This window comes from Absiella sp. AM09-50 (genome assembly GCF_003433845.1).
Taxonomy (GTDB): domain Bacteria; phylum Bacillota_I; class Bacilli_A; order Erysipelotrichales; family Erysipelotrichaceae; genus Hoskinsella; species Hoskinsella hominis.
This window is the reverse complement of sequence record NZ_QVFI01000011.1, coordinates 1-57,671: the sequence shown is the minus strand read 5'-3', so window position 1 is coordinate 57,671 and position 57,671 is coordinate 1. Positions and strand designations below refer to the sequence as shown.

Genomic DNA, 57,671 nt, shown 5'->3' with positions numbered 1-57,671 from the left:
TAATATCTGTTTTCCTTGCGTTTCTCCATATGCTTCAATAATAGATTGCACAAGCAGCCATCCTGTTGAACTGGCATTTATATCTGGTATCGATATGTATCCTTTATAAATATCCTTTGTTAAATCTTTGATGGAGGCAGGTATTGGAAGATGCTGATCTCTGATTACTTTTGTATTGATGATGATAGCTCCTTCTAATGCAGTGAGTGGCAACGCATATGATGGGGTTGCATGTATGCTTTGTATAGGAAATGTTATATCCACAAACATGTGATTTTGTTGTTGCACACTATCTATATAATAAGAACTCATGGTAATGATATCTGCCTCTATATCTAAACCTTCTGCCATCATTTTACCGCCAAGTTCACTTGTAGATATAGATTGCAAAATATATTGATTTTCATAACCATGGGCATCTAATGCATGCTTCATTGCCATCAATGCTTCTTCATCACCATTAGAATAAATAACAATCGCATCCTTCGATCCAGCATAGGCAAATGTAAATAGCAGAATACATCCACTAATCATTAGAATCACACCTTTTTTTTATTTTCATATACATCTTCTCACAAGGTTGCGATAATAATGAAATTACTTTTGTGACAATAAAATTGGTAAATAGTATCAGTAACGATAAAACAAAGATTTCATCGAATTTCGCAAAGTGCTGAAGCTCTTTGATTTTGGTTGTTAAAACAGCTGTATTTGCGCCGACAATAAAGATCAATGCACTGATGGTAACCATCGCATTCACAAAATAAAAGCGAAACATTTCTAACAGTGTTGATTTAGAATTTGGCACAACCACTCTGCGGATTGTCTGAAACCAGCTGTCCCCCATTAACATTCCAGTTGTTTCATACCCTGCATTCATTTTTCCCAATGCACTTTTCGCCATCACATAAGGCGTAGAAAAATAGTGGATGATATTACATATCACAATTAATATAAAAGTGTTTTGTAATGGTGTTTTCTTCCATGCCAATAAATATGCAATCCCTAATACCATTCCTGGTATCGTATTGGAAATACTGTGGATTACATCCATGCTTTTCTTCATACAACTAGGCAGTTGACTGCGCATGTTTGTTAAAGCTGCACTATATGCAATCATGGTTCCAAACAATGCGGTAAGTAACGATACAAATAATGAATTACGATAAATTCCAATCAGGTTTTGGTTAGATAAAGTATCAATTACATGCGAGATTGTAAAAGAACACGCATATGGCCATGCATTCATGAACGGAAGTAAGAAGATTACCGCAAAAATACTGAGTATAAACATAGAAATACAAACAGATATCGTAAAACAAAGATAATCTCTGCATTTGTTTTTTGGTAATTCAATCACTGTTGATTTATTGTATTTAATTTGAAATCTTTCAAGATAATGAAGTATAAAAATACTGAATATACTAGGCAGCAACATCATAACAGCAATCAAAGCACCCTGGTGAAAATCTGGTACAGATCCCAACATTTTTTGAAACAACAAGGTTGCGACAACATCATATTCTCCACCAACAGAGGCTGGTATACCAAAGTCGGTAAAGCTTAGAAAAAATGACTGGATAAACGATGCAGCTAAGGTAGGAATCATAGGCATTATGATGGTCATCCATAAGCGTTTTGATTTAGTATCCTGCATAATTCTGGATACAATATCAAACTTTTTATCAATAAATTTCATTGTATTATCCATCAATAAAAATCCAATTGGTAATGTATAAATGATATATCCAATCAATAAGCCACAGAACCCATAAATATCAAATAACTGTATGCCAAATAACTTTGTGAATAAGCCTTGTTTTCCAAATGTATAAATAATCGCAAAGCCATAGGTGATGGTTGGAAGTAACATAGGCATGGTTGCGATATGACGTATTTGCTTTTTCCATACCGATTTCAAATTCGTGAAATGAATCGTATATCCTAATAAAAACGCAAGAATCGTTGTAGATAAAGCAGCACATCCAGAAACCATAACACTATTGAAAAATGCTTTCCAAAAAATTTTATCTTGTAGTAAGCCAGTATAATGAGAAAATGTGATTCCCTGCTCATTTTGAAATGATTGTGCAAACAGCAATGCAACTGGTGTAAACAGAAACACTACAAACAATAACATCAATGCAATGTATATGGCTTTCAATTCTTTTTGTTTATGAAGCATAGGCATTTTGATATAATGCGTAAATATTATTACGCTTGATTTCCAATTGATTCAAAATAAAATCTTTCACAAATACACATGCTGGTTGATGTAAAATTTCTTGTGGCTTCGCATATTGTGAGATATTTCCATCTTTCATAATCAATACACGATCACTTAACGTTAAAGCCTCTTCAGGATCATGTGTTACAATAATCGTCGTTAAATGAAATTCCCTGGCAATCGTTTTTATTTTGTTTTTAATCGACTCTTTGATTACTCCATCTAAAGCGCTTAATGGTTCATCTAATAATAAGATTTTCGGTTTCATAACCAGTGTTCTGGCAAGTGCCACTCTTTGTTTCTGTCCACCCGATAATTGATCAATTGATTTGTTCAAATGTTCTTTTAGACCTAATAATTCGATTAATTCCTGCACTTCCTCTTCATTTGATAATTCAGGCTTGTTTTTCAAGCCATAAATGATATTCTGATAGGCATTCAAATTGGGAAACAATGCATAGTCCTGAAATACGATATTAAAGCCTCGTTGTTCCATTGCTACATTTGTAATATCTTCATTGTTATATATCAAATGTCCTCCATCAATTTTCGTAATACCTAAAATACAATTTAATAAGGTCGTTTTCCCACTTCCACTTGGTCCAAGTACAGATACAATTTCTCCATCTTGTATATCAAGGGAAATACCATTTAAGATAACGTTTTTTCCATAAACTTTCTTCAGATTTTCTATATGAAGCATTCTCATCTCTCCTTTTCATTCCTTGAAAACAACCACATTATAGAAACATTGGTTTTCAATGACAACGCTTTTAAACAATCGTTAACAATCTTTAACAGATCATTTACATTCATAAATATTTCTGTATTGTTCATTATAAAAGACTATCTTATATTGAAAAAACAGAATTATGAATTTTAAATGAAGGATATCGTTCATATCCAATATTTTAGATATTTATATAAAACAAAAAGATGCATCTTGTGCATCTAATGAATATGAACAAATTTTCATAAAAAAACAGAATCAATTTTGGCTGATCCTGTTTCAATAGAAATTATAATTTTTTTTGAAATAACAAATTTTATGTAAAATATACCAATTCATCTTCCAGTGGTTCCACAGATGTCACATGATCACAATACAGAATTGGAACATCACCTTGATATTCTTCATCATACTCTACCGCAATCTTCGCATGTACCTCTACCCATTCTTTTGGTAAAAGGTCCACAGAGTTTTTATAATGACATAATAGTCCAATCAAAGATGTATCATCTGCACAACATACCATCGCAAATCTTCCAAATACAAATGCTTCTGGAATATCATCCACATGGGTACTGATGACTTTTCCTTTGATTGTGATCGTTTTCCCTTCATATTTTGAAGGATGTTCCAAAGCATCCATATACCATAAACCATAATCATCATCCTGAATAACAAGATGATCAGCATTTACATCGAATGGCAATTCATCATCTTTTAAATCATTAATCGTTCCATCTTTAGATTCATAAATGATTTGAGCGGATTTATTGATTGCCTTGATATTGTTTCTTAAATAAAGCTTTTTGGTATTTTCATCACAGCGATTAAAAATAATTGTTTCACTATGTACCAGCTGTTCGTATATCATAGAACGCATATTGTTTAGATATACTTCAAATGTTGAAGCATCCACTGTAGATAATATCTGAACAAGCAGCCAGTCAAATGGCATTTCTTCATCTAAGAATTTCGTGAAATTCCATGTACCATTAAATTCAATCATGACACGATCTGGTTCAATCAAACTATCACATTGTTTCATAAAGGCATAGCTTAAATCAGTTTCATTTCCTACTGTCACAATAGAAGTGTTGGCCTTTTTTAAGAATTCATCATCATATTCTTCCATACCTTCTTCACAAACAAGCAGCAATGTTTTCTCGCCATCATTAAAACCTGGATCCATCAGTGTATCTTTGATTAAAGAGGTTTTCCCACTTTCCAGAAACCCGGTAAATACATAAACAGGTATCGTCATAGTATCACCTTATGCGATATGAAACAGCTCTTTTAAAGCTTCTTCGTTTAACTTACTGCCAATCACACAGAATCTTCCCGTATACGTTGGTGTTCCTACACGTATTTCATATTCTTCTGGTACTAAATCAAAATACATCCAGTTTCCTTGTGAATCTGGCAACATACCTTTTGCACGAAGGATGATTCCATATTTTTCTGATGTACTTAATTCTTTTAGAATTGCATCCAATTCTTCCTTTGCATATTTTTTAGGTGTTTCCATACCCCAGCTGGTAAATACTTCATCTGCATGGTGGTGATGATGGTGGTCGTGATGATCGTGTCCACAACAGCATTCTCCATCATGGTCATGATGATGGTGTTCTTCATGTTCGTGATGATGATGTTCATGTTCACAACAATCTTCATGGTCGTGTTCATGATGATGTTCTTCATCATGATGGTGTCCACATACAGGACAGATCTCGCTTTCTTCCATCAATTCTTTTTCCAATGTATTTTTCTTTTCCATTGCGGCTAAGATTTCTTTACCATCTAATGCATCCCATGGCGTTGTGATAATCGTTGCATTTTCATTATGATGACGCAGTTCATGTACAACTGCTTCTAATTTATCTTCAGTTAGATTTTGTGTACGGCTTAAAATAATCGTACCTGCATATTCTACCTGATTATTAAAGAACTCTCCAAAATTCTTCATATACATCTTACACTTTTGTGCATCTGCGACAGTTGTAAAACTGTTTAACTGTATTTCATGGTTATCAATACCCTGTACGGCTTTGATTACATCACTTAATTTTCCAACACCGCTTGGCTCAATCACAATACGGTCTGGATGATATTCTTCTAATACTTTGCTTAATGCTTCCGCAAAATCTCCAACTAAGCTGCAACAGATACAGCCACTATTCATTTCACGAATTTCAATACCTGCATCTTTTAGAAATCCTCCATCAATTCCGATTTCACCAAATTCATTTTCAATCAAAACGATTTTTTCCTCGTGTAAAACATCTTTGATCAATTTTTTGATTAATGTCGTTTTACCTGCACCTAAAAATCCTGAGATAATATCAATTTTCGTCATAATTGACAACCTTCTTTCTTATATATATTGCGGTTTTCCGCATTTCTTAGTATATCACTTTATAAATTGTTATTCAATTCATATGGTGTGTGAAAGTAAAAATCATTCACAAAGAAAGCAGGCATTATATGTCAAAATATCAAACTTATTCCTTATTGTTTTATCGTTTGATCTGACGATTTTTTGTTATTTTATACAAAATACAGCTCGTTAATGGAAGTCCTATGATTAAAACTATCGCATATAATAGTGGTAATCGCATATTCCAATTAGATATCTGTATTGCGATATATTCAGATAAGAATGTATTTGCGGACATCATTTGTGTTGGCAATAATAACATCCATTTATCATATAATGAGAAACCAACATTGCCATAACTGCTAATCAGCCAGCCTGTTGTAATCACAAATATAATGCCAAGACACAATGTTGGAATCGACTTTAATAGTTGTGAACTTATACAAACGAGTAAAGAAAATAGTAAGGTTCCAAAATAGCTCACAATGGATATAATTCCATAATACTGTATATAATTTAATCCATAAGGTGATACAAAAAAGTCCTTATAAACACTGACAAACGCACCATCCAATCCAAACATGAACCAGCATCCTATGATATTTACCATTTGAAAAATCAGCCAGGCGATGCTTGCGACAATCCATATCGTTAGCAATTTTGATTTTATATATTCATTTTTCCCATATTTGCTTGTTAGAATCAAGGTGTCTGTTTTCCTAGCTTTTTCCATACCAAACATACCATAAAAACATATGATGAGTAGTAGCCCTAATGTGAAAGGAAGAAATTGTAAATTGCCTATTAAATAATCAAAACCTAAATGATATCCTTGGATATATGGTTTAGATATCTGCTTTTGGATGATAGATGTTAAATCCTCTATTTGTTTCTGTGTAAGATAGTTTTCATCCATATGTTTTGTAGCTTCTATGCACCATTCCAGCATATGTTCCTTATTATAAATTGCCGCATATTTTTCAGAAAACAAATTCATCTGATCACTATATTTTATTTTCTCACTAAATATTAGCCCACTTTCTTCAATATCATATCGTTCCTTATATAACTCATCATATCCCTTATTGAATTCTTTCGCGTTTTTCATCAGACTTTCTTTATCTAAAATATTTTTATCCACAAATAATCTATATTCTTTATCTAAATCATCTTGAAATTTCTGATTGATTTCGGTTTGAGAAAATGATGTCCTTTTGATTCGTTTGATTTCTTCTTGTATATTGTGAAAATCCCCTCTATTACCAATACTTAGCGTATATGGCGAATGTGTTGTCGCACTTGCGGTTAAGATTTGAAATACGAAGATGAATATGACGAAGAAAAAAACAATAAATACGCGTTTTAATAAAATGTATTTTTTCAATTCCGTTGTAATTAATTTTTTCATTATCTTCTCCTTTTATTCTTTCAAACTTTTCCAGTCGATCACATAGTGTTGATGCTTTTTTAATATCAAACATAGGCTCGCACAAGTTAGATACAACAGACCAGATATTATCGCAAGCCATCTTCCATGGACGTATATACCGGCAATCTTTGTATAATGCACAGCAGCCAATAAATAATCTCCGCCAATAAAATTCGCTGGATAATAATATAGTAGTTCTTTAAAGATTCCTGCATTATTCAAAAATGGAACCATTACAAATAATACCATGCTTAGTATAACTGCTGTGCTGTTTTTCTTAGCTAGATAAGAAATCGCAATCATACAGAACGCAATTACTAGACTCCCTAATAATGAAATGAAGCTTTGTAAAAGGGTATATTGTAATGCATTGAGCATATAAGGGCAATGGTTAAATGTAAAATCAATCACATATCCATTTTCTCCATGAAAGCCCAATGTCATCGCTATAAAAAGTATTTGTAATACAATAAAGATAGCCCATGATATGATTGTGCTAAGAAATGCCGCACTCCATTTTGCATACTTCGCTTTTTCCATCTTTTTGCATACGAGCTGTAATTCTAAAACACCATCGTTTTGTTCTCTTGTGAAAATCGTAGATAATAATACACTTAAAAAAATAGTAAATGTTCTTATCATGATTGTGATGCCTTTTTGAAGAATAGCATAACTGTCAATTGATGTAAATTCAAATTTTTGGTAGTTTTCACTTAATTTTGCATAATCTTTATCAATTTTGGATACATCAAAATCTGAATCATTGATACGATACATATTTTTGAAAAAGGCGATATCCTCATCTAAAGATGCTTTGAAATAAGAAGCATTATATGCTTGAGACAATACCTGAAATTCAGGATCCTGCTTGACCTCACTTTTTATGTAAGTAAAGTCATCATCAGATAGTCGTTTTATTTTTTCTTCTGTTATCCCCTGATCTAACAATTCCTTATGTGTATATCGATGGCTTGGCTGCATGATGTAATCATGATATGCTGATTGTATATTTTGTATCCAATTATCATTTATCTGTCCTTGATATTTCTCATAATATGAAGCTGTTTCACTTTGTTTTACAATATTGACATCTATGATGATTGTGCCTATATGAAACAATAGTATTGCCAATAATACAAACCAGATAATCGGTGTTTTCCAAAGTTTCTTTATTTCATATCTTATCATATAGCATCTTTGAATATCGATAAATATAAATCTTCTAACGATGGTTCTTCCCTTCTCATATCTTCCCTTGCAGGTTTTGATATGATTGCTCGGATTTGCATTTTATTTTGGACTGGCATCATTGCTGTTACAATCATTTCTTTTGATAATTTTTCAACTTCCTGTTCCTCACATATAAATGTATACACCTGATCATGAAGTGGTAATAAAAGTTCTTCTCGAGTGCCATGTTGGTGTAATTTACCATCTTTCATGATTAAAATATGCTGAGCTAATGTTTCAATATCAGAAACAATATGTGTGGATAAGATAACGATTTTATCATTTGCACAGCGTGCTAAAATGCTTTTGAAATTCGCTCTTTCTTTAGGATCCAATCCTGCTGTTGGCTCATCCACAATTAATATTTTAGGATCATTTAATAACGCCTGTGCGATTCCCAATCTTTGCTTCATCCCACCAGAAAACGTTTTGATTTTATGCTTTTTTTCTGATGTCAGATTTACCATTTCTAATACCATTTCTACTCTGTCTTTGGCTTCCTTTTTAGAAAAGCCCTTTAAAGTTGCGAAATACATTAAGAAATCATATGCATTAAATTGTGGATAATATCCAAAATCCTGTGGCAAATAGCCTAAGATATCACGATAATCTTCATTCATTGTTTGAATCAGGGTACCATCTAAATAAATATGTCCCTGATTAGGTTTTAAGATATCACATAACATACGCATGAGCGTTGATTTTCCACTTCCATTTGGCCCCAGCAATCCATAGATGCCATTGGTAAAGGTATAAGAAAAATCATTCACTGCTGTTTTATGAATGAATATTTTTGTAAGATGCTCCGCTGTTAATTTCATAATTTTTAATCCCCTTCCATAGTCTTTTTATCAAAATACATATACAAATAAAACTGATGATTAAGCAAAAAGTAATTCCATATATTGATGAAATAATGAGTTTTGGCAATATTAAACAAGAAATGAGTAATGAACATCCTGTATAAATTAATATCATTATTTTTACATCATTTATTTTCCACATCAAATATAAGCAAACAGTTAATAATAATGTTAATTGTAGGTTACAGATCATTAAAGCAAATAATCGGATAAATGATAATGGATATATCCTTGAAGTATAAAATGTAATCATGCATACAGAAACTAAAAGCATTGTTGTAAACAAGATCAGACGATAACATAAAATCTGTACCATATTATATTTACATGTTTTTTCAATTTCTGCACATTGATATATCTGGCTACGCATCATTTCTGGAATCATTAATAAAACATTAGATGTCATATATAAAAACATGGTAAAATATATATTAAAAATTTGCTTTTTAACATCATATCCCTGCAACAGAGTGATACAAACACATAATAGTAATAGAAAAATGATATAGAAATAAAACGGTGTGATTTTCCATTGAAGATATACTTGCGCAAATACATTTGTTTTTCTTTTTACTTTAGGTAATTGTTGTATTAAATCTTGCACATGTTTTTCTTCTGCATCTTCAACTTCATAATAAGATAATATATCTTTCATTTCGTTTCCTCCCAAAGATCACGACATCTTTGTAAACCAGTGCGTACACGGGTCTTAGCGGTTGATATAGGGATGGATAATATTGTGGATATCTGGCGATAATTTAAGCCCTGATAGTAATACAATATCAAACATTCCCGTTGTTTTTCTGGAATCTTATAAAGTACTTTTCTCATACGATAATAATTTTCATCTTTTTCATGTGTTGGTGCAGCCTGCATCTCAAAAGGATATTCATTTTCTAACAGTATTTCTTTTTTCTTCTTTAAATAATCTATGCCTACATGGTATGCAATGGTATAAAGGTATGCACAAAAATCTTTATAAGGTTGATAATTTGGAAGTGCCTGTACAAGCTTTATAAAGGTATCTTGTGTAAGATCAAGTGCGGTAGCGCTATTTCCACATGTCCTTACAAAATATTTATAAATGGATTGATAATTCAGTTTTATCAATTCTTCCAAAGCTTCCTGATTTCCGTTTTTTGCTTTTAATACTAAAAATCTTTCATTCATATCTATTCCTCACCATCACACTTATTACAACGATTATCTCATAGAAATAGTTTGTTTTTTTGAAAAGAAATTAAAAAACTATGCAAATCGCATAGTTTTCCGTCCCTTATTTTAAATCTTCGTCAAATTCTTCCCAGCATTCACAATTTGGAATACCCAGTTGTTCAGGATGAAACATTGGATTCTTCCCTTCTTTTTTCTGTTTCTGGTAATCTTTTAAAGCGATAAAAGTATATTTCCCAAGCAATAATATCACAATGATATTCATAAGTGCCATAAATCCCATGAGTACATCCGCTAGATCCCATACAAGCGAAAAATCTGCCTGTGCGCCAAAGAAGATCACCAGCAAGGTTACGATACGGAATACAAATAATAAGGTTTTATTATTTTTGATAAATTTTAAGTTTCCTTCTGCATAACAATAATTACCTATTAAAGAACTGAATGCAAATAAGAAAATCGAAATGGTGATAAAATGAATTCCCCATTCACCAAAAGCTTTACTTACTGCCATTTGTACATAAGGCATACCAGTCAAGCCATCTTCGATGCCATAATTTAAAAGGATAAATGCTGTTGTCGTACAAACCAGTATGGTATCAATAAATACTGAAATCACCTGTACAAGTCCTTGTTTTACTGGATGGGATACATCCGCAGTTGCTCCGGCATTAGGCGCAGAACCCATACCTGCCTCATTACTGAATAAGCCACGTTTGATTCCATGCATGACACAAGATCCCGCAAAGCCACCAAAGATTGCCTGTACATCAAATGCATTTTGAAAAATCATTTGAAAAATCGAAGGCAGTTGTGAAGCATTGGATAATGTAATATAGATACCTAAAATAATATATAAACCAGCCATGATAGGCACAATTGTAGAACTGATGATACCAATACGATGAACACCACCAAAGATAACTGCCGCAGAGGCAATGGTCAATATACAACCAACAAGCAGACCTGCTAAATGCTGATCATCAAAATAATAAGCCAGTGCACTGCTAACATTATAAGATTGAAGGCCATTGAAACCAAAGATAAAACATGCAATCAATAACAACGCAAAAATGATTCCAAAAAAACGACTACCTAACGCTTTTTCAATATAGTAAGCAGGCCCTCCACGAAACGCTTCTCCATCTCGTTCTTTATAAATCTGTGCAAGTGTGGATTCCACAAAAGCACTGGCAGCACCAACAAATGCCATTACCCACATCCAAAAAATAGCGCCAGCGCCACCTGCCGCAAGTGCAGTCGCAACACCAGCAATATTACCAGTGCCAACACGACTCGCTGTGGAAATCATCAATGCCTGAAAAGAAGAAACGCCATCTTCATTGTGGGCTTTTTCCTTTAATAAGACAATACCTTCTTTCAATAAACGTATCTGTACAAACCTTGTACGTATTGAAAAATATATCCCTGCTGCTACCAATAATATTAATAAAATATTACTGTATAAAAATTCATTTAACCATGATAATACTTCATGCATAATCATCACTCCTTCTATAGTTTTACGGTTTTAAACGCCGCTATACCAGAAAAAGACATAAAAAAGGCACGTAGCGAAATGCGTGTCTTATCTGATGTAACATAAGCATTTTAACATAAAATAGAAAATTTGTAAAAAAAAATCATAAAATTGTATTTAAAAATTGAATTTTTTGATGATTTCTCATTTTATTTCTGTTATTTCCTTTGAAAATTTATGATTTCTATCATTTATCAAACATTTTTGTAAGATTATGAATGCACATTAGATTCCATGATATAATAAACCCATAAATGAAAGGAAATGATCATATGTCACTTTATCTGATACCGATACAAACTGCATTATTTGTATTTCCAATCTTAGCAGTTATCCTGACGATTCCTTATATATTACACCAATATCGTCATTATGGCGCCACCCTGCCACTTCGTATATTAATTGTATTCTCTTTTATTTTTTACTTATTATGCTGTTACTTTTTGGTATCATTACCATTGCCTCCAATTGAAGAAGTTGCCCATTATACAACACCAAAAATGCAGCTGATTCCTTTTGCTTCTTTAAAAGATATCTCCTTAACCACCTCTTTTGTGTGGGATGATCCTACTACATATCTGACCGCATTAAATGAATTTAGCGTATTACAGGTCTTGTTTAATATTTTTATGACTATGCCATTTGGAATCTATCTACATTATTATTTTGAATATTCCTTTAAGAAAACGATGCTGTGCAGCTTTTTATTATCCTTATCATTTGAATGTCTGCAGTTAAGTGGCTTATTCTTTATCTATCCTCGTCCTTATCGATTATTTGATGTAGATGATTTGATAACGAATACACTTGGCGGTGTGATTGGATATGGCTTGACACCAATCGTAGCTCATTTTCTACCAAGCAGAGAAAAACTGGATGAAAGAAGTTATCATAAAGGAATGCGGGTAAGTGCGATGCGCAGAATGTTTGCGTTCGCAATAGATATTATTGTAACTTTAATTCTTTATATTATGATTAGTTTCCTGCTTCCTCTACGCTTTCATTTCTATGGTTACCTTATCATAATACTGCTGCTGTATTTCATTGTTCCTTGTCTGAGTAAAGGCAGGACTCTGGGAAAAATGATGGTAAAAATACGATTGGTAAACTTTCAGAATCAGAACGCAAAATGGTATCAATACCTGCTTCATTTTCTTCCAACATACTTATTGATTCTTCCTTTTCCTTATATTATTTTGGCATTTATCCTTGTTTTTATGAAGGTTGATTCCCCTTTGTTATATGTATGGTATGCTGGATTTGCACTATATCTTGCCATTTATCTATTCTATGTATTTGATGCGATGCTTTCCATGTTTCAACATAAGGAAAATATATATGATAAAATAGGCAAAGTAAAAAATATATCTACCATAAAAGTTAAGCTTTCAGAAGATTATGATCATGCAGATTTAGAAAGAGAAGAAAATGAGTGCACATCTTGATTGATGAATGATGTATAATAATAGAAAGACAAAAAGAAATGGGGATATTTATGGAAGAATCAATCAAAGATCAATTTTTAAGAACCTATAGAAGAGAAAGTTCTTTTTTGGATAGCATAAAACAAAAGGCTGCACTCGGCGATGAAAATGCGATGTATCAGCTTGGCTTATGTTACTATTATGGCAATTATGGGGTACCAAAAAACAATAAAACAGCGTTCGATTGGTTTATCAAAGCCGCAAATCTTGGTCATATGATAGCACAATACTATACAGGGTACTGTTTTGAAAAATCAATTGGTGTTCCTCGCAATGCTGTACAACGTGCAAAATATTATGGATTAGCGGCACAACAAGGTTTTATGAATGCCCAATATGAAATGGGATATCTATATGAATATGGTATTGGAATTGAAAAAGATGAAAAAAAGCTGCGGAAATGTTTCAACTAGCCAGTGATCAGGGACATCCTGTAGCAGCCTGTAGTCTGGGATATTTCTATGAAAAAGGCCTTGGTGTACCTATAAACTTACCAAAAGCTGTAGAGTATTATCAGCTTGCATCAGATCGTAATGATCCAGGTGGTTTATGTAATTTAGGATACTTTTATGAATATGGAATACATGTGGAAATAGATTTCGATAAAGCAAGAAAGCTATACCAGCGTGCTGCCAAACAAGGGTATGCAAGAGCACAATGCAATCTTGCCCATTTATATGAAAATGGAAAAGGTGTTCCACAAAACTATTCGCTGGCGATGTTCTATTACAAGAAAGCTGCAAAACAAAATTATCCTCGTGCACAGCGCTGCCTGGGGATTTTATATGCAAATGGTCATGGCGTTGAAAAAAACGTTGATAAAGCTTTTGCGTTATACATAAAAGCTGCAGAACAAGGCGATGAAGTTGCACAATGCAATGTTGGCTATTATTATGACAATGGTATTAGTGTGGATCTTGATCCTGTCAAAGCGAATGAATGGTATGAAAAAAGTGCAAATCAGGGATTTGCTATATCACAATATAATCTTGCATGGAATCTGGAAAGAGGAATCGGTGCCAAACAGGATTATAAAAAAGCATTTGCGCTATACGAAAAAGCAGCTAAGCAGGGACATGCATCTGCGAAATTTTGTATTGCTTACGCCTATCATTATGGCCATGGGGTAGAAAAAGATTTACAAAAAGCAATCGTTCTGTATAAAGAATTGGCTGATCAAGATGACGCAGAAGCGTTATGTAATCTAGGATATATTTATGGTAATGATTTAGAAGCAGATGCCATTGATCATGATTTAGCTTTTACATATTACGAGAAAGCCGCAAAACTTGGTGATGCTGTCGCATTATGCAATATTGGTGACTGCTATGAAAAAGGCAATGGTGTAACCCAAAATTATGAAAAAGCTGTGGAATATTACAAAATGTCAGCTGATCAAGATGTAGATTCTGCCCAATACAGTTTAGGTTATTGTTATGAAAATGGCTGGGGTGTTGCACAAGATATCAATAAGGCAATCGCTTATTATCGCAAAGCCGCAGACCATGGATATGAAGATGCGATAGATGCTTTAAAGCGCTTAGATAAAAAAGATAAATAATCTTTACAAAATCTAATACAAAGCAGTAACGCTGCTTGAAAATTTCCTGAAACGTGTTATCATAAGGCTATATAAGGATACAGTGAGAGGGGGATGTTTATGGAGCTTGTTATGAGAGATAATTTTTTAAAAACATATAAACGTTCAGGCGCTGATGTTAATCAAATGATCAAAAATGCTAAGCAAGGAAATGTGGAAGTCATGTATCAACTGGGGTTATGTTATTACCATGGAATGTATGGTTTCCCAAAAAATAATTACAATGCATCACAATGGTTTATCAAAGCTGCTGATGCTGGTCATATGATGGCACAATATTATGCAGGATATTGTTTTGAAAAAGCAATTGGTGTACAGCGCAATGCGTATTCCTGCGCAAAATATTATAAGCTGGCTGCTGATCAGGGACTGATGAATGCCCAATATGAAATTGGTTATTTATATGAATATGGGATTGGTGTTGAAAAAGATGAAACACAGGCTGCCCAATATTTTCAAAAAGCCACGGACCAGGGACATGGCGCTGCTGCATGTACACTTGGATACTATTATGAAAATGGCATGGGTGTAGAACAGGATATACAAAAAGCCTTTTCCTTATATCAGCTATCCGCTGAAAAGAATGATCCATGCGGACAATGTAATTTGGGTTATTTTTATGAACGTGGCATTGCCACAGAAATGGATAAAGAAAAAGCAGCATACTGGTACTTAAAAGCTGCCGATCAGGGGTATCCCAGAGGCTTATCCAATATCGCTTATTTCTATGAAAACGGTATTGGTGTAGAAGAAAACATTCCCCTTGCCTGCACCTATTATCAAAAAGCAGTAGATAAAAATTATCCACGGGCACAATGTAATCTAGGTTTATTTTATGAAAAAGGCATTGGCGTAGAAAAAGACCTTGTGAAGGCAATAGAACTTTATAAAGCGGCCGCAGATCAGGGAGATGATTGTGCACAATGTAACTTAGGTTATTGTTACGATAATGGTATTGGAGTAGAAATAGATCATAAACAGGCAAATGAGTGGTTTGAAAAAAGTGCTGCACAGGGATTTGCCAGAGCACAATATAATCTGGCATGGAATCTTGCGCGTGGCATCGGTGCTGAAAAGGATGAAAAACGTTCCTTTGAATTATATGAACAGTGTGCCAATCAGGGATATCCACTAGGTCAGTTTGGTATTGCATATTGTTATCACCATGGACGTGGCGTAGCAAAAGATATTAAAAAAGCAATTGCATTATATGAGATCATCGCAGAAAAAGACGATAGTGATGCCTTATGCAATCTTGGCTATATCTATGAAAATGAAGTGCCTGAAGATGAAATTGACTACAACAAAGCATTTACGTACTATACCCGCTCTGCACAGCTTGGAAATGGCATCGCTATTTGTAACATTGGAGATTGTTATGAACATGGGCGTGGTGTAAAAAAAGATTTCCGTATGGCTGTAAAATATTATAAAGAGGCAGCTGATATGGATATTGATATCGCGCAATACAGCTTAGGCTATTGTTATGAAAATGGCTGGGGCATTGTAAAAGATATGGAAAAAGCGCTGGAGTATTATCATAAAGCTGCAGACCATGGATATGAAGATGCGATAAAAGCATTAGAACGCTTAGAGAATAAAGATAAATAAGCATAGAAAAAGCTGAATCAATCAGCTTTTTTTATTCCCAGCCTTTACAAACATCCACCCATTTCATATATGGGACCATGGATGCCAGTTCTTCTAGACTTAATTTAATCGCAGAATTAGAACTGCCACATGCTGGATATACATAATCAAAACGTTTCATGGATTCATCCAAATAAATCTTGGTATCTTTTGGTAATGCAAAGGGACAAACACCGCCAATGCTATGATTGGTATAAGTTTCTACTTCTTCCGCTTTTAACATTTTTGCCTTCACACCAAAAGTTTCCTTGTATTTATGATTATCTATTTTACAATCTCCTGCACATACGACAACCAAAGCACCATCACTTCCCATAAAGGACAAAGTTTTCGCTATTCGCGCACCTTCAATCCCTAGTGCTTTTGCGGCAAGCTCTACCGTTGCACTGCTTTCTTCAAGTTCAATAACATCCTGATCTTTTCCATATGCTTTTAAATACTCTTTTACTAATGCAATTGCCATCATTATTTCCTCCATTTCCTAAATGCTTTTTGTATTCATTATGTAAACTCTTACACATTTTTATTCATACAATGAAAATTATATGCAAAATTTATGAAATAATCAATGAAAAATATTGATTTATTTCCAAAAAGACGATATCATCAATACATACTATAATGAAAAGAGGAGAGATTATGAAAAAATTATTAGGAGGGCTTTTGGCCTGTTTGATGATGGTTTCTATGAGTGGATGTGGTAGTAAAGAACCAGAAACAAAAGATGATGTAAAAACAGTAGGTATTCTGATTTACGCAAATCATCCTGCACTGGAAAGTGCAAGTAAAGGACTTCAGAATTATCTGAAAGAAAAAGGATATGATGAAACCAAAGTAAAATTCGTAGAAAAAAACGCACAAAACGACAATGGTACAGCAGATACGATTGCCAGTCAGTTCGCAAATGAAAAAGTTGATATGATATATGCGATTGGAACAAATGCTGGATTAAGTGCCGCAAATGCGACATTAGATACAGAAATTCCTGTTGTCTTTAATGCAGTAACGGATGCAGTGGATGCAAAAATCGTAAAGAGTAATAAAAAACCAGGTGGCAATGTTACCGGTGTATCTGATGCAGCACCTTTGGAAAAACAATTAGAACTTATTCGTACAATGCTTCCAGAAGCAAAAACCATTGGTATGATTTATAATACCGGAGAACCAAATGGTAAACTTCAGGTTGAACAGGTAAAGAAACTGGCTGGTAAATATAACTTTGCAATTGAAACCCAGGGTGTCAGTGTTTCCACAGATGTTGCGACTGCCGCAGAACAGCTGGCTGGAAAAGTTGATTGTTTCTACAATATCACAGATAACATGATTGTAAATGCAACAGCATCTATCACAGATAAAGCAAACGCTTATAAAATTCCTGTATTTGCCGCTGAAGATGGACAAATGGAAGCAGGTTTACTGGCAAGTGATTCTATCAGTTATGAAAAGCTTGGTGAACAAGCAGGTGCAATCGCTGAAGATATCCTGTTTAATGGCAAAAAAGCTGGTGATTTCGATATAGAAACAGCTTCTGAAACTTCTTTGATAATCAATCGTAAAGTCGCAGATGAACTAGGTATTAAAATTCCTGCAGAATTAGAAAAACGCGCTACATTCTATGGCGAATAAGCTGGTGATGGCATATGAATATATTGAATTTCACAATTGATGTTGTATCGCAGGGACTTGCGTACAGTATTCTGGCTATCGGTGTCTTATTGACGTATCAGGTTCTAGATTACGCTGATTTGACTGTAGAAGGCAGTTTCCCTCTTGGTGCTGCTGCCGGCGCTATGTGTATCACACATAACATCAATCCGTTTTTATCTTTGATCGTTGCTTTCTTTGCTGGTATGCTGGCTGGTTATGCAACGGGCTTCTTACATGTAAAATGTAAAATATCTTCCCTGTTAAGTGGTATTTTGGTAATGACAGGACTTTATTCTATTAATCTTGCTGTTGCACAGGATCAAAGCCGAATTGTATTATTCACTTACGACACAATTTTCACTTATGGTGATAAAATATCACAAAACTTTAGTGGAGAGCTTGCGATATGGATCAAGAAACTCTGGCCAATCTTTATCTTGCTTGTAATTGTTATTTTAATGAAGTTATTGATCGACTGGTTTTTAGATACCAAATATGGTTTCTTAATGCGTATTGCCGGAGATAATCCACAATTGATCAGTTCTCTTGGACAAGATCTAGGTCACATCAAAATGAATGGACTTGCAATCAGTAATGGATATGCTGGTGTATCAGGTGCTGTTGTTTCTCAGCTGCTTCGATACTTTGATGTACAGTTAGGTGCTGGTATGATTGTTATGGGTCTTGCTTCTGTAATCATTGGATTGACTGTATTTAAACGAATCAAATTCTTTGGTTTTACAACCAGTGTGATTCTTGGCGCAATCACTTATCGTTTAACGATTGCACTTGCATTAAATTTGGGACTTCCACCAAATTACATGAAGCTTGTCATGTCACTCATCTTCATTGTCGTGTTGGTTTTAGGCAATGGAATCTTAGGAAAATTCTTCCATCGCTCTATGAAAGGTTAGGTGAAGAATATGTTGAAATTAGAACATGTAACAAAGACCTTCAACAGAGGAAGTGCCAATGAGGTTGTTTTGTATACAGATTTAAACGTTGAAATCCAAGAAGGAGAATTTGTGACTATCATTGGTTCCAACGGCAGTGGAAAATCTACTTTCTTCAATGTCGTTAGTGGAAATATCTTACAAGACAGTGGAAAAGTTTTCTTCCGTGATAAAGATGTTTCCAAGATTCCAGAACATAAACGTTCTCAGTTTATTGGCCGTGTGTTTCAAGATCCCCAAAAAGGAACTGCCCCTTCTCTGACCATCACTCAAAATCTTGCGATGGCTTACAACAAAGGTAAGCACTTTGGTTTAACCAGTGGTGTAGATAAGGAACTGATTCCATTATTCAAAGAAGAATTAACAAAAATGGAGCTGGGATTAGAATCAAAAATGGATGTATTGGTTGGTGCATTAAGCGGTGGACAGCGCCAGGCGTTATCACTTTTGATGGCAACCATCGTTCGTCCTGATTTATTATTGTTAGATGAACATACTGCAGCACTTGATCCAAAAACCAGTGATTTGATTATTTCCCTTACAAAACGTTTGATCGAAGAAAAGAAAATGACGACCATCATGATTACACATAACTTAAAACATGCGATAACATATGGCGATCGATTGTTGATGTTTCATAAAGGACAGATTATTATGGATATTGGTAAGGAAGAAAAGAAAACACTGACTGTTGAAAAGCTGATTGAAAAATTCAACTCTTTAAATATGTTAGATGCTTTAGATGATGAACTAGCATTTAGCGCAAACTAACAGAATTTCTATAGTCTTTTCTTTTGGGAAAGCACTGGAAAACATGAAGCATTTCTCATGCTAATTCTAATCTCTTAAATAAACTTGAAGCTTTTTTTCGCACATAATTTTTTATTATTAAAGTTTCATTTGCGCCAACTCTTTGTAAGCGTTTAAAAAATATATTGGCAATCAAAGTAAAATGCTTTATACTGAAAGTAGTTAAAAAGATGGAGGATAACAATCATGAGTCGTTTAACAATTATGAGTGAAACCAAATCCCAGCGTGTCATTGAAGATTTATACAAAGATCTTGAAAGAAGAATCATCGCCAGTCCCCCAGGATTATGCCCTGTTGATATGGCGAGTGCATTCTTACGTTTATGCCATGCACAGACATGTGGAAAATGTGTTCCCTGCCGTGTAGGATTAGGTCAGCTACAAAAGATGATTGACAGTGTTTTAGATGGCAATGCCACTTTAAAAACTTTAGATTTAATAGAAAAGACTGCTGTCAATATTCGTAATTCTGCGGATTGTGCTATTGGTATTGAAGCTGCGGAAATGGTATTAAAAGGTATTCGTGGATTTCGTGATGATTATGAGGAGCATATTCTACATGGTCGTTGTACACAATCATTAAATCAACCCGTACCATGTGTTGCCTTATGCCCTGCTGGTGTGGATATCCCAGGTTATATTGCATTAATTAAAGAAGGAAGAAATGAAGATGCTGTACGTTTGATCCGTAAAGATAATCCTTTCCCTACCGTATGTGCATATATTTGTGAGCATCCATGTGAAGCAAGATGTCGTAGAAATATGCTGGATGATTCTATCAATATCCGGGGATTAAAACGTTATGCAATTGAACAGACAGGTGCAGTTCCTGCTAAAGAAAACGCTCCATCTACTGGTAAGAAAATCGCCATCGTTGGTGGTGGTCCAGGTGGTCTATCTGCCGCATATTATCTTCAACAGATGGGCCATCAGGCTGTGATATATGAAAAGCGTAAAAAACTGGGTGGTATGCTTCGTTATGGTATTCCAAATTATCGTTTACCAAGAGAAAAATTAGACCAGGAAATTCAGGTAATCTTAAATACGGGTGTAGAAGTACACATGCAGGTTGATATTGGAAAAGATATAACCATGTGTGAATTAGATGCGCAATATGATGCATTATATTTATCTATTGGTGCACAAACGGATAAAAAAGTAGGAATACCTGGTGAAGAAGGTAATCATGTAATCAGTGCTGTAACAATGCTACGTAATATTGGTGATGATATCTTACCTGATTTCCATGGAAAACGCGTTTGTGTAATTGGTGGAGGAAATGTCGCAATGGATGTTGCCCGTAGTGCAAAACGTTTGGGTGCTTCTATGGTTGGGATTGCATATCGAAGAAGAAAAGAAGATATGACTGCTTTGCCAGATGAAGTAGAAGGCGCACTAGCGGAGGGTTGTGAATTATTTGAATTACAAGCTCCAAAACGAATTGAACTAGATGAAAATCAAAACGTGGCTGCTTTATGGGTACAGCCTCAAATCATAGGGATGCAGGATCGTAAAGGCAGACCTTCTCCTAACAATGCTGATGTAGAAGAAAAACGCATTCCATGTGATATTGTCGTTGTAGCAATTGGTCAAGGTATAGAATCTGCTCACTTTAAAGATGAAGGTATTCCTATCAAACATGGTGCTATTGATGCATTAGATCATTCCGGTGTGGAAAATATGTCTGGTATCTTTGCGGGTGGTGATTGTGTAACTGGTCCTGCAACTGTCATTCGTGCTATCGCAGCAGGAAAAGTAGCAGCGGCTAATATTGATGAATATTTAGGCTTCCGCCACGAAATTACAACAGATATAGAAATACCTGCGGCAAATTATGCTGATCGTCCAAAATGTGGCCGTATACAATTGAAAGAGCGCGATACCATTGATCGTTCAAAAGATTTTGAACCTATAGAATTTAGTATGAGCAAAGAAGAAGCCATGCAGGAATGTAGTAGATGTCTACGTTGTGATCATTACGGTTTTGGCGTATTCAAAGGAGGTAGGACAACGAAATGGTAACATTAACAATAGATCATCACCAGATTGAAGTAAGTGAAGGCATCACGATTTTAGAGGCTGCCAAACAAAATCATATCAATATTCCCCATTTATGTTATCTGAAAGATATTAATGAAATTGGCGCTTGCCGTATCTGTATGGTAGAAGTAGAAGGCAAAGATAAATTAGTAACCTCTTGTAATACACAGGTGCAGGAAGGAATGGTGTTATATACAAATTCTCCTAAAGTCCGTGAAACAAGACGTATGAATGTGGAATTATTATTATCCCAGCATGATTGTGAATGTGCGTATTGTTCCAGAAGTGGCAATTGTTCTTTACAAACCATTGCTAATGATCTTGGTATTACATCTTTAAATTACGAAAAAGATGTTACCTATACGCCTTGGAATAAAGCCTTCCCATTACAAAGAGAAAGCAATAAATGTATCAAATGTATGCGTTGTATACAGATATGTGATAAGGTACAAAATCTAAATGTATGGGATGTATGCTCCACAGGTTCACGTACTACTGTCAATGTATCGTTAAATCGTAAGATTGAAGAAGCTGATTGTTCCTTATGTGGACAATGTATTACCCACTGCCCAGTAAATGGACTCCATACAAGAGATGATACAGAAATTGTATTTGATGCTTTAAATGATCCGGATAAAATCTGTATTGCACAGATTGCGCCAGCTGTCCGTGCTGCTTGGGGAGAAAGTGTTGGCTTATCACATGATCAGGCAACTGTTGGAAAAATGGCATGTGCATTACGTCGCATGGGTGTAGATTATGTATTTGATACAGACTTTGGTGCTGATTTAACCATTATGGAAGAAGCCAGTGAATTTATTGAGCGATTAAAGAGGGCTGATTCAAATGAAATGCCTATGTTTACTTCCTGTTGTCCTGGTTGGGTTCGTTTCCTTAAGAGCCAGTATCCGGATATGGTATCCCATTTATCTACATCAAAATCTCCACATCAGATGTTTGGTGCCATTATCAAAACTTATGTTGCAGAAAAACTGGGCGTGGATCCTGATAAGATTTTTGTCATGAGCATTATGCCTTGTGTTGCGAAAAAACATGAATGTGATATCCCTAATATCAATGACGCAGGTGCTGGTAAAGATGTAGATGTTGTGATTACAACACGAGAATTTGTCAGAATGTTACGCGCAGAACATGTAGCCATTGAAACATTGTGTGATGAACCATTAGATCAGCCTGTTTCCCATGCAAGTGGAGCCGGTGTTATATTTGGCGCTACAGGAGGTGTTATGGAAGCAGCACTTCGTAGTGCGTATTATTTTGTGACAGGAAATAATCCTGATGCGGATATGTTTGAAAGTGTACGAGGCATGGAGGGTTGTAAGGCGCAAAGCTTTATCATAAATGGGCAGCGTTTATCCTGTGCTGTTGTTAGTGGTCTCGGGAATACCAGAAAACTGATTGAAGCAATTTGCAAAGGAGATGTACATTATGATTTTGTGGAAGTCATGGCATGCCCTGGTGGATGTAGTGGCGGTGGTGGCCAGCCAATTCATGATGGAAAGGAAATGGCAGCTGTACGTGCAAATGCATTATATCAATTAGATAAACATGAAGCCATTCGTCATTCTCATGAAAACCCAGATATCCAGAAACTATATCAGGAATATCTGGAACATCCATTAAGTGAAAAGGCTGAAAAACTTCTTCATACAGATCATTTTGGATGGGATATGCCATCACAGAAAAACTAAACAAAAAGCACACAAATTTGTGTGCTTTTTATCTGATCTATGCCTGATAATCAATGACATAATGATGTATCTTTGTATTATATTGCGCAAATGATACCTCAATCACTTCCCCATTTTCATTATATGTCATACGTTTTCTTCCTAGTAATGGCCCTTTTTCCAATTCTAATGCTTTTAAGATATATTCCTCTGGCTCTTCAATATAAAATTCATCATGGAAATTACTGATAAATTGTTTGTTTTTATAAAGCTGCATATAGATAGAAAAGGCATTATCATCCTCAATATGATCTAATTTAATATTTCCTGGTAGATAGTGTGTAAAGTAGATATATGGTTTTCCATCTAAATAATACAAACGTTTGATACGATACATTTATTTTTAAAATATTGTACTCATCGTAATACAGATACAGGTAGTTTACAGGGTTATTTGTTAAATGAGAAAGGTTTTTATCAAAGTCGTGTCCACACTTTTGATGTTTATGATCGTATTGGTGGTGGAGATGCGTTTGCTGCTGGTATGATTCATGCGCTATATCATATGGAAGATGCTTCTACACAAGAAGAATATGCGACCTGTAGTGGTGTATTGGGACATACAACTTATGGTGACAGCCCTGTGTTATCAAAACAGGATATTCTGTATTATATGGAACATGGAAAAAGTGATGTTATTAGATAAAGAAAATCCCCGCTTATCATTAGGCGAGGATTTTCTTTGTTCTCTTCTTGATTATTTTATTTTACTTCCTGTTCATTCATTGCTTTCCTCAGAAGCTGCAGAAATAAATGAAATTCATCAACTAAATATTCTCCATTTTATTTGTTTGATAAACCAAAATTCTCTTGAATTCATTTTTAACTTCTTTTATTCATAAGTAGATTAATATAAAATTAAGGTTCCTTAAATCCTTTTACTTTTTGTTCTTGCCTAAGTTGAGTTATATCATCAAAAATTTCAAGTGTACATATTGATATGATCTATATTCATTGCACGCAAATTATTCTGCAATCATGTTCTTCCAACTCAATATGCGAATTCCATTATGCATACATATTTACTTTGTACTCCCTTTCCCATTAAAGTAACTTATCATATACTTTTTGTTTAAATAGCTTATACCTTCCTCCATTGTTTGTTACTCTTATTACGCACATAAACTATCGCTATTTCATTAATATTACACAAAAGTATAATTATTTCAAGTATAAATTCATATAAAGATATTGATTTATGCTCTACAATAATTATAATCAAAAAATGTATCTATCCCATTTGATCTCTTTCCTTCTAGTTTTATAACATATTCTTAATACTTAACATTGTTAAGTAATCATGTCGTATACTCAAAAATACCTAGGAATCTTCTTTTGTATAGGATTTCTAACTGGTCACTTCTTTAATAAATCTATTAATTGTGCTGAATTTAAAATAGGTACAAGCTCATTTTACTAGAAACTCTATTAGATAGTAAGTATTTTTAATAAACATCATTACATCGCTATTATGCGAATTTCTACTTTCAAAAATAATAATATTTTAAAGTATTGAAAGAATTCGTAGATTTCACTGAAACTAAAAAGGCATCCATTAAAGGATACCCATAAATCATTTGATACTATTCAAACTCGCTCCCTGTAATTTAATCTTAAACAGAAATGCTTATGGGAATTAGCTCGAATTATTTATATTGTTCTCATTATTCGGATAGTAGAGGCTATCTGATTTTTTGTTACCATTCTGTTGCCATAAAACACAAGTTAATCTTGTCTACACGGCATCTTAATTGCTTCAGTTTTTTGCCATCTTTTGTACGACTTCTTGGAATAAGAGTTCTTCAATAACTTGCTGAACTTTATATTTTATAGTTCTTGCATTTTCGCCAGTAGCGGATACCAAGGAGCTTACAGCAGCATAAACCATTTCTGGAGATAGCTTGTCTTCGTACTCGCTTTCTCTGGCTTTGATTTCACTCTTAACAATCGCATATATCGTATCGCAACCAAAATCATCAAAATGAATCATCTTGTCAATACGATAAAAAATGGGAAGACCGAGCTGTTTTTTCATTTCATCCTTAGTTTGATAATTGGATGTTAGAATAATTACAATGCCAGACACATCAACATCATATGTCGCATCTTTGAAAAGAGTGTTATCAAACAGCGTATAGAATGCTGAGAAAAAGTGTTCCGGACATTTGTCCAACTCGTCAAAGAATATCAAATTTGATTCACGTTCAAGCAGATCAAAACCAAGGCTTTTACGATTGGGGGCATCTCCGAAAAAATACTCTGAATAATTGTTGTTTTTGAACATCGACAAATGCTTTTCTAAGCACTTGTCGCCAAAGAATTTTTTGGAAATCTCCCTCACCAATTCGGTTTTACCCAAGCTACTGTTACCATACAACATTATTACATATGGCTTCTCTCGTTTGACTGTTGTTAAATACCACAGACTCTTGCTTATTTCCGCAATCGCATTTTCCTGTCCAAACAAATTCGATGATATGCTTGTGATATTCTCGACAAACATTTCAGAATCACGCTTTATTCCATATTCTTCTGATTTAACATCCAACTCGATAAGTGAACGCTTATGTTGATCTTCCAAGTATTCTTTAAGAACACGTGGTGGATTGTGAATGTAAATTTCTGCATCATCAGCTGTTAGGTCTTCAATCAGAGGACCCAAACGATCATGTGCTGCCTCTACAATTCCATGATAGTTGTTGTTTTTGACAATCAACGTATTTGCATATTGATCGAAGGTGTAACGGCTCTGTTTTGCTGCATCCGAAAGCTTTACGAGCTCCAGAAAAGTATCCACCTCGTCTTCTTCGGAAAAATCCGGTAGAGAGGCATCAAAATAAGCTTTGGAACCGATAATTATATGATATTTTCGCTTATCCTCCATTTGATGCCTCCGCAGTAACACAGGCATATAAAACGTCGTAAAGTGTTACATTTTCAATTTCTTTCTGAGAATTTGCCGTGTCCGTTTTACTCTTAATTTCAATTTCTGGTGGATACAAATCAGCTAAAGTTTGAGGCTGTTCAGCAGTTGATATTAGGCGTTCCATTTTACTTATCTCCTGGATAAAATCGAAACGCATTTTGTCAAAACTGCCAACAGGTATACAATATAGGGTCATGGTTGTTGTGAGCAGATCGTTCCTCTTATAGTTACTTACAAATGCCGAATTATTAAAGCGGACATAATGTTTTTCATCAACCTTATAAGTATCGTATCCATCGTAGCTATCCATTACAGTTTTGAATTCTTTTGTATCTAAGCCCTCAATGCCGCCTTTGACGATTTTAAGATATCCTCCAGCAACTCTAAGCGATGTTGAAGAATTTTCAATGTCAGAAAGTTGGACATTAGGAATAGACACAAGAAGTGGCTTTAGCTTTTCAAACTCAGAAATTTCTGTTGATGATATTGTTGTCGTGCTGTCCCTCTTGATAACATAAGATGCATCAATTTTGCCTGTAAACAGAAAAGATATTCGTGAAACCAAAGGCACCTCTAACTTCAATTTTGCCGATGCCTCTGTAGCGAAAGAGGCTTGAGCTTGTGCAGTAGAAGATATATCGGTTACTTTCGACAGTTCACCATGATCTCTTTCTTGCAAAATATTACGAATGGTCTCTTTATCAAAATATATAATCTTGTTTATAGCCTTTTTAGCCATTTAATCACCACCTTTAGCTAATGTTACTTATTGTCTGTAGATTTATTGTGTTCATTATTCTATCATATATAGTAGAGGTTTGCAAGTATGGATATTGTAAAGATACAGTAAAATAGTTATGAGATAGAAAAAAGTAACAAACTCTGCTATAGTGATATTGAAGATATATACAAAGGCTGGTCTGTTACTTTTCCTTAGGACCAGCCATAAGGGAGGTCCTTGTATGAATAGTATATCACATGTTTCCTAATTTAGGTCATAATTCTGCTAATTATTTTCTTTCTTCTACTTTTTCTTTCCTTAAATCTTTGGATGGCATAATCAATCCTGATTTTCCTGTAATTCTTTACGCTACTCTTGTTCATTGTTTACAATCTGATATGAATCATTTCGCTTTACGCATTTTTAATTCGGCTATTCACACTATTGATTCAGCTTTTCGTGAAAACATTTGAACTGTTCTTTATCTTTTTTCATACAATCTTCATCCTCCTTGAATAATCAATATAGTTTTAGCACAAAATGTTCTAAAAAAATAGAACATAGTGTTCTAATATATAATTTTTGAGGTGATAGAAGTGACATATAAAAGACTACGAGATTTACGAGAAGATCATGACCTTTCTCAAGCGGAGCTTGCTAAATTTCTAAATGTTTCACAAAGAACATACTCATATTATGAAACAGGCGGTAGAGATATTCCTATTCAAATATTGATTAAACTTGCCGATTATTATAATACCTCTATTGATTACTTAGTTAATCGAACAAATTCCAAATGACCTATCTGTGTCATTTTTTTATTTCTGTCTAAAGAAAAAAGAGTTTATTCGCTCTCAATTGTAAATATATTCAGCATAGATAATTTCATTTATGCCTGCATCTATTTTTTTCATCTCTTTTATCCACAATATTTGATTTCCTTTTTTTTAATTCTTCTATAGTATATCTTTGCCATTTTCTATCAACCAACACCCTATCATATAATGCAATAATTTTTTTTAATATATCGTGGCTTCATCCTACCATATTTTAATATATTTATTTTTCCTATACCATTAAGTTAGAATACAACATAAATCCTAATCTATATTCATTGTATCAAAATGGTATCAAAAACTCCCACAAACACAAAAAAATGCCCTGAAAAAGGCATTTTTTTAGTTCTGTATACTATTCAAACTCAATCGTTCCTGGTGGCTTACTAGTAATATCCAACAGAACTCTGTTCACATGAGGAACCTCATTTACAATTCTACTAGAGATTGTCGCAAGCACATCATAAGGAATCTGTGCCCAATCAGCTGTCATTCCATCGATAGATGTAACAGCACGAATAGCGACAGCATAATCATAAGTTCTCTGATCACCCATAACACCAACAGAACGCATGTTTGTTAATGCAGTGAAATACTGCCAGATATCTCTTTGAAGTCCTGCTTTCGCAATTTCTTCACGAAGGATATAATCAGATTCACGAACGATTTCCAGTTTTTCTTCTGTGATATCACTTAAGATACGAATACCCAAACCAGGTCCTGGGAATGGCTGGCGCCATACCATTTCTTCTGGTAGACCAAGTTCACTACCTAATGCACGAACTTCATCTTTGAATAATGTATTTAATGGTTCAATTAACTTAAATTGCATATCTTCAGGCAATCCACCAACATTGTGGTGAGATTTGATTGTCTGAGCAGTTTTTGTTCCTGATTCAATTACATCAGTATACAATGTACCCTGAGCCAACCATTTAATATCTTCACCAGAAGTTAGCTTCTTTACTTCTTCATCAAATGTATAAACAAACTCATTTCCAATAATCTTACGTTTTTGTTCAGGATCTGTTACACCAGCTAACTTGCTTAAGAAACGATCTTTCGCATCAATCTTTACAAGGTTGATATTCATCTCACGACCAAATGTTTCCATAACGCTTTCGCCTTCTCCTTTACGAAGAAGACCATGATCAATAAACATACAAATCAACTGATCACCAATTGCCTTATGTAATAATGCCGCAACAACAGATGAATCAACACCACCGCTTAAACCTAACAATACTTTATCATTGCCAACTGTTTCTTTGATCTTTTCAATCTGCATATCAATGAAATTATGCATAGACCAGTTATTTTCAGCATGACATACTTCAAATACGAAGTTTCGCAGGATATCATTTCCATAATCCGTATGACGAACTTCTGGATGAAACTGCAATGTATAAATTTTCTTTTCATCATTGCTTGTTGCTGCATATGTACAAGTATCACTATATGCATCCTTCACAAATCCATCAGCCAGTTGATCTACCTGATCACCATGACTCATCCAAACAATCTGTTTCTTAGGAAGCCCTTTGAATAATGGAGAATCTGTTTCTACTGTAATTTCTGTACGTCCGTATTCTTTTGTTTCGCAGGCTTTGACGTTTCCACCATTCATATAATGTGTCATCTGCATTCCATAACAGATACCTAAAATGGGGATACCACCCTCAAATATTGCAGGGTCGCATTTAAATGCATCTTCATCATAAACGCTATTTGGTCCTCCACTGAAAATAATACCTTTTACATCACCTAATGCTTTGATTTCATCAAGTGTCATTGTATTGGCATGAAGTTCAGAATATACACCAAATTCACGAATACGACGAGCAATCAACTGATTGTACTGACTACCGAAGTCCAGTACGATAATTTTATCAGCCATGTACATCCTCCTTTTCGTTAAGAAACCGATACTTATATCTTTTTGTAGTACCGGTTTTGCTTACATATCATATCATTTTTTTTATGTTTTTTAAATATTTTTTTACATCAATTGTGGCAGAGCAAAGTAGATAACGAAGATTACAATCAATACCCATACCGTTACATGAATTTCTTTTGCTTTTCCACTAGCAATCATTGCAACTGTATATGCAATAAATCCAAATGCGATACCATTAGAAATAGAATATGTAAGGATCATTGCGATAATGGTAACAAATCCTGCTGTACCATATACGAAATCTTCCCAATCAATTCCTTTTAACTGCTGTGCCATTAAAATACCAACAACAACTAATGCTGGAGCAGTTACTGCATTTGTGACAGCAGATAAGATAATTGGCGCAAACAAAATTGAAATAAAGAACATCACTCCTGTAGTACATGCAGTTAAGCCAGTTTTTCCACCAACTTCAACACCTGATGTTGATTCTACAAAACTTGTAACTGTAGATGTACCTAAAGCAGCACCTGCAACTGTACCAATAGCATCAGCCAATAATGCCTGTTCAGCATTCTCTAATTCACCTTTTTCATTTACCAGTCCAATACGGTTTGCGACTGCGACAAGTGTTCCTGCTGTATCAAAGAAATCCACAAACAAGAAGGAGAAGATAACCACGAAGGTAGTTAATGGATTCGCAAATAATTCTCCAAAGCCATCCATAAAGGCACCTAAACCATTCATCTGGAAGCTTGTTTCAAAAATACTTTCTGGCAATACAGGCATACCCTCCATACCAAAGAAACTTCCACAGATAATACCAATGACTGCCGTAATTACCATACCTACAAATACACCAGCTGGTACTTTTAACGCTAATAACGCAATCGTTACCAGTATACCAAATACAGCTAATAATACGGTAGGATCAGCTAAATTTCCTAATCCTACAAAAGTAGATGGATTAGCTACAATAATCCCTGCATTCTTTAACCCAACAAAAGCGATAAAGAAGCCAATACCAGCACCAATTGCTAATTTCAATTGTATTGGAATCGCATTGATGATTGCTTTACGAATTCCTGTAACACTTATCACAATAAAGATCAAACCAGAAACAAATACACCTGCCAAAGCTGCCTGCCAGCTAAAGCCCATTGTTCCACAGATCGTATATGCAAATAATGCATTCACACCCATACCTGCAGCCAGGCTGACTGGATAGTTTGCGATAACGCCCATCACAATACTGGCAAAGCCTGCTGAAATTGCAGTTGCCATGAATACAGATGGAGTATCCATTCCTGCATCACCTAAAATCAATGGGTTTACACCAAGGATGTATGCCATCGCAAGGAATGTGGTAATACCAGCAATGATCTCGGTTTTTACGTTTGTATTCTTTTCTTTAAGTTTAAATACTTTTTCTAACATAATTACCCTCTTTTCTGTCCTTTGTCAAAAAGACTTGTATATTATATCAAACTTTTCTTATATTTTTAACCTATATACACTTTTTATTCTATGGTGTAACGCTTTCAATGAAAAAAAGGATATCAATACATATAATACCCTTTCTCATCTTCTAAAATATATGCCTGTTTATCTTCACATCCTATAACTTTCGAATGTAAACATTTTGCTTTTTCCCAATAATCTTTTCGTTCTTGCACATGTGGAGAAAACACACCATCATATAACTTCATACCTTCTACAAAGGTATACTGCTCATCCTGCTTTGCATATCCAAAATGAAATAAATCATTTGCACCGGCACTATATCCTGCGATAATAATTCCAGCTTCATATGCTTTACGGATAATTTGATCTGTATGTGTTGAAACAAGCGTATCCATCAATAATTTGGTATCTCCACCACCCAAATACAGGATATCATAATCCAACCATTCTTTCTCTAATTGTTCATATGTTTTTTTGCTATGTAATAAACGTATTGCATCCACATGACAGCCAAGCAAACGATAGTATTGTTTAAAACGCTTTGCATATCCTTGATCATCTTTTAAAGCTGTTGGAAAAAACAGAACGCGTGGTTGTGGTTTTTCGCTCATTTCTATGATTTTCTGATCAATATGTTTGGTTTCTTTCTGTTGCCAGTTTCCACCGCCAATTGCCACTAATCGTTTTATCATTTAAAAAAGCCACTTTCTTTTACGCTAATCAGCGCTTTTTCAATAATTTCTTCACTTTGTACAAGTGCAATACGAACAAATTTTCTGCCAAGTTCACCAAATTCTGTGCCTGGTGTTATCAGCATACCGGTCTTTTTCAACAGATCATACGCAAATACTTCACTATCCTCATAAGATTGTGGTATCTGCGCCCACATAAACATAGTAGCTTTGGGTGCATCTACATCCCATCCAGCCTCATGCAATCCTTTTACAAGCATATCTCTTCGCTTTTGATATTGCATCCTGGTTTCTACAACACAGCTTTGATCCTGTGTTAATGCCGCTATTGCCGCTTTCTGGATTGGCAAAAACATACCATAATCAATATTGGATTTTAAAATGCGCAACTGCTCCACAATATCTTTATTCCCTACGCAAATACCAATTCTTGCACCTGCCATACCATATGTCTTAGAGAAAGAATTAAATTCAATACCGATATCTTTTGCACCTGCATAGTATAAAAAGCTTCTTCCTTCTTCACCATCAAATACCAAATTACTATATGCAGTATCATGCAGTACCATGATATCATATTTCTTTGCAAATGCGATTAATTCTTCATAAAACCAGTCTGGTGCAGTAGCTCCAGTTGGATTATTAGGATAGGAGATAATCATCATCTTTGCTTTTTTTGCGATATCTTCAGGAATTTTATCAAATTGAATCAGATAATCATATTCCTTTAACATTGGCATTTCATATATCTGGGCACCAGCAATTCTTGGCCCATTTGCAAATATTGGATAACAAGGAGATGGAATCATCACGATATCTCCTGGATCACATACCGCAAGAGCAATATGTGCAAGTCCTTCCTGGGAACCCTGTAAAGATAATATTTCATTTACCGGGTCCAATGCTACATCATAACGTTTCGCATACCAGTCACGTATTGTTTCACGAAATTCCATCGTGTCATGTAATGAATACATATAACATACTGGATCTTTTGCGGCTTCTATTAATGCATTCTGAATTTCTTTACTTGGCGCAATATTAGGACTACCAATTGTAAAGTCATAAATTTCCTGCCCTTGTGCCAGCAAATTCGCCTTCTCCTCATTTAACCGATTAAATATAGATGTTTGTAATTGTTTCATTCTATTAGAAAATTTCATATGATCACTCTTTTCGTTTTTCTTATTATAAAAGATTTTTACATGACTTACAATATACAGAATACTTCTTTTTATAAAGACAGATGTCTGGCTATGCTAAAAACGTATAACAGACACTTCCTGAATTGGTATACCTTTTTCTTCAAAAAAGAACATAAAAACCCTTGAATATGGTAAAATTTATTTGAACATAATACTTTCGATTTCAAAGCAATATGATTGAGCATTGGGAGGCCCTGACATGAAAAAGAAAATAAAAAAATCCTGGCAGTTTATCAGCATCTTTTTACTTTGCAATTTATTTGCAATATGGATCATCAGCAGTAAAGAATCATCTTATATAAATGAAAGTATGACGACTCATGTATCACATTCTAATAGTAAACTAGAAGATGTCATGGATAATTACTCTCATTCTTTTCAACTTTTTGCTTATATGATGACAAATGAAATAAAAAATCATCCTGATCCTGATGATATCTGGAATTATTTAAAAAGTATAGATCATCCAATGCTGGAAATTGAAGGCGATACCTTTGACGGTCTTTATATGTATTATAAAGGGCGCTATCTTTATAGTTGGGATACTCCCTATTCACAATATGAAAGTACTGGATATATTGCCACACAACGCCCATGGTACAAGGCTGCAAAAGCCGGAAATGGCGAAATCGTCTTTACTCCTCCATATATGAGTTATGCCAACCATTATATCCTTTCAACAATTTCGCAACTTCAACCCGATGGAGAAACAGTATTTGCTTATGATATCAAAATGGGAGATATACAAGAACTTGTTTCTAATTTACAGGATTTCCCTAAGGAACAAATGATGATTTTTGATAAAAATGGAACCATCATTGGAAGCTCCAATGAATTATATCTGGGTGGTAATTTATATCAAAATTTAGATGAAAATAAAGAGGTATTAACACAGGCACAAAATGCTTTAGCTGATGGACAGGGATTAAATGGAACAGAAATAGAAAAACTACAGGAGCAAGTAGATTCTGCACAGGCTTTTTATGATTTTCAAAATAGTTTTGGGACCAGTTTTCAAACTTTATTAAACCACAATAAAACATCACAAATAGTCAAGCTCGATGGAAAGCGTTATTATGGTTATATCATGCAAGGAAACGAATATAGTTTTATGGTTCTTGTTCCTTTTATGTCTATGTTACAGGATAGTATGCAGGTATGGCTGATTCCTTTATTGATTGTGGAAATATTATTGATATATATACTCAGTCATATTAGCAAAGAAATGAAAAATCGCGAATTACACGCTGCATATATAGAATTAGGGCAAACACAACGTCGTTTAGAGATTGCTTTAAATGCTGCGCAAAAAGCAGCTGCCATTGATGAATTGACAGGCATGATGAATTTAAAATCCTTTAGAAAAGCAATTGCAGAACAGTTAAATACGATGGATGAAAATGAAGCTGGTATTTTGATTATGATCGATGGAGATAATTTCAAATCAATTAATGATAATTATGGTCATATGATAGGGGATGAAGTAATCAAACTTTCAGCTCAAATGATTGTTGGTCGTATCCGTACTGTCGATTTAGCCTCAAGGCTTCATGGGGATGAATTTGCAATTTATGTCAATAACACTGATGATTATGATGTTGCTAAGAAAATCATGATTGATATCAACACCTCTATGGAAAAAGAAGCGAAAAAGCGTAATATGCCATCCATCACATTATCTGCTGGTGCTGTCATCGCAAAACGTAATGATGACTATTTAAAACTTGCGAAGATTGCGGACGATGCTTTATATGAAGCGAAAAAGACACATAATGGAAGTTTTCATGCTGCTGTTGAATAAGTAATACAAACACCTGCGAAAGCATAAAGCAGGTGTTTTTTTATCAAACTCTTTTTCGGTTTGTTATCTTTGAAATTTTATTATAGATTTCACTTTTGATTTTGGTAAAAAAAAACGATATCATGAACTATCCAATCTCTGGGGTTCAGTATATCGCTATTCTCTCAATGGAACACTGTGCCAGAACGGATGTCTAGAAATTACACTCATCCCTCAAAAAAACTTTTGTAATTAGGCTAATTTATTCTTCTCAACCAAATAAGTTGCTCACATCAGAATATAAATCTTGGCTATATTCTGATGCAAACAACCTATTTCATTAGATCTATAAAGAGAATTTTGGTGGCAATGCAACACATTTCCACCAAATGCTTATAATATATAGAGCGATCTACTACTTCACTTTATTGATTAATATCTTTTTCCTATTTTCTGTCTTGGTCAATATTTCTATATAATCCTTATATACAATAATTTCTTCTATAAAGATTGCTATTTCCTCCTGCGATAAACATGATACCGAAGCGTTTATTTCATTCAGATTCTTAAGAACTTTTTTCTCCCTTGCCGCTCTGATTTCTTTCAACCTAGAGTTTAAATTCTCAAGCTCCTCTGTGAGTTTTCTTTTAGTCTGATACAAGCCTTCCAAGTGCTCCTTATATTGATTTTCATCCTGAACTCCTCTGGATACCAATATCATCCCTTTATTTAATAAATCACTAATCTTTAAATCAATTTCAGTTATGTGTTTTTCAGTCTTCTTGATTTTCGATGTAACGTCCTTAGGATTAATATACTGAGAAGCCTTCTGTGCAAGATCCAACTTTATTTGATCTTTTTTAGATAAGATTTTATTCACGATTTTAGCAATCTCTTCAAAGAGCAGTTCCTCTTTAAGTGTAGGACTGTCAGGACACATATTGACTCCATTATCCAAACGATTTATACAACGCCATACTGGCTGTTTCTTGCCGTCACGTTTCGTCCAGACAGCCCTTCTATAATAAGAGCCACAATCTGCACATATAATTCTGTTGGATAATGCATTCTGTGTGCTATACATTCCGCACTTATTCTTTTTTGGTATCTTACCTTTAGGATTCTGCTTCATAGATTCCTCAAACTCAATGATTTTTACTTTTGAATTTCTTCGTGCACGTTCAATCTGTGCTGCTTTAAATACTTCTTTTGATATAATTCCTTTATGGCTGTTTTCCACATAATACATTTTTCTCTGCCCTTTATTTTTTTGCCTTTTCTGATTCAAGCAATCTTGATTATAGGACAAACCTTGTATAGAATCTCCACAGTATTTGACATTCTGAAGCATTCTCTGAATGACTGCTTTTTTCCATACTTTCTTACCTAGTCTAGTAGGAACTCCTCTTCTTGTTAATTCATCAGCAATCGCTTGATCTGTAACTCCTGCTAAATACATATCGAACACTTCAATTACAATTTTTGCTTCTTCCTCATCAATATAATAGGTATCTCTTTTTGTTCGATATCCATATAGATTTCCTAAATAAGTCTTTCCTTTTTCAAATTGTCTTTCATACCCCCACCTCACTGATTCACTCTTATTCTGACTGCTTTCCTGAGCAATAGAAGACAGCATAGTCAGCACCATCTCACTAGCTGTTAGGCTATGCAGATTCTCTAGTTCAAAGAAGATATCAACACCTATTTCTTTTAACCTTCTGATCCATGATATAGAGTCTAGCGTATTTCTTGCAAAACGGGTTATACTTTTCGTGATGACCAGATCGACTTTACCATCTAGGCAGTCTTTCATGAGCCTCATGAAGTCTTCTCTTTTTTCTGTGCTTGTTCCTGTAATCCCTTCATCGGCATAAATATCGACAAGATCATAGCTCGGTTCCGAATCGATCTTGTTTTTATAAAATCTGCATTGAGATTCAAAACTCAGCTCTTGCTCATCACTTTCTGAACTTACTCTGCAATAGGCAGCAACTCTTTTCTTTACCGATTCCTGTTGTGCCACAGGCAGGAATTTCTTTCTGGCAGGTATGACCCTTACCTTCATCGGTTCTTCAGAATTTGCATTTACTAGTGCCTTCTGCTGTACATCCTGCTTCCTTAGAGTTATGCCCATATACGGTTCCTCCTTTCAAAACTGTAATGACATTTCAAGTGCATTAGTGAAAATACAGACAATGCCAGTATCGTACACTTCTATCTTCTCAATAATATCTTTGAAATTCCCTTCATGGATCTTCTTTCTTAATCGAACATTTTCATAAGCTTGGCAGTCTTTTATCTCAATAGATTCACTTATAAAACGCTTATATTCATCAATTGCAATCTTCTTATTTCTAAAAAAATTCTTTTCCTTTATCTGAAAGTATCGATAAGATGCTTCAGTGCTCCATCCATTGACATCCAGTTCATCTGTATTCACGAGTTTATCTAGAATCTGATTTATACAATCCATTAGCAAGTCCTCCTCTATTCGAATATCCTGCTTCTCATTAACATAAAATATCTCATTTTTTCTCTTTCCATCCTTATCACGTTTTCCTCGGTAAACCTTCCTTTTTAAAGGCTGATTGTCAATACCATAAAAAACCTTGTTTCTAAAAAACCTTTGAATATAGCACCCTTCTGAAACCCTTTGAGCATGAAGTGCTTTAGCTGTAATTTCCATCATATTTTTTCCTTTCTGACTTAATCATAAGGTCATTGTGTAATTGAAAATATATATGGTTTTGACCTATCATTACTTTCTGTACGATCTCATGAAATATAACTTCATCAAATGTATCTATTGAGGCGGAGTGCCTCAGCACATCAACAAGTCTCTGATTATTTCTGTATTCAGCACTTTCATATACCTGATTTAATACTTTTTTCTTTTCTAACTCATATAGTGATTTGTACATCTGTATCTCATTCAAATTTGAAATTTTCTCTATATCAGAAATCTTTCCTTCCAAATTTTCCTTCAACAGTCTCAGTTTTTCAGCTTTCAAATTATGAAGTTCTTTATCCAGCATCATCAGCTCTTTTTCTTTTTCATCGTCCATCAGCAACTTGACAATATTTCTCCCATAGGATTCTAATATATCTATGCTGTTTTTCAGTTTGTAATACAATTTGAGAAATGCCTCATCCAGTTCTTCCTTGGAAATCTGCTTATTCATACAAGAATCATGATCTACTAAATGCTTTTTACAACACCAGAACTCAACTCCCCGATAAGTTCTTCGCTTAAATTTTTCATGACATTCTGCACATTCAATTTTTGAAGTATATGGGTATCTTTTATTTGCAGATAACTGGTTGTCACTTAAGTTCTCTCTGTTTCTTTCCCATTTTGCATAGCTTGCTTCATAGAGTGATCTTTCTATGATCTTTGGAAAACTATCGTAAACATAGTATTGTGGAAGTTCCCCCTTGTTCATGACCAAGTGAAATGGAAATTCATCTGTTGTGAATTTCTTCTGTAGCAATTTATCCCCGCAATATCGTTCATTTATCAGCATCAGTACGATTCCTGACCTTGACCATGTTCTTCCACCAATCTTATTCTGACTAAAATAATTCGTGATAGCCACTGTCGACATATCCTGATTTACATACATATCAAACAGCAATCTTACAATCACTGCTTCACTTTCATTAATCAATATCTTCCCATCGATTCTGTAATAACCGTATGGCAGATGTGGCTGATTGTAGATACCTTTTTCTGCTCTCGTCCTGAATCCCCACCTTTGATTGTAGGAAATTGTTCTGGATTCTAATTCAGCACTCATCATATACGTACTGATAGAAGTTTCACTTACACTATCAGCTGTATCGATATGTTCTTCCTCAAAATAAATAGAGACACCTAGACATTTGAGTTCTCTCAATGTCTTCAGTGTCTCCGTAAAATTTCTTCCGAATCTTGCTATTGATTTTGTTATGATTCTATCAATCAGTCCATCACGACAATCCTGAATCATTTTCTTGAATCCATTACGCTTTTCGATAACAGTACCTGTGATACCTTCATCTGTGTAAACATCCACTATGATGGTATTTTGCAACTGATTGATATACTGGGAATAGTAGGCAACCTGACTGTTAAATGAATGGATCTGATCATCGCTTTTTGAACTAACTCTTGCATAAGCAGCAGTCTTTATTTTTTCTTCTCTTGATAATGGTTCAATAATACTGACCTTCTTATCCATGCGCTATCCCTCTTTTCACTACACACAATATCACAATTCATCGCATACATCTAGTAGAATGTCACCCATCTTGGCACTTTGATTTTACTGATTCATTTTTGTCAATTCATGTTTATAAACTGGATGGCAGAATGCTTCATATTCCTTCAAAATTTTATTGGCTACATTCAATGTCAGCTTCTTTCTTCGTGTCAATTCACATAAACAAATGTAAATGAAATAATAGTCTGTCTGATCCATAGTCGTCGTTCCTAACTCATGAACATTCCAGTAAAACACGATTTAGCAGTCATCTCCAGTTCTTCTCTTGCATCACAAGAAACCTTAATGCCTTTATCCTCTAATTGACGTAAAAAACGATCAAATCTAGGTGATTCATATTCATCAAAAATAAATACTTTATCCACATTGTGTTTTTCAATGATAGATTTAAACATCTTTTCTGCTTCTGGGATATACTCCTGCATCTGTACAACAGTAAAATTTCTATAACCAGATTCTGATACATGATATGTGAACTGCTCAATCTCTGAAGGATCTGCCTCCTTTGTGATGATCATTACACTATGATCATCAGCGTGTGCATGTATATTGCTTTTTACTTGATCCAAGTCCTCTTTCAGTTTCATCATTGTACTGATATCATTCATTATATTTTTGGACATAATATTTTTAATTTCCGCAATATCTATTTCAAGTGTAGCATCTATGATTTTTAAGTTATTTTCTTTTGCTATTTCAGACAACCTACCATCTGACAGAATTTCTTGAATAATAAATTCTGGACTTGTCACAATTATACAGTCTGCACCTATTCTCTTCATTGTTTCAATAAAAATCTCAGAATTATCAAATATCGTTCCTCTGGGATATTGTAATAGTCCTTGAATTTCGTAATGATTCTTTTCTGCCAGCTGATCCAATTCAACCTTTACCTTCGCCGTAATTTTATTTTCATCTTCCACCGCTACAAACGCTTTTTTCATATCTTACCTCTTTCTGTACCTGGTCTTATTTTGTTTTGTTTTGCTTATTGGTACAATGATGACGTCAGAATATCTGACGTCACGATCTATCAATAAACGTTTCCGTTTCATATCTATCTAGAAACAACATTTTTTCTATCCCTTGTTTTCTGGGCAAAATACAGCCTGTTCTGGCTAACAGCATACGAATCTCACGTTCTCTCCTTCAATCAAAGAGACGCCTCTTACAGGTGCGACGGTTTCATCACGCTCAACTGCTTCCGAGACGAAGTATCATTATGACCCATTGATATTATTGCAGATCAGCTGCCAAGCTGATTTTATGTTCGACTATATATCGCTCCACTACTCTATTCTTCATATCATGGCGTAGTCAACAGCGTGCTTAATCAAACAGGATAACGTACTGTATTTTGAGTATTCTATTGTCAAAGATCTGAGAGGCAACTCATTTCTTTCCCCTCACTTAATAACCAACAATAGAAACTCTTTTCTACAACCAAAATTTACAACTTTCCTTATTTTTCTTACTAAACTCACTTTATACGAGTTTGCTGGAACATGAATGCCATCAGATTCGCACTTAATGTCACATTCCGCCAGCAAATCAATTGCATTCAGATATACAGTTATCAAAGATCAAATTCACAACCAAAAGAACAAGAAAGATTTGATTTTCTTATATCCGTCACTAAGTGTTTCCCGTAGACTCTTAATGATTTTTTTCTTTCTCCTGTTTATCATCTGTTGAGAAACCTGATACCTTTTTGCTAATTCACTTTCTTTTTTATTCTCTATCAGCAATTGAGTAATTAGTTCTTTATCTGCATCATCCAAGGTATCTATAAGATTCATGATTGTGTTCATTAGATCTTTTCTGTAGATATCCTCCAGATAATTTTGATCTTCTCCATACATATCTAATAATGTATGTCCATTTAATTGATGCACATCATAACTCAACAAACCATTCTCTTGATCTTTTCTATTATCACGCAGCTGCTTTCTGTAAGAGTTGTAGCACGTATAATAGACATCTTTATTCACTTCAATAAAGGATCCATATACTCTAATAAAGTATCTTCGTGTGTTTGATTTATTGTCAAAATAATGATAGAAATCAGATTTTCTATAATCGTTCATCTTTCTTTACCTCCTTAGACTTCTTGCCTTCAAGTCCAGAAGGAGGTGCCCTAGAAAGATAAACGATATTTAAACACACAATAGTAAATAAACTAGATATTAGATTTCACTTAAATCAATAATCTCAACACCATACATTTCACAGAAGAGTTTAAACTCCATATACAGATCTTTAAAGATCAACAATCTTGTCCAATCATATAAAACCAGATAATCAATTTCTTTTCGCCTGATTATTGTCGCAATAGTAGAGATGTAATATTCCCTTGGACCTTTACCTAAGCCTACCTCCTTCGTAACTCCTACAACTTTCAAGTTTTCACTCTCACAATAGGACATCAACCTTTTTTCCTGATAATGCAACAAATAGCGATTTGATTCAGTTGATACTCTACAGTGAATCCATGCTCTACTCTGATTTTCCACAACTCGTTCCTCCTTTAGAAAAGATTTCCTTTCCTTCCTAAACCGAACGGTTAAAAATCTTTTGACAAAAAATTTTTTAATTTTTCTAAAATTTTCTTCTTTCTATAGTGGAGTTTTTGCTGGCTCATGTGTAATTCCTTTGCAATTTCTCGTTCTGTCATATCCTCAAAATAGATTGCAATGATAATCCTTTGTTCTTCCTCAGGCAATTTTAGAATTATTTGTTGTAATAATTGCTTTGTTTCTTTTTCTATTATTTTATCCATAGTATTCTTTTCAGGCTTATCAGGAATATAAGGATATAAATCATCTGCATTTTCATAATGGGTAATTTTATCAGTTTCTCTTATCTGATCTCTGTAGGCTTTTTGATAACTATTTTTGTAGACACTATATACACTCTTCGTAACTTCAACCCATTCATCATTGATTCTCAAGTAATATGTATCTTTGTTTTCTTCATGCAAAACCCAAAAATCATTTTTTCTGAAATCATTTAACATTTTTTCTCCTCCATGTTCTTTTCTTTTCAAAAAAGCTCATGAAGGAGGAGATCTGCACTTCTCTTCACCTATATAAAAACAAAAAAAGTCAATACAGTTCATAAGAAAAATATGAACGTATTTGACTTTTTGATTGCTTGACATAACCATACGGTCATTAAAATGACTATACATAAACTGCCATAGGAGATTTGAATATCTAAATTTCACTCATAAATCACCTGTTACGTAAAATTATCTTCTCTAGATCACATTACTTGATTATTTTTTTAGTTCACCAACAGTGCCTATATGTAATAGATATAACTAAAAAACTAAAGACACCCTTTATGCTTAACATGCATATATGAGTGCCTTGTCAAAAATCAATAATTACTTTATATAGTTAGTTCTCTAATAACTTCGTTCTCATTTTCAATATTTTTTATTTGTCATCTAATACGGAGAACTAATTATATTATATCTGCATACATTATCCTTCAAAATAATAATTACATAACAGGAATAATATCGACATAACAGGAATAAATGAATCACTATTTCCTATTGATATATTATTAATATAGTAGAGTAATCATGTTAATTATCATTTGACAATAACATAAAAAATAGCAGAAGTTTACTATTTACACCTCTGCTATCTCTGAATCATAAAGCCTAATGTTTTTTGTATTTCTTCAAAGATTTTGGAACTTTCTTTTCATAGAACCACCAAGAGCAACATGTGTTTGCGCTGTGAATAGCAAGTGTATCTGCTGCACCTTTTAAAGATTTAAGTAGTTTTTCCATTATTTTTACTCCTCTCTTTCATTATGCCAATACAAATTTCTTTTGTATTATAGCTAAAATTACTGATAAGCTATTGGTTATCATTCCTGCCGCCATAACAGTTGTTATATGTGTAATATCAAATAGACTTAGAACGAATAATACAAGAAATCCTACTAGATATAGCACAATTGATCGTTTTTTATGGTAGGTTTTTTCACTCTCAGATAATGGCTTGTTTTCATTCTCAACTGGTAGGTTTTCCATAAGCAGGCAAAACATTACAACGTTAACTAAAATCAAAAGATTTAATGATGTTGGTACTCTATTTAAAGCAAGAGGGATCAATACCGTAACCGCAAGGGAAAATAAGAAACATAGAAATCTTGATTCAGCATGGTATCCACCTGTACTACTTCTTAATATTAGAAAGCTTGTGCAAAACACCAGTATATCTAATGTAATCTTAAAATAAATACTTACAGTTAAAATAGCCAATGCTGTTACAGTATAATTCACTAACAAACTTAATCCATATTCAAATATTTCAGTATCCTGAATATCTATATTATTCTTTCTCATCAACATTTCTATTTTTTCACTCGTTTTCAATCTCTTCACCTACTTGCTACTTTAAATTCACACGTATTATCTCATAAATAAATAAAAATCACCTTATCTTATACATAACAGGTAATGAATTAACATAACAGGTTAAATATTTCATAGATATTCTATTTGATTGCTAATATTATATGAAAATGGCTGTATGCCATCACAATTCAATGTAATCATAAATCTGCTAAGAGACTAAAAAAGCATATAGATCATGCTATATGCTCTTTTCTCATTTCTATAAATTAATTAAACTACCACATGTCATCTGCTAAAGTAGACCATTGTAATTGAAAGTGAAAACCATTTTTTGTAGTATCTGTATTCAAATCCTCTTCATTAATCGCACAAAATGGACTTGTTTCTTTTCCATATGTCAAATATACTTCAATTAGACTTTGATCAGTAGCCGTGCCAAATGGTATTTCTGTATAAATATATACTGTTTTTTCTTCATTCGGTTTTATAATACCGTCTTCATCATTTCCTTCTACATGATAATTTGATGCTGGATAATAGCTCTCATCTACTTTAAAAACAGAGCCATCTTTACAATTTAAAAAATTTTTTATATTTATGCTGGAGGCACTTTGATTGTTCACTTTAGCTATAATACCTAATAACTCGCCATCTTTTTTAGGAAAAAGATTTTTATCATTTTCTATTCTAAGATGTCCTCCGTGTTCAGACGCTGAAATATTTATGGTGATATCTTTCATTATTTCAACATTTTTTGCTGTACTAACTTTTTTAAAAGCAATGTAATTCCCTAGTTCATTTTTATTTCCCTCAGAGTTATCATTAGAACAACCTCCAGTAAAACATAAAATAAATGAACAAATCAAAAACAAAATAAGTTTTTTCATATACATCCTCCTGATTAAGAACAATAAATTATTTAGTAAACTGAAATAATCAATGATAGGAAGCAAATAGCTTCCTATCACTTAATTTAAGCTGTAGCAAAAGCAACCCCACCTAATGTACTAAGAATAGGTTCTGCAAATTCAGCTAATTGTGTTGCATAAGCACCCACCTGTGCCACTAATACTGGAGCATAACCAGATAATGCAAATGCCATAGCGCCTATTATGTAGCAGTAAATAACTTGCGCACTTCTTCAATTTCTGAATAATTATGATTTTGAGTTCAACAATCCTCTTCAAACAATTGTACATCAAAATTCACTCCAGTAAACAATAGTTCCAAAGATATACTATTATCATTTAATTTCATATGATGATAATATCCTTTTTTTAAAGAATCTTTTACTGGAAATACCTTATCAAGATTATTTAAAAAACTATTATTTTCAATTTTTCCTGGATGTTTAACGATTTTGTATGCTTCAAGATAATTTTTTGACATATACGATAATTTCTGATTTTGTGTATTCAAACAAACTTCAAATTCTACATCTAGTTTCTCATTAGTGCCTAATCTAATCTTACTAATTTCAAAATTTGATATATTTGTTTTTATAGATTTAATATAACGGCTATTAATATCAAATTCTTCTCTTTCATCTTTATGAATAATTTCATAGTTATTAGTCTTAACTATAAAAATATCATTAATGCTAACAATTAACAATGTTATTTTTGGTATTTCAGTTTTCATTTCATAGATACCATAAATATTTGGATTTGGTTTTAAACCATACTTATTTGCATCAAAGAATTTTTCATCAAATACTTCAATATCCGTAAAATCATGCAATTTCAAATAGGTATAATGATGACCATCAGTGAATTCAATCATTATATTCTTATCCATATTAAAGTTCATGTAATCTAATTCAGTATCTAAAATTTTATTGAATGTCATAGTTCCCTCCATTATTTATACCTATATTTAATTCTTTTACCATTTGGCTTTTTAACCTCTACAGTTGGAGAACCCTCCGAACTATTCGGTCTTACATTAACTTCTGTACCATCAGGAAACTCTCCAACCCTTGTTCCATTAGGGTATTCCCTAACGTTATCCAAATCCAAATCATCAAAATCTTTATTTGCTTTATCCATACCTCCGCTTTTATCTTTGTTTGTTACTTTCCTTTGTTTATTTTTAGTGGTATCTATTGAGCCTTTATCCAACTCTCCTAATTTATCTTCTATTCTTTTTTTAATCTCATTTTCAGTTTGTGCTGCTTCTGCTTCTTGTGCAAGTTTTTTAGCATAAATATCTTTCACTTCTTGACATGCAACTTCTTTAAGGTATTGTTCCCTTGTCATAGTTATAGTTGGTCTTAATGTAGTACTTCCTGCCCATGAAGTAGAGCCACCAGAAATAGTTACAGTTTCATTATTAATTAGCGTATCTGCTATCATCTCATTTTTTTTACGTAGTCCATTTTCATAAGATTCTCTCAAAGAATCTCTATTATAGTAAATATATGCACCTACAGCTGAAACACCAGCAACTGCCCATGCTAACCATCCTGGTGGTGTCCATGATGTTACTACAGCCGCTGCTGCACCAACAGCTTCACCGACTTTCATCCAGAAATCAGGATCAAAAACATCACTAGATTTTCCTGTTTTATCAATAAATTTATAAGGATTATTATTAGTATAGATATATCTATTCTGACTTTCAATATCTTCTTTTTTACCTCTAAATCTATCAATTTGAATGAATCTACCGAGTTCTGGATTATAATATCTTGCTCTTAAATATATTAAGCCATTACCATCCAGTTCTTCTCCATTATAACCGAATCCCTCTTTCATGTCATTAGTTTTTCCAAAATCATCATATTCTAATTTGTTTTCAGTATTGGTTTTAACACCGAAGCTGATACTCAATGTGTTAGTACCTATTACAGAATTATTTAAACCATTCAGGTATGTTATGACAGATGTTTCATATGACATCTTTGGATCTCCACATTCTGTAAATAATCTTTCATCCATACCATAAATATGCTTTACATCACTATCAGACATTAGTATTTCACTGTTTTTTAATGATTTATCAATAACATAATTTCCATAAGTGGATGTACGATCATTTTCATCCATTTCTTCCATACCAACACAAGTGTTTTTATCAGCATGATATTTAGCCTGATAACGTAAAGCATCAAATGTATCTGTACTGTTTTTATCCTCCAATAGATCTTTTACTTCATCATAAGGAGTTTCCTCTAGATATTTGTACCATGCCTCAGCATCATAAGGATCATTTATATTTTTCACATAACTTGTTCGATCCCCTTGGGCATCGTATTCATACTCAAAACTTTGATCTTTACTATTAGATAACTTAATTAATTGATCAAATTCATCATATTCTAATGTTTCCTTTTTTCCACCAGCATATAGAATTTCTTTCATATTTCCATTTTTATTATAGTAAATATCTGTTAATCCATCCTGTGTCTTGATATTTGTTAACTGATTTCTCTCATTGTAATGATAAATTTTAAATTTTCCATCAGATGAAGTTTCTGTTTGATTACCATATAAATCATATCCATACTTAGTCTCAATTAGTTTTCCATCTATGAATTTATTAGAGGTTTTGATTTCTCCTACTTCATCAAACGCATAGGTATTTTCTTTACCGTCAATCACTTCTTTTATTATGTTTCCATCAGGATCATAAGAATACTCATACTTAATGAAATGTTTTCCATTATTTGTAAAATCGTATGATGTCACTTTATTCATTTCGTCATAAGTATATTTTTTAACAGTATTTTTGTTTTTTAACGATGTCGCATTACCTCTAACGTCAAATGTATATGAAGCAACTTCTTTATCATTTTCTTTTACTTTCGTTATCTTGTTGAAATCATTATAAGTATATGACACTTTCGTTTTATCAGGATATGTGATGGAAGTTCTATTGTTATAAATATCCCATCCATATGATACACTATTTCCTTTTGCATCAGTGCTTGTCACCATTCTGTTAAATTCATCATATTCAAATGACAGATTCTTTCCATTATAAGATGCAGATACCAGATTGTTATGATTATCATAACTGAATGTTCTGCTTCCTTCTTTTAATTTATTTCCAAGTAGATCAAATTCGTATGTAATTTCAGTTCCATCTGGTTTAACATAATTGGTTAAATTACCAAAATCGTCATACTCAAACATCTCTGTATAGCCATATTCATTGCTCTCTTCGACAATATTATTAGCAGAATCATATTTATATGTAGCTACTAAATCATTTATTCTTTTCTGCGTAAGATTATTATTCCCATCATATGTATAATTTATCACTCTGTTTAAAGGATTCTGTACTTTGACCATATTTCCTAAAGCATCAAATTCGTACTTAGTTTCGTTCCCTCTTGCCGTTACTTCACTAATTTTATTATTATTTGCATCGTATGCTAGTGTAGTCGTATTACCATAATAATCTTTCTGCTGAATCATATTACCAGTTTCATCATACTTCATAGTGTAAACAGTAAGATATTCTTCACTATCTCCTAAACTGCGTAATTGAATTGCTATAACCTTATTCACATCATTATATTCATATTTACTTTCAACACCATTCTCTTTATGATACAAAATATTACCAACTGCATCATAATTATTGCAAATAACTTCCTTATCATTGATTTCTTGACTAACCATATGATCTAAAATGTCATATTTAAGAATAGTAGTTTTTTTATCATTTTCTACTTTCTTTACTTCCCTATTCACTTTATCATAAGATAGAATAGTTATATAACCCTCATTATCAGTTTTAACCAAATTACCATATTTATCATACGTGTTCTTTGTTGTTTGATTAAGTGCATTTGATGTTTCAACTATCTGATTGAAATCATCCAAAGTGTTTTTAAGTGTTGTTTTTCCATTTACTTTTGTTTCAATAATCAAACCTATACTATTATAAATATTTATTGTTTCTTTTCTAGGTTCAGTTACTTTTACAACATTACCTAATAGATCATATTCTGTTTCCTTAATATTTCCATTTGGATCTGTTTCTTTGACAGCATTCCCATAGATATCATATTCATAAACTGTAGTGTATCCATTTTGATTTTTTATTTTGTTAGGAAGATTATCATTACCATAAGTAATTTTAATTGTTTTACCTAACTTATCAGTAATTTCATCTTGAAGAAGTTTATCATTATAATGATACTTTATTGAGAATCCACGTTCATCAACTTCTTCAATAACTTGGCCAAATGCATTATATTTAATTTGCTTAGATTGCCCATCTGCATTAATAACCTTGATCACATTTCCATGAACATCATATTCTGTTTTCGTAGTTTGACCATTCGCATTGATTACACTCACTTTTTGATTATTTGCATCATACTCATTTTTTGTTTCATTACCCATGAAATCTATAGAAAGTATCAAATTTTCATTTGCATCATATGTGAATTTCTGTTTTGCATCATAGAATGAATTACTCGTTTCAATCACATTACCGTTTGCGTCATATTTATTGGTAATTATCACATCTCTTGCATCTTTTGAAGTGATTCGGTTATTATTTAAGTCATAAGAATAGGTTGTTATATTTCCAAATTTGTCACTTTCTGTAATTAGATTACCATATGCATCAAAAGAATATTTTTCAGTTTCATTACTGAAATTCTTCACTTCTATTACATTGCTATTTATATCATAAATTTGGGTTTCTGTTCTTCCATATGCATCTATGGTCTTAATCATACGATTATATTCATCATATTCATAAGATATTTTCTTACCACCACTATCTTTCTGTTCTAAGATATTATCAAAACTATCATAAGTATATTCAGTAGTTAATGTAGTTATATTATTAATTTCTTTTATTTTTCTGCCATAATCATCATATTCGTAAGTATATTGCTCAGATGGCTTTTCAATCTTAACTAATTGACCATACTGATTATAAGTATTTTTTTCAATAGAAATATTGTTGATTTTTGTGTCAATAAGATTATTGTATTTATCATAAATAAACGTAGTAACAATTCCATCTGCTGTTGTAGTAGAAGTTCTTTTTCCATTTTTATTTTTATAGGTAGTAGCATAACCGTTCTTATCCACATCTTTAATTAATAATCCATTAATATCATAAATGTGTTTCTCACTATTACCTTTGGCATCTATAACTTCTATTTCATTTCCTAATCCATTAAAAATATGTACTGTCTTATTACCTAGTGGATCTATTTCCTGAGTTATGCGGTTCATAGAATCATAAGTAAATGATGTAATATTACCAAGTGCATCTTTTGATGTCAGTTGATTTCCGTAAACATCATATGTATATTCATTTACTCTTTCATCATCTACTGTCTTTATAAGAACTTGATTATTATCATCATAAGTGTAAACTGTGACAATACCTGTTTCACTTGTTTCCTTGCTAATTCTTCCAAACGTATCATATTCCGTTATTTTTACCCTGCCATATTGATCTGTTGCTTTCACTACTTTGTCGGCTACATATTCTTTTGTTTCTTGTTTTCCGTTAGGTAACGTTTTTTCTACTTCTTGTCCAAATTTATCATACTTATATGTTGTTACATTACCTAATTTATCTTCATTTTTGACCAGTAAACCATTCTCGTATGTATTTTTATTGATTTTTCCAAAGACATCTGTTTCTGTTAGTACATTGCCTAATGCATCATAAGTATAAACAGTTTTATTTCCGTAAATATCTGTTTCTTCAATCTTATTTCCTGCACTGTCATAGAGATACTTATGATAACTTCCATCAAAGTTCTTTTCTTCTATTATCCTGTTCTTACCATTATAAATTTTTGTAGCAGTCATATCGCCTTTTTGAGCTACAGTCTGATTTCCATTCTTATCATATGTATAAGTTGTCTTACCGCCTATTTTATCAATAAATTCAGTCATATGACCTTCATTATCATAAAGGTATTTCTCAGTTAGTCCATCAACATCAGTTTTTTCTAACACATTGCCTTGTTTATCATATACATAAGAGATACTTCTACCTTGATTATCATCCATATGGATCATTCTTCCCATGGCATCATAGGTATAGGTGATAATTAAACCTGTACTATGGGTTTCAACAGATACTTGATTATCCGAATATTCATATGTTTTCCAAGCTCCAGTTTCAGTAATTTCTTTAATTACATGATTTTTTTCATCATATGTATAAGTGATTGATGTTCCATCACCATTCTTCACATGAATCAGATTACTCTTTTGATCATATTGATAAGAACTTGTTCTTCCATATTTATCAGTTTTACTTATCATTCTATTTTCAGAATCATAGGTATAACTTTCTGTAGTGCCATCAAAATCTGTTTTCTTTATTAAATTTTTATTTTTGTCATAAGTAAAGTATGCAGTTTGCCCTAAAGCATTTGTTTCACTTGCTATCATACCATTCTCATAAGTATAAGACTTGCCAATTCCATCTGAATTAACAATACCAATAATTCTGTGTTCACTATCGAAAGTATAAGTTTCGCTAGTACCATCTGCATAGGTATATGTGTTTTTATTTGCACCATAAACAAATGAAGTTTCATTTCCGTTTCCATCAATTTGTTTGATTACCCTATCCTTGTCATCATATGTGTTGATAGCAGATTCGTTACCATTCTTGTCAATGATACTTGTCATTCTGCCTTTCTTATCATAATTATATTTTTCATTCAATCCTTTTGTATCAGTATATTCAATCAACCTTCTATGGGAATCATATACATACTGAACATTAGTGCCATCAGGTAAGGATATGGTTTTAACTAAATTCATTTTTGGATAATACTCAAATGCAATTTCCTTTTCTCCAAGCATTATGCTTTTTATTTTCCCATATTCATCGTAATTATAGAGAACCTTATATCCGTCTAACGTTTTTCTTTGCTGTAAAATACCATACTCATTAAAATATAACGTGTCTTTAGTTTCACTGTTGAATATTTCAATTCCATTATCTGTTTCTTTTACTGAATAAAAATCATCACTCTTATATCCGTCTTTTGATTTAACGAACTGAAATATCTTACCATCTCCTGCAAAATACAAGATATTATCATCTTTTGTATAAGAAACATACTGTTCCATATTAGAACTGAAACCGTTGCCGAATATTGAACTAGTTTTTTCTCCATAAGAGTTAAAAGTTCTTGTTATATTCAATTCTTCGAAATCTTGAACTGTTGCATCGATGCTTTGATGATAAAAATTTCCTGTCGTGGTATTGATTGGATCTCCCACTGTACATCCATAAGGACATTCAGGGCCACGATATTTATATTCAGATGTATATTCTTTAATTTTAACAGGAGGGGTAAATAATTCATCACTCAAGATTGGATTCTCATGAGGATAACGAATAAACAAAACATCTCCTTCTTTTATCTTCTTTTCGCTAGTATTATTATCTTTTAATATATCTTCAATAGAAACACCATAATGTGTAGATATTGTCTGCAGATTATCCCCTAGTTTTACTTCATAAAACAAGAAAGAGTCAGTTATCAGTTCTTTACTTTTTTCAGAATCCTTTGTTACATATACATGAAAATTATACAAAGTATCTTTTTTAGGAAAGAATGCATTTTCAAAATAATCAGATGTATAGTTGGCTTTATCATTTTCGTATTGCTGTACATCTTTCAATGGTTTAACTACAAAAATAGGATCAAGATAATATGCATCTGATTTTGTTTTTGATGAATTAACTTTCTTTTCTTTATCGTTCCCCTGCTGTTCATAGAGATCGAAGTTCACATCAGAATAAGGTTTAGCGCGGCCATCAATACTTATACCCATAAAGTTATTGAATCCTTTAGTATAAAATCTAAAATATTCTTCTAGATTATCTATGTCAGTATCAGGATCCACATCATAATCATCTCTGTATTCTACACGAACTCTAGGTCGATAACCAGTGGACTCGCTATGGAATGACAACAAATATTTGCTATCACTTTCATCTGCTGCGCGAAGCATAATAGAAGTTGCTGTACCTTTATACATTTTATTTGCTGCTTCTGTAATATCAAACATTTTATATGAAGTGCCTTTTAGATTTGTATTTGAAGATATCTTAGTTATATTTGTAGGTTGATTATTCCAATTCACATGATTTGTATCAACTTTTGTATTTGTATCATATACATCGATCTGATTGACTTCAAGATCACCATAATCAGAGAATTTATCCAATGTTAAATATGCATTTGTTATTATTTTATGATCTCCTATTTCAGGTATTGGAAATGTAAAAAACGCCCTAGCAATCGCAATAATTGAAGGATCTCCTAAGCCTGAAACCACACCGTCTTTATCGTATCCCACAAGAAGATGTTCATACATGCTTGTGATATTTGGTGAACCTGAACGTATATAGGATGAGTCAACCATCTGCTCTTTACTATCTTCAACCGAAGATAATAAACTGACAGGATAAGCTCTTTCCTTATCGTTCATAAATTCTTGATCAGCTGTGTATGTTACCAGATAGTCCCCATCTCCTTTATTTTCTAAATTAACAGAAACTTTCATAGATACATTACCAGAATTATCTTTAAGCACTGGAGCTTTTATAGTATAGTCCTTATTGCCCTCCGCATTTGTAAATCGAATGCTTTCCTCCTGCTTTTCTACATTCAAATCGGTATGTATCTGATAACTAAAAGACGTGTTATCTGCAGAATAAAACTGGATATTCTGAAACACATGATTACTTCTCACATCATATTGTACATCAACATTTTTGATAACTTGATTATATAAGATAGCATTTTCTTTAGCTGACATACCATCAGTATTTTTATCTGTAAGTTCAATCATGATATCATTATTAACATTCACTCCAGCATTATCAAAAGTAACTGGCATTACTCCATCGTCATTGCTATATTCTTTTTTAGCTGATCTAAACAGATCAGTTGATTGTTTTAATGTATCATCAATATCAATCCAATTACCATCGATTTTCTTATGCACAGGTTCAAAAAATTGTTCTGTTACATACGAACCATTAGAAAGTTTATAAGTTTTAGAATACTCCGTTCTCTTCGCTATTATTTCCTTTTGTGATTCGAATGAGGACTTTTCTTGTTGAATCGTTGGTTCCTTTAAACCTTGTTCTGTATCAGCAGATTGTTCATCTCCATTATCTTTTGCAATGTCTGAATTAAGCTCTTTGTTATACATATCACCATACTGAGCTTTATCTTTAATCAAACCTCTTTCATGTGCAATAACTTCAGTTAAACCGCCACTTAAGTTAATGCACATTGAGCCTGCCAATAAGCATAACAAAAGACGTTTACTCTTTTTATAAAAATTATTAGCTTTCACTTAATTCACCCCCATTATAAACAGAATAATAAACATTATGATATTTATTATAAGTTTCTTGTACCTTGTTGATATTCTCTTCACACATCTCAGAGTACATCAGTTTCAGATCCTTTATCAATTGACATTGTAACTTCATCAATTCATTTGTAAAATCATCTTGACTATCTTTATTGCATCGGTATTGTGCATCAAGCATTTCAATAAAATTTTCAACCTCCTGATACCACTGTCCATCGCACTGTGAACTGTTATTTAAGATTTTCAATAATATAAGCATATTAGATACAGGTGTCTTCTCTTTGTTAAAAGAACTTTTATCCATACCCGTCATACTGTAATAACCATTGTCTTGTTTCGCTTGTGTTGTGTCATTCTGCAAATAAATCACTGTACCGAGACTACCAGTTGCAATAACAGCACTAAGTGCTATTGCTATAGCCTTGTTTTCTATTAGTTTTCTCACAAACTATCCCTCCTTAATATGAGATAAATTTCTCAATGTAAGCATCTTATATTTATTGAATAACTTCAATATTCTCTTACATAACAGGTTTAGATTTAACATGAGTGGTTAAAAAAAGACAGAGTTAAGTTACCCTGTCTATCTTAAAGCGAATAGTTGTGATAAACAAATTTTTATCCTCTACATACTTAGAATCTACACTACCTTCATATTTTTTTACTGCATCCCTAATATTATTTAATCCATACCCGTGATACTCCTTTGATTTCGTTGTAGTAAAATCGCCATCTATATGATTAATGAATGAACAACTATTGATAAATCGCATAATATAGTAGCTTCCCACCTGTTTAAAAGTAATTTCAATTATTTTTTCATCACATCTTATACAACTTTCAATTGCATTATCTAATATGTTTCCATAAATCGTACTTAAATCCACACTCTTGATTTTTTGCAGATTTAAATTTTGTATATTTAATTGAACGTCTATATCATATTCGTTAATCTTATCATGATACGCTTCTATCATTAAATCAAGAATCTGATTTCCTGTTATTAACATTGTATTCATAGAATGGTATTTAAGTAAATCCTCAAGATATTTCTTTGCCTGATCATATTCATTATGCTGTAGATATCCATTTAGCAAATGTAAATGTTTCTTATAATCATGACGGCTTTTCTTAGATTCCTTTACTTTATCTTGTGTCATTTCAAAATAAATTTGATTTACTTTAGCATTATGCTGAAGATGCTCATTTTCTAATATAAGTTTATTCTCTTCTAATTTTTGCTTGAAGATATTACAAACTGTTATATTAGCAACCAGCAATACCAATTCTGATATAAAAAGGAATATGTTACTTTTTACTGTCATTCCAAACGGAAAATGCATACTGATTATAATCATAACGGTAGATAGTGGAAGCATTAACAGCATTACTACATCTTTCACTAAAATCACATTTTCTACTTTTGCTTCCAAAATTGTAATTATGGTATTACTAAGTATAAACAATAAAATTGAACTTAACATGGTGGCAAAAAGCAACAATAGTGTATGATCCATTACATATGATATATCATAGAGATCTGGTATCAAAACCTGCATCATGGAAAAAGCTAGTTCTTCTACAGATACGGATAGGCAAAGAAACATGCTTATAAGAAAAAGTTTAAGACTTTTCTTTCCAGTAAACATACATGTTAATAAACAACCATACAAAATCATTGAAGAAATGAAATTATAGATTGGATGATTCATCTCCATAACTAAAAATTTTACAATTTCAATAACTATAATACTGAAAACGAATGTGCTTCTTCTTTTATTCACTTTTAATAATTGGCTACAAAAGAATATGAAAATCATTATCTCTGCCAGATTAGCACATAATCTTATAATTATTGTCATAATAAACTATCCAAATATTCATAGAACGCATCAATGAATTCATTATAATAAATCCTCGAAATATGCAATCTATCTCCGTTTTTCAACAATATTTCATTCATTTCCTTTTCATCTATCCTATCTACATTGGATAGATTAACAATTATACTTTTATTACATTTTTTGAATTTAAAATCGGATAGTTTTTGTTTCCATTCCTTTAATTGTATTCTCGTAGTTATTTTCTTACTTTTTAGATAAATGATGCTTCTTCGTTCAAAAGATTCAATATAGTATATTCCGTGTATATTAATGTGTCGCAATACATGATTCTCATCTTGTATTGTAATCTCATTTTTTCTTAAATTTATCAATACTCGCTGAAGTTCCTTTAACAGTTTGTCCTGTTGCAAAGGCTTTGTAAGAAATGCAAATCCTGTTGAACAAGCATCAGGCGCATATTCGATATTAGATGAATAATAAATTATATACGTATTACTCGATCTTTGTATGATCTCTTCTGCAATATCTAATCCAAGCTTATCCGGCATAACGATATCTAATATCACAATTTGATATTTCTCGATTTCTTCAAGCAGCTTATCTGCTTTAGAAAACTTCTCAATTTCCATATCTATCGAAATAATATTACCTATATTTTTCAACATTTTATAGGCTTTTTCTAGATCAGAGTTGCAATCATCACATATTGCTACTTTCAAAATAAAGGCCACCCCCCAATCTTTATGCTTCTTGGTTTCTCCTATCTTTTTCAAAAAAGCTTAATGCTGCTTCCACTAAAATAATTACAAATCTTTTTTGCTCATCAGTGCAGTCTTGACATAATTGTATCATTTTATTTGTAAATTGATTCCTATATGAAACAACATTATCACTCAGGACCTCATCAACAGAAACATCTAAAACATTGCAAATTTCTACTAGCGTAGCTAACCCCACTTTCGATTTAGCTGTTTCAATATTACTTATATGTGAAGGCGCAGAATCAGTTAGATTGGCAACCTTCTCTTGAGTATATCCCTTGTTAACTCTCGCAATTTTGATTCTTTTACCAATTGCCTTATAATCTAAATCCAATGCGACACCTCCTTTCTTATATTTTACATTATGCACACTACCATTAACATAACCTATATAAATGATTTCATTCATATATATCATTTTTTATTCATTCTTAAAGTAATAATGATTAAATAATGATAATTTTAGAAACTCAAATATGACACATGGTCAAAATCAACATATAAAATCTTAAATGCAAAAAAAGGAACTATAAACAATGAAAGACAAAAAAAATCAGAATTATCCCTTTTCAAGATTCTTCTGACTTCTAACATATTTTATAAATACTTAAGTTCTATATAAAATGAATATTTAATTAAAATGTAAATTAGATATAATTTCAGTTGAAAGATTACGAATATCTAACAGCACATTTATCATTCATTAAGACCTACTCTTTTGAAGATTCATAGTTACTATTTCTATAAACTCTTCAATTGTTGGTTTTTTATACCCAAACATTTTCATAAATGAGGGATTGTTTGCACTGTAAGCTTTTTCTATTGCTTCCTCCATATATATTCTCACATCTTGCACTGTAATTCCTTCTTCTTCAGCAATTTCTTGTATTACTTTATCATACTTACCATCAAATTTCATAAACTCACCATCCTTTTTATTCATTATAAATTATAGTCTTCTAAAAGACAACGTAATAATTGATATTATCAAATATAATTTTGTTTAAATTATATATGTGTTTTTGACTATCTTTTTATATCTTCTTAAATGTCCGCAA

At 33.0% G+C, this 57,671-nt stretch carries 50 protein-coding genes (1 of these 50 running past the window's edge); 12 read left to right on the top strand and 38 right to left on the bottom strand.

The window, feature by feature from the left end; translation table 11 throughout:
- The 11 genes from DW114_RS21685 to DW114_RS10860 all read right to left on the bottom strand — a co-directional run.
- Positions 1-534 carry the 5' portion of an ABC transporter substrate-binding protein gene (locus DW114_RS21685; protein WP_233511364.1) on the bottom strand. 414 nt of this gene lie to the left of the window's left edge, so 534 of the gene's 948 nt are visible here — the first part of the coding sequence; the start codon lies at positions 532-534; its stop codon lies beyond the left edge, outside the window.
- Positions 527-2,185: an ABC transporter permease subunit gene (locus DW114_RS21680; protein ID WP_233511363.1), complete on the bottom strand. Its 1,659-nt coding sequence runs from the start codon at positions 2,183-2,185 to the stop codon at positions 527-529. The genes DW114_RS21685 and DW114_RS21680 overlap by 8 nt, the downstream gene beginning before the upstream one ends.
- The gene (locus tag DW114_RS10900) at positions 2,175-2,930 is read right to left on the bottom strand and encodes an ABC transporter ATP-binding protein (RefSeq protein WP_117453786.1); all 756 of its coding nucleotides are present in this window, start codon (positions 2,928-2,930) and stop codon (positions 2,175-2,177) included. Before DW114_RS10900 ends, DW114_RS21680 begins: the two co-directional genes overlap by 11 nt.
- Positions 2,931-3,273: 343 nt before the next feature.
- Positions 3,274-4,218, bottom strand: a complete 945-nt coding sequence (locus DW114_RS10895; protein ID WP_117453785.1) for a GTP-binding protein — start codon at positions 4,216-4,218, stop codon at positions 3,274-3,276.
- 9 nt (positions 4,219-4,227) lie between these two features.
- A complete protein-coding gene (locus DW114_RS10890) occupies positions 4,228-5,310 on the bottom strand; it encodes a GTP-binding protein (protein ID WP_117453784.1) in 1,083 nt (360 codons plus the stop codon).
- Between the two features lie 160 nt (positions 5,311-5,470).
- Complete coding sequence (locus tag DW114_RS10885) at positions 5,471-6,739, bottom strand: ABC transporter permease (RefSeq protein ID WP_117453783.1); 1,269 nt, start codon at positions 6,737-6,739, stop codon at positions 5,471-5,473.
- A 12-nt stretch (positions 6,740-6,751) separates the two neighbouring features.
- Positions 6,752-7,948, bottom strand: coding sequence for a hypothetical protein (locus DW114_RS10880; protein ID WP_117453782.1), 1,197 nt, complete (start codon positions 7,946-7,948; stop codon positions 6,752-6,754).
- Positions 7,945-8,811, bottom strand: a complete 867-nt coding sequence (locus tag DW114_RS10875) for an ABC transporter ATP-binding protein (RefSeq protein WP_117453781.1) — start codon at positions 8,809-8,811, stop codon at positions 7,945-7,947. Before DW114_RS10875 ends, DW114_RS10880 begins: the two co-directional genes overlap by 4 nt.
- On the bottom strand, positions 8,768-9,508 hold the full coding sequence (locus tag DW114_RS10870) for a hypothetical protein (protein ID WP_117453780.1): 741 nt from the start codon (positions 9,506-9,508) through the stop codon (positions 8,768-8,770). The genes DW114_RS10875 and DW114_RS10870 overlap by 44 nt, the downstream gene beginning before the upstream one ends.
- Entirely contained in the window at positions 9,505-10,023 is a 519-nt protein-coding gene (locus DW114_RS10865; RefSeq protein WP_117453779.1) for an RNA polymerase sigma factor, read from the bottom strand. The genes DW114_RS10870 and DW114_RS10865 overlap by 4 nt, the downstream gene beginning before the upstream one ends.
- A gap of 106 nt (positions 10,024-10,129) precedes the next feature.
- Positions 10,130-11,527 carry an alanine/glycine:cation symporter family protein gene (locus DW114_RS10860; protein WP_117453778.1) on the bottom strand — a complete coding sequence of 466 codons (1,398 nt, stop codon included), beginning with the start codon at positions 11,525-11,527 and terminating at the stop codon, positions 10,130-10,132.
- Between the two features lie 311 nt (positions 11,528-11,838).
- Between DW114_RS10860 and DW114_RS10855 the strand changes: the two genes are divergently transcribed.
- From DW114_RS10855 to DW114_RS10840, 4 genes are all read left to right on the top strand, one after another.
- Positions 11,839-13,011, top strand: a complete 1,173-nt coding sequence (locus tag DW114_RS10855) for a VanZ family protein (RefSeq protein WP_117453777.1) — start codon at positions 11,839-11,841, stop codon at positions 13,009-13,011.
- A gap of 50 nt (positions 13,012-13,061) precedes the next feature.
- Entirely contained in the window at positions 13,062-13,463 is a 402-nt protein-coding gene (locus tag DW114_RS10850) for a tetratricopeptide repeat protein (RefSeq protein WP_158552234.1), read from the top strand.
- On the top strand, positions 13,451-14,611 hold the full coding sequence (locus tag DW114_RS10845; RefSeq protein WP_117453775.1) for a tetratricopeptide repeat protein: 1,161 nt from the start codon (positions 13,451-13,453) through the stop codon (positions 14,609-14,611). Before DW114_RS10850 ends, DW114_RS10845 begins: the two co-directional genes overlap by 13 nt.
- Positions 14,612-14,710: 99 nt before the next feature.
- Positions 14,711-16,261 (top strand): tetratricopeptide repeat protein, encoded by a 1,551-nt coding sequence (locus tag DW114_RS10840; protein ID WP_158552233.1) that lies wholly within the window; start codon positions 14,711-14,713, stop codon positions 16,259-16,261.
- A gap of 31 nt (positions 16,262-16,292) precedes the next feature.
- On the opposite strand, the gene DW114_RS10835 is transcribed toward DW114_RS10840, so the two are convergent.
- Positions 16,293-16,763: a YbaK/EbsC family protein gene (locus tag DW114_RS10835; protein WP_117453773.1), complete on the bottom strand. Its 471-nt coding sequence runs from the start codon at positions 16,761-16,763 to the stop codon at positions 16,293-16,295.
- Between the two features lie 176 nt (positions 16,764-16,939).
- Between DW114_RS10835 and DW114_RS10830 the strand changes: the two genes are divergently transcribed.
- From DW114_RS10830 to DW114_RS10810, 5 genes are all read left to right on the top strand, one after another.
- Positions 16,940-17,926 (top strand): ABC transporter substrate-binding protein, encoded by a 987-nt coding sequence (locus DW114_RS10830; RefSeq protein WP_233509476.1) that lies wholly within the window; start codon positions 16,940-16,942, stop codon positions 17,924-17,926.
- Positions 17,927-17,940: 14 nt separating this feature from the next.
- A complete protein-coding gene (locus DW114_RS10825) occupies positions 17,941-18,861 on the top strand; it encodes an ABC transporter permease (protein ID WP_233509477.1) in 921 nt (306 codons plus the stop codon).
- Positions 18,862-18,870: 9 nt separating this feature from the next.
- Positions 18,871-19,671 carry an ABC transporter ATP-binding protein gene (locus DW114_RS10820; RefSeq protein ID WP_117453772.1) on the top strand — a complete coding sequence of 267 codons (801 nt, stop codon included), beginning with the start codon at positions 18,871-18,873 and terminating at the stop codon, positions 19,669-19,671.
- Positions 19,672-19,896: 225 nt separating this feature from the next.
- Complete coding sequence (locus tag DW114_RS10815; protein ID WP_117453771.1) at positions 19,897-21,732, top strand: NAD(P)-binding protein; 1,836 nt, start codon at positions 19,897-19,899, stop codon at positions 21,730-21,732.
- Positions 21,726-23,462, top strand: a complete 1,737-nt coding sequence (locus DW114_RS10810; protein WP_117453770.1) for a [FeFe] hydrogenase, group A — start codon at positions 21,726-21,728, stop codon at positions 23,460-23,462. The genes DW114_RS10815 and DW114_RS10810 overlap by 7 nt, the downstream gene beginning before the upstream one ends.
- Before the next feature lie 37 nt (positions 23,463-23,499).
- Here DW114_RS10810 and DW114_RS10805 read toward each other — a convergent pair whose 3' ends face one another.
- Positions 23,500-23,838, bottom strand: coding sequence for a UTRA domain-containing protein (locus DW114_RS10805; protein ID WP_117453769.1), 339 nt, complete (start codon positions 23,836-23,838; stop codon positions 23,500-23,502).
- Positions 23,839-23,895: 57 nt separating this feature from the next.
- On the opposite strand from DW114_RS10805, the gene DW114_RS10800 reads away from it, so the two are divergent.
- Entirely contained in the window at positions 23,896-24,147 is a 252-nt protein-coding gene (locus DW114_RS10800) for a hypothetical protein (protein WP_117453768.1), read from the top strand.
- Between the two features lie 1,110 nt (positions 24,148-25,257).
- Here the strand turns inward: DW114_RS10800 and DW114_RS10795 are convergent.
- The gene (locus DW114_RS10795) at positions 25,258-26,385 is read right to left on the bottom strand and encodes an AAA family ATPase (RefSeq protein WP_117453767.1); all 1,128 of its coding nucleotides are present in this window, start codon (positions 26,383-26,385) and stop codon (positions 25,258-25,260) included.
- Positions 26,375-27,166 (bottom strand): DUF6414 family protein, encoded by a 792-nt coding sequence (locus DW114_RS10790; RefSeq protein ID WP_117453766.1) that lies wholly within the window; start codon positions 27,164-27,166, stop codon positions 26,375-26,377. The genes DW114_RS10795 and DW114_RS10790 overlap by 11 nt, the downstream gene beginning before the upstream one ends.
- A 572-nt stretch (positions 27,167-27,738) precedes the next feature.
- Between DW114_RS10790 and DW114_RS10780 the strand changes: the two genes are divergently transcribed.
- On the top strand, positions 27,739-27,948 hold the full coding sequence (locus tag DW114_RS10780) for a helix-turn-helix domain-containing protein (RefSeq protein ID WP_394336424.1): 210 nt from the start codon (positions 27,739-27,741) through the stop codon (positions 27,946-27,948).
- 391 nt (positions 27,949-28,339) lie between these two features.
- Here DW114_RS10780 and guaA read toward each other — a convergent pair whose 3' ends face one another.
- The 4 genes from guaA to DW114_RS10760 form a co-directional block, all read right to left on the bottom strand.
- A complete protein-coding gene (gene guaA / locus DW114_RS10775) occupies positions 28,340-29,881 on the bottom strand; it encodes a glutamine-hydrolyzing GMP synthase (protein WP_117453763.1) in 1,542 nt (513 codons plus the stop codon).
- Positions 29,882-29,983: 102 nt separating this feature from the next.
- Complete coding sequence (locus DW114_RS10770) at positions 29,984-31,318, bottom strand: NCS2 family permease (RefSeq protein ID WP_117453762.1); 1,335 nt, start codon at positions 31,316-31,318, stop codon at positions 29,984-29,986.
- 122 nt (positions 31,319-31,440) lie between these two features.
- A complete protein-coding gene (locus DW114_RS10765) occupies positions 31,441-32,037 on the bottom strand; it encodes a Type 1 glutamine amidotransferase-like domain-containing protein (RefSeq protein WP_117453761.1) in 597 nt (198 codons plus the stop codon).
- Positions 32,034-33,200, bottom strand: a complete 1,167-nt coding sequence (locus DW114_RS10760) for an aminotransferase class I/II-fold pyridoxal phosphate-dependent enzyme (protein ID WP_117453760.1) — start codon at positions 33,198-33,200, stop codon at positions 32,034-32,036. Before DW114_RS10760 ends, DW114_RS10765 begins: the two co-directional genes overlap by 4 nt.
- Before the next feature lie 241 nt (positions 33,201-33,441).
- Here DW114_RS10760 and DW114_RS10755 point away from each other — a divergent pair, with 241 nt between their 5' ends.
- Positions 33,442-35,043, top strand: a complete 1,602-nt coding sequence (locus DW114_RS10755; RefSeq protein ID WP_117453759.1) for a sensor domain-containing diguanylate cyclase — start codon at positions 33,442-33,444, stop codon at positions 35,041-35,043.
- 394 nt (positions 35,044-35,437) lie between these two features.
- Here the strand turns inward: DW114_RS10755 and DW114_RS10750 are convergent, their stop codons facing one another.
- From DW114_RS10750 to DW114_RS10670, 19 genes are all read right to left on the bottom strand, one after another.
- On the bottom strand, positions 35,438-37,159 hold the full coding sequence (locus DW114_RS10750) for a recombinase family protein (protein WP_117453758.1): 1,722 nt from the start codon (positions 37,157-37,159) through the stop codon (positions 35,438-35,440).
- 15 nt (positions 37,160-37,174) lie between these two features.
- Positions 37,175-37,711, bottom strand: coding sequence for a hypothetical protein (locus tag DW114_RS10745; protein WP_117453757.1), 537 nt, complete (start codon positions 37,709-37,711; stop codon positions 37,175-37,177).
- Positions 37,695-39,245 (bottom strand): recombinase family protein, encoded by a 1,551-nt coding sequence (locus DW114_RS10740; RefSeq protein WP_117453756.1) that lies wholly within the window; start codon positions 39,243-39,245, stop codon positions 37,695-37,697. Before DW114_RS10740 ends, DW114_RS10745 begins: the two co-directional genes overlap by 17 nt.
- 84 nt (positions 39,246-39,329) lie before the next feature.
- On the bottom strand, positions 39,330-39,485 hold the full coding sequence (locus tag DW114_RS21265) for a hypothetical protein (RefSeq protein ID WP_158552232.1): 156 nt from the start codon (positions 39,483-39,485) through the stop codon (positions 39,330-39,332).
- An 11-nt stretch (positions 39,486-39,496) separates the two neighbouring features.
- Positions 39,497-40,231 (bottom strand): hypothetical protein, encoded by a 735-nt coding sequence (locus tag DW114_RS10735; RefSeq protein ID WP_117453755.1) that lies wholly within the window; start codon positions 40,229-40,231, stop codon positions 39,497-39,499.
- Positions 40,232-40,876: 645 nt separating this feature from the next.
- Positions 40,877-41,374: an RNA polymerase sigma factor gene (locus DW114_RS10730; protein WP_117453754.1), complete on the bottom strand. Its 498-nt coding sequence runs from the start codon at positions 41,372-41,374 to the stop codon at positions 40,877-40,879.
- Positions 41,375-41,473: 99 nt separating this feature from the next.
- A complete protein-coding gene (locus DW114_RS10725) occupies positions 41,474-41,800 on the bottom strand; it encodes a recombinase family protein (protein WP_158552231.1) in 327 nt (108 codons plus the stop codon).
- A gap of 50 nt (positions 41,801-41,850) precedes the next feature.
- Positions 41,851-42,333: a sigma-70 family RNA polymerase sigma factor gene (locus DW114_RS10720; protein ID WP_128125091.1), complete on the bottom strand. Its 483-nt coding sequence runs from the start codon at positions 42,331-42,333 to the stop codon at positions 41,851-41,853.
- 627 nt (positions 42,334-42,960) lie between these two features.
- Positions 42,961-43,092: a cyclic lactone autoinducer peptide gene (locus DW114_RS10715; RefSeq protein WP_117453751.1), complete on the bottom strand. Its 132-nt coding sequence runs from the start codon at positions 43,090-43,092 to the stop codon at positions 42,961-42,963.
- Between the two features lie 21 nt (positions 43,093-43,113).
- Positions 43,114-43,683: an accessory gene regulator ArgB-like protein gene (locus DW114_RS10710; protein WP_117453750.1), complete on the bottom strand. Its 570-nt coding sequence runs from the start codon at positions 43,681-43,683 to the stop codon at positions 43,114-43,116.
- 257 nt (positions 43,684-43,940) lie between these two features.
- Positions 43,941-44,552 (bottom strand): hypothetical protein, encoded by a 612-nt coding sequence (locus DW114_RS10705; RefSeq protein WP_117453749.1) that lies wholly within the window; start codon positions 44,550-44,552, stop codon positions 43,941-43,943.
- Positions 44,553-44,638: 86 nt separating this feature from the next.
- Positions 44,639-44,767: a hypothetical protein gene (locus DW114_RS21980; RefSeq protein ID WP_255411876.1), complete on the bottom strand. Its 129-nt coding sequence runs from the start codon at positions 44,765-44,767 to the stop codon at positions 44,639-44,641.
- Between the two features lie 68 nt (positions 44,768-44,835).
- Complete coding sequence (locus DW114_RS10700) at positions 44,836-45,513, bottom strand: hypothetical protein (protein ID WP_117453748.1); 678 nt, start codon at positions 45,511-45,513, stop codon at positions 44,836-44,838.
- Between the two features lie 11 nt (positions 45,514-45,524).
- On the bottom strand, positions 45,525-53,987 hold the full coding sequence (locus tag DW114_RS10695) for an RHS repeat-associated core domain-containing protein (protein WP_117453747.1): 8,463 nt from the start codon (positions 53,985-53,987) through the stop codon (positions 45,525-45,527).
- On the bottom strand, positions 53,977-54,453 hold the full coding sequence (locus DW114_RS10690; RefSeq protein ID WP_117453746.1) for a hypothetical protein: 477 nt from the start codon (positions 54,451-54,453) through the stop codon (positions 53,977-53,979). The genes DW114_RS10695 and DW114_RS10690 overlap by 11 nt, the downstream gene beginning before the upstream one ends.
- A 124-nt stretch (positions 54,454-54,577) precedes the next feature.
- Positions 54,578-55,870 (bottom strand): GHKL domain-containing protein, encoded by a 1,293-nt coding sequence (locus DW114_RS10685; protein ID WP_117453745.1) that lies wholly within the window; start codon positions 55,868-55,870, stop codon positions 54,578-54,580.
- Positions 55,867-56,571 (bottom strand): LytR/AlgR family response regulator transcription factor, encoded by a 705-nt coding sequence (locus tag DW114_RS10680; RefSeq protein ID WP_128125144.1) that lies wholly within the window; start codon positions 56,569-56,571, stop codon positions 55,867-55,869. Before DW114_RS10680 ends, DW114_RS10685 begins: the two co-directional genes overlap by 4 nt.
- A gap of 22 nt (positions 56,572-56,593) precedes the next feature.
- Complete coding sequence (locus DW114_RS10675; protein ID WP_117453839.1) at positions 56,594-56,947, bottom strand: helix-turn-helix domain-containing protein; 354 nt, start codon at positions 56,945-56,947, stop codon at positions 56,594-56,596.
- A 369-nt stretch (positions 56,948-57,316) separates the two neighbouring features.
- Positions 57,317-57,532, bottom strand: coding sequence for a sporulation initiation factor Spo0A C-terminal domain-containing protein (locus DW114_RS10670; RefSeq protein WP_158552230.1), 216 nt, complete (start codon positions 57,530-57,532; stop codon positions 57,317-57,319).
- Between the last annotated feature and the right edge of the window lie 139 nt (positions 57,533-57,671).

Excerpts from the sequence above, each read along its gene's own strand:
- DW114_RS10705 (WP_117453749.1), bottom strand. The coding sequence starts at position 44,552 with ATGAAAAAACTTATTTTGTTTTTGATTTGTTCATTTATTTTATGTTTT.
- DW114_RS10730 (WP_117453754.1), bottom strand. The coding sequence starts at position 41,374 with ATGAACGATTATAGAAAATCTGATTTCTATCATTATTTTGACAATAAA.
- DW114_RS10685 (WP_117453745.1), bottom strand. The coding sequence starts at position 55,870 with ATGACAATAATTATAAGATTATGTGCTAATCTGGCAGAGATAATGATT.
- DW114_RS21265 (WP_158552232.1), bottom strand. The coding sequence starts at position 39,485 with ATGGATCAGACAGACTATTATTTCATTTACATTTGTTTATGTGAATTG.
- DW114_RS10840 (WP_158552233.1), top strand. The coding sequence starts at position 14,711 with ATGGAGCTTGTTATGAGAGATAATTTTTTAAAAACATATAAACGTTCA.
- DW114_RS10715 (WP_117453751.1), bottom strand. The coding sequence starts at position 43,092 with ATGGAAAAACTACTTAAATCTTTAAAAGGTGCAGCAGATACACTTGCT.
- DW114_RS10890 (WP_117453784.1), bottom strand. The coding sequence starts at position 5,310 with ATGACGAAAATTGATATTATCTCAGGATTTTTAGGTGCAGGTAAAACG.
- DW114_RS10740 (WP_117453756.1), bottom strand. The coding sequence starts at position 39,245 with ATGGATAAGAAGGTCAGTATTATTGAACCATTATCAAGAGAAGAAAAA.
- DW114_RS10885 (WP_117453783.1), bottom strand. The coding sequence starts at position 6,739 with ATGAAAAAATTAATTACAACGGAATTGAAAAAATACATTTTATTAAAA.
- DW114_RS10810 (WP_117453770.1), top strand. The coding sequence starts at position 21,726 with ATGGTAACATTAACAATAGATCATCACCAGATTGAAGTAAGTGAAGGC.
- DW114_RS10835 (WP_117453773.1), bottom strand. The coding sequence starts at position 16,763 with ATGGCAATTGCATTAGTAAAAGAGTATTTAAAAGCATATGGAAAAGAT.
- DW114_RS10735 (WP_117453755.1), bottom strand. The coding sequence starts at position 40,231 with ATGAAAAAAGCGTTTGTAGCGGTGGAAGATGAAAATAAAATTACGGCG.
- DW114_RS10830 (WP_233509476.1), top strand. The coding sequence starts at position 16,940 with ATGAAAAAATTATTAGGAGGGCTTTTGGCCTGTTTGATGATGGTTTCT.
- DW114_RS10880 (WP_117453782.1), bottom strand. The coding sequence starts at position 7,948 with ATGATAAGATATGAAATAAAGAAACTTTGGAAAACACCGATTATCTGG.
- DW114_RS10750 (WP_117453758.1), bottom strand. The coding sequence starts at position 37,159 with ATGGGCATAACTCTAAGGAAGCAGGATGTACAGCAGAAGGCACTAGTA.
- DW114_RS10855 (WP_117453777.1), top strand. The coding sequence starts at position 11,839 with ATGTCACTTTATCTGATACCGATACAAACTGCATTATTTGTATTTCCA.
- DW114_RS10790 (WP_117453766.1), bottom strand. The coding sequence starts at position 27,166 with ATGGCTAAAAAGGCTATAAACAAGATTATATATTTTGATAAAGAGACC.
- DW114_RS10745 (WP_117453757.1), bottom strand. The coding sequence starts at position 37,711 with ATGGAAATTACAGCTAAAGCACTTCATGCTCAAAGGGTTTCAGAAGGG.
- DW114_RS10770 (WP_117453762.1), bottom strand. The coding sequence starts at position 31,318 with ATGTTAGAAAAAGTATTTAAACTTAAAGAAAAGAATACAAACGTAAAA.
- guaA (WP_117453763.1), bottom strand. The coding sequence starts at position 29,881 with ATGGCTGATAAAATTATCGTACTGGACTTCGGTAGTCAGTACAATCAG.
- DW114_RS10900 (WP_117453786.1), bottom strand. The coding sequence starts at position 2,930 with ATGCTTCATATAGAAAATCTGAAGAAAGTTTATGGAAAAAACGTTATC.
- DW114_RS10805 (WP_117453769.1), bottom strand. The coding sequence starts at position 23,838 with ATGTATCGTATCAAACGTTTGTATTATTTAGATGGAAAACCATATATC.
- DW114_RS21680 (WP_233511363.1), bottom strand. The coding sequence starts at position 2,185 with ATGCTTCATAAACAAAAAGAATTGAAAGCCATATACATTGCATTGATG.
- DW114_RS10870 (WP_117453780.1), bottom strand. The coding sequence starts at position 9,508 with ATGAAAGATATATTATCTTATTATGAAGTTGAAGATGCAGAAGAAAAA.
- DW114_RS10795 (WP_117453767.1), bottom strand. The coding sequence starts at position 26,385 with ATGGAGGATAAGCGAAAATATCATATAATTATCGGTTCCAAAGCTTAT.
- DW114_RS10875 (WP_117453781.1), bottom strand. The coding sequence starts at position 8,811 with ATGAAATTAACAGCGGAGCATCTTACAAAAATATTCATTCATAAAACA.
- DW114_RS10825 (WP_233509477.1), top strand. The coding sequence starts at position 17,941 with ATGAATATATTGAATTTCACAATTGATGTTGTATCGCAGGGACTTGCG.
- DW114_RS10895 (WP_117453785.1), bottom strand. The coding sequence starts at position 4,218 with ATGACGATACCTGTTTATGTATTTACCGGGTTTCTGGAAAGTGGGAAA.
- DW114_RS10845 (WP_117453775.1), top strand. The coding sequence starts at position 13,451 with ATGTTTCAACTAGCCAGTGATCAGGGACATCCTGTAGCAGCCTGTAGT.
- DW114_RS10865 (WP_117453779.1), bottom strand. The coding sequence starts at position 10,023 with ATGAATGAAAGATTTTTAGTATTAAAAGCAAAAAACGGAAATCAGGAA.
- DW114_RS10765 (WP_117453761.1), bottom strand. The coding sequence starts at position 32,037 with ATGATAAAACGATTAGTGGCAATTGGCGGTGGAAACTGGCAACAGAAA.
- DW114_RS10755 (WP_117453759.1), top strand. The coding sequence starts at position 33,442 with ATGAAAAAGAAAATAAAAAAATCCTGGCAGTTTATCAGCATCTTTTTA.
- DW114_RS10850 (WP_158552234.1), top strand. The coding sequence starts at position 13,062 with ATGGAAGAATCAATCAAAGATCAATTTTTAAGAACCTATAGAAGAGAA.
- DW114_RS10700 (WP_117453748.1), bottom strand. The coding sequence starts at position 45,513 with ATGACATTCAATAAAATTTTAGATACTGAATTAGATTACATGAACTTT.
- DW114_RS10820 (WP_117453772.1), top strand. The coding sequence starts at position 18,871 with ATGTTGAAATTAGAACATGTAACAAAGACCTTCAACAGAGGAAGTGCC.
- DW114_RS21980 (WP_255411876.1), bottom strand. The coding sequence starts at position 44,767 with ATGGCATTTGCATTATCTGGTTATGCTCCAGTATTAGTGGCACAGGTG.
- DW114_RS10670 (WP_158552230.1), bottom strand. The coding sequence starts at position 57,532 with ATGAAATTTGATGGTAAGTATGATAAAGTAATACAAGAAATTGCTGAA.
- DW114_RS10860 (WP_117453778.1), bottom strand. The coding sequence starts at position 11,527 with ATGCATGAAGTATTATCATGGTTAAATGAATTTTTATACAGTAATATT.
- DW114_RS10815 (WP_117453771.1), top strand. The coding sequence starts at position 19,897 with ATGAGTCGTTTAACAATTATGAGTGAAACCAAATCCCAGCGTGTCATT.
- DW114_RS10760 (WP_117453760.1), bottom strand. The coding sequence starts at position 33,200 with ATGAAATTTTCTAATAGAATGAAACAATTACAAACATCTATATTTAAT.